General features: G+C 61.9%; 55 protein-coding genes and 1 tRNA gene (2 of these 56 cut by a window edge). 25 read left to right on the forward strand and 31 right to left on the reverse strand.

Annotated features, from left to right (window positions below; all coding sequences use genetic code 11):
• From ACN9M3_RS25500 to ACN9M3_RS25525, 6 genes are all read right to left on the reverse strand, one after another.
• Window positions 1-4, reverse strand: the beginning of a protein-coding gene (locus tag ACN9M3_RS25500) for an ABC transporter ATP-binding protein (protein WP_426163967.1). The gene continues 719 nt to the left of window position 1, outside the view; 4 of the gene's 723 nt are visible here — the first part of the coding sequence; the start codon lies at window positions 2-4; its stop codon lies beyond the left edge, outside the window.
• Complete coding sequence (locus ACN9M3_RS25505) at window positions 4-774, reverse strand: ABC transporter ATP-binding protein (protein ID WP_426163969.1); 771 nt, start codon at window positions 772-774, stop codon at window positions 4-6. The genes ACN9M3_RS25500 and ACN9M3_RS25505 overlap by 1 nt, the downstream gene beginning before the upstream one ends.
• An 11-nt stretch (window positions 775-785) precedes the next feature.
• Window positions 786-1,949, reverse strand: coding sequence for an ABC transporter permease subunit (locus tag ACN9M3_RS25510; RefSeq protein WP_426319014.1), 1,164 nt, complete (start codon window positions 1,947-1,949; stop codon window positions 786-788).
• A gap of 61 nt (window positions 1,950-2,010) precedes the next feature.
• Complete coding sequence (locus ACN9M3_RS25515) at window positions 2,011-2,940, reverse strand: branched-chain amino acid ABC transporter permease (RefSeq protein ID WP_426163973.1); 930 nt, start codon at window positions 2,938-2,940, stop codon at window positions 2,011-2,013.
• A gap of 136 nt (window positions 2,941-3,076) precedes the next feature.
• On the reverse strand, window positions 3,077-4,015 hold the full coding sequence (ispH, locus tag ACN9M3_RS25520; RefSeq protein WP_426163976.1) for a 4-hydroxy-3-methylbut-2-enyl diphosphate reductase: 939 nt from the start codon (window positions 4,013-4,015) through the stop codon (window positions 3,077-3,079).
• Between the two features lie 6 nt (window positions 4,016-4,021).
• Entirely contained in the window at window positions 4,022-4,465 is a 444-nt protein-coding gene (locus ACN9M3_RS25525; RefSeq protein WP_426163978.1) for an FKBP-type peptidyl-prolyl cis-trans isomerase, read from the reverse strand.
• A gap of 147 nt (window positions 4,466-4,612) precedes the next feature.
• Here ACN9M3_RS25525 and radC point away from each other — a divergent pair, with 147 nt between their 5' ends.
• The 3 genes from radC (at window position 4,613) to rpmG (ending at window position 5,823) form a co-directional block, all read left to right on the forward strand.
• Complete coding sequence (gene radC / locus ACN9M3_RS25530; protein ID WP_426163980.1) at window positions 4,613-5,287, forward strand: RadC family protein; 675 nt, start codon at window positions 4,613-4,615, stop codon at window positions 5,285-5,287.
• Between the two features lie 117 nt (window positions 5,288-5,404).
• Window positions 5,405-5,641, forward strand: a complete 237-nt coding sequence (gene rpmB / locus ACN9M3_RS25535) for a 50S ribosomal protein L28 (RefSeq protein WP_008451488.1) — start codon at window positions 5,405-5,407, stop codon at window positions 5,639-5,641.
• An 11-nt stretch (window positions 5,642-5,652) separates the two neighbouring features.
• A complete protein-coding gene (gene rpmG / locus ACN9M3_RS25540; RefSeq protein ID WP_028101815.1) occupies window positions 5,653-5,823 on the forward strand; it encodes a 50S ribosomal protein L33 in 171 nt (56 codons plus the stop codon).
• A 61-nt stretch (window positions 5,824-5,884) separates the two neighbouring features.
• Here the strand turns inward: rpmG and ACN9M3_RS25545 are convergent, their stop codons facing one another.
• From ACN9M3_RS25545 to ACN9M3_RS25580, 8 genes are all read right to left on the reverse strand, one after another.
• Window positions 5,885-6,481 carry a hypothetical protein gene (locus ACN9M3_RS25545; protein ID WP_426319015.1) on the reverse strand — a complete coding sequence of 199 codons (597 nt, stop codon included), beginning with the start codon at window positions 6,479-6,481 and terminating at the stop codon, window positions 5,885-5,887.
• Window positions 6,482-6,493: 12 nt separating this feature from the next.
• Window positions 6,494-7,057: a hypothetical protein gene (locus tag ACN9M3_RS25550; RefSeq protein ID WP_426163987.1), complete on the reverse strand. Its 564-nt coding sequence runs from the start codon at window positions 7,055-7,057 to the stop codon at window positions 6,494-6,496.
• Window positions 7,058-7,122: 65 nt separating this feature from the next.
• On the reverse strand, window positions 7,123-7,608 hold the full coding sequence (locus tag ACN9M3_RS25555; protein WP_426163989.1) for a hypothetical protein: 486 nt from the start codon (window positions 7,606-7,608) through the stop codon (window positions 7,123-7,125).
• A gap of 154 nt (window positions 7,609-7,762) precedes the next feature.
• On the reverse strand, window positions 7,763-8,959 hold the full coding sequence (locus ACN9M3_RS25560; protein ID WP_426319016.1) for a DesA family fatty acid desaturase: 1,197 nt from the start codon (window positions 8,957-8,959) through the stop codon (window positions 7,763-7,765).
• Window positions 8,960-9,053: 94 nt separating this feature from the next.
• Window positions 9,054-10,349, reverse strand: coding sequence for a mechanosensitive ion channel family protein (locus tag ACN9M3_RS25565; protein ID WP_426163994.1), 1,296 nt, complete (start codon window positions 10,347-10,349; stop codon window positions 9,054-9,056).
• A gap of 32 nt (window positions 10,350-10,381) precedes the next feature.
• The gene (locus ACN9M3_RS25570) at window positions 10,382-11,674 is read right to left on the reverse strand and encodes an RsmB/NOP family class I SAM-dependent RNA methyltransferase (protein ID WP_426319017.1); all 1,293 of its coding nucleotides are present in this window, start codon (window positions 11,672-11,674) and stop codon (window positions 10,382-10,384) included.
• 16 nt (window positions 11,675-11,690) lie between these two features.
• Entirely contained in the window at window positions 11,691-12,299 is a 609-nt protein-coding gene (gene purN / locus ACN9M3_RS25575) for a phosphoribosylglycinamide formyltransferase (RefSeq protein WP_426323854.1), read from the reverse strand.
• A gap of 80 nt (window positions 12,300-12,379) precedes the next feature.
• Window positions 12,380-12,778, reverse strand: coding sequence for a barstar family protein (locus ACN9M3_RS25580; RefSeq protein WP_426163998.1), 399 nt, complete (start codon window positions 12,776-12,778; stop codon window positions 12,380-12,382).
• Between the two features lie 308 nt (window positions 12,779-13,086).
• Here ACN9M3_RS25580 and ACN9M3_RS25585 point away from each other — a divergent pair, with 308 nt between their 5' ends.
• The 6 genes from ACN9M3_RS25585 to ACN9M3_RS25610 all read left to right on the forward strand — a co-directional run bounded on the left by ACN9M3_RS25585 (window position 13,087) and on the right by ACN9M3_RS25610 (window position 18,614).
• Window positions 13,087-13,602 (forward strand): glycine zipper 2TM domain-containing protein, encoded by a 516-nt coding sequence (locus ACN9M3_RS25585; RefSeq protein ID WP_426164000.1) that lies wholly within the window; start codon window positions 13,087-13,089, stop codon window positions 13,600-13,602.
• Between the two features lie 103 nt (window positions 13,603-13,705).
• Window positions 13,706-14,491: a spermidine synthase gene (locus tag ACN9M3_RS25590; protein WP_426319018.1), complete on the forward strand. Its 786-nt coding sequence runs from the start codon at window positions 13,706-13,708 to the stop codon at window positions 14,489-14,491.
• An 8-nt stretch (window positions 14,492-14,499) separates the two neighbouring features.
• Complete coding sequence (locus ACN9M3_RS25595) at window positions 14,500-16,263, forward strand: GspE/PulE family protein (protein ID WP_426164004.1); 1,764 nt, start codon at window positions 14,500-14,502, stop codon at window positions 16,261-16,263.
• A gap of 59 nt (window positions 16,264-16,322) precedes the next feature.
• Window positions 16,323-16,398, forward strand: a tRNA-Lys gene (locus ACN9M3_RS25600).
• A gap of 167 nt (window positions 16,399-16,565) precedes the next feature.
• Entirely contained in the window at window positions 16,566-17,150 is a 585-nt protein-coding gene (locus ACN9M3_RS25605; protein ID WP_426319019.1) for a LysE family translocator, read from the forward strand.
• A gap of 9 nt (window positions 17,151-17,159) precedes the next feature.
• Complete coding sequence (locus ACN9M3_RS25610; protein WP_426319020.1) at window positions 17,160-18,614, forward strand: PLP-dependent aminotransferase family protein; 1,455 nt, start codon at window positions 17,160-17,162, stop codon at window positions 18,612-18,614.
• Here the strand turns inward: ACN9M3_RS25610 and ACN9M3_RS25615 are convergent.
• Entirely contained in the window at window positions 18,611-20,542 is a 1,932-nt protein-coding gene (locus tag ACN9M3_RS25615) for a helicase-related protein (protein ID WP_426319021.1), read from the reverse strand. The genes ACN9M3_RS25610 and ACN9M3_RS25615 overlap by 4 nt on opposite strands.
• 33 nt (window positions 20,543-20,575) lie before the next feature.
• Window positions 20,576-21,412, reverse strand: a complete 837-nt coding sequence (locus ACN9M3_RS25620; RefSeq protein ID WP_426319022.1) for a helix-turn-helix domain-containing protein — start codon at window positions 21,410-21,412, stop codon at window positions 20,576-20,578.
• A gap of 68 nt (window positions 21,413-21,480) precedes the next feature.
• Here ACN9M3_RS25620 and ACN9M3_RS25625 point away from each other — a divergent pair, with 68 nt between their 5' ends.
• A complete protein-coding gene (locus ACN9M3_RS25625; RefSeq protein ID WP_426319023.1) occupies window positions 21,481-22,893 on the forward strand; it encodes a cytochrome P450 in 1,413 nt (470 codons plus the stop codon).
• On the opposite strand, the gene ACN9M3_RS25630 is transcribed toward ACN9M3_RS25625, so the two are convergent.
• Window positions 22,844-23,632: a hypothetical protein gene (locus ACN9M3_RS25630; RefSeq protein WP_426319024.1), complete on the reverse strand. Its 789-nt coding sequence runs from the start codon at window positions 23,630-23,632 to the stop codon at window positions 22,844-22,846. The genes ACN9M3_RS25625 and ACN9M3_RS25630 overlap by 50 nt on opposite strands.
• Window positions 23,633-23,744: 112 nt before the next feature.
• On the opposite strand from ACN9M3_RS25630, the gene ACN9M3_RS25635 reads away from it, so the two are divergent.
• Together ACN9M3_RS25635 and ACN9M3_RS25640 are read left to right on the forward strand one after the other, a co-directional pair.
• Complete coding sequence (locus ACN9M3_RS25635) at window positions 23,745-25,856, forward strand: prolyl oligopeptidase family serine peptidase (protein WP_426319025.1); 2,112 nt, start codon at window positions 23,745-23,747, stop codon at window positions 25,854-25,856.
• 18 nt (window positions 25,857-25,874) lie between these two features.
• Window positions 25,875-26,258 carry an MAPEG family protein gene (locus tag ACN9M3_RS25640; RefSeq protein WP_426319026.1) on the forward strand — a complete coding sequence of 128 codons (384 nt, stop codon included), beginning with the start codon at window positions 25,875-25,877 and terminating at the stop codon, window positions 26,256-26,258.
• A 3-nt stretch (window positions 26,259-26,261) separates the two neighbouring features.
• Here ACN9M3_RS25640 and ACN9M3_RS25645 read toward each other — a convergent pair whose 3' ends face one another.
• The 6 genes from ACN9M3_RS25645 to ACN9M3_RS25670 form a co-directional block, all read right to left on the reverse strand.
• The gene (locus ACN9M3_RS25645; RefSeq protein ID WP_426319027.1) at window positions 26,262-27,560 is read right to left on the reverse strand and encodes an MFS transporter; all 1,299 of its coding nucleotides are present in this window, start codon (window positions 27,558-27,560) and stop codon (window positions 26,262-26,264) included.
• An 88-nt stretch (window positions 27,561-27,648) separates the two neighbouring features.
• Window positions 27,649-28,380 carry a BON domain-containing protein gene (locus ACN9M3_RS25650; RefSeq protein ID WP_426164026.1) on the reverse strand — a complete coding sequence of 244 codons (732 nt, stop codon included), beginning with the start codon at window positions 28,378-28,380 and terminating at the stop codon, window positions 27,649-27,651.
• An 83-nt stretch (window positions 28,381-28,463) separates the two neighbouring features.
• Window positions 28,464-29,150, reverse strand: coding sequence for a hypothetical protein (locus tag ACN9M3_RS25655; RefSeq protein ID WP_426164028.1), 687 nt, complete (start codon window positions 29,148-29,150; stop codon window positions 28,464-28,466).
• Between the two features lie 102 nt (window positions 29,151-29,252).
• Complete coding sequence (locus ACN9M3_RS25660; protein ID WP_426319028.1) at window positions 29,253-30,953, reverse strand: dipeptidyl-peptidase 3 family protein; 1,701 nt, start codon at window positions 30,951-30,953, stop codon at window positions 29,253-29,255.
• Window positions 30,954-31,002: 49 nt separating this feature from the next.
• The gene (locus ACN9M3_RS25665) at window positions 31,003-31,605 is read right to left on the reverse strand and encodes a short chain dehydrogenase (protein WP_426319029.1); all 603 of its coding nucleotides are present in this window, start codon (window positions 31,603-31,605) and stop codon (window positions 31,003-31,005) included.
• Window positions 31,605-32,207 carry a short chain dehydrogenase gene (locus tag ACN9M3_RS25670; RefSeq protein ID WP_426319030.1) on the reverse strand — a complete coding sequence of 201 codons (603 nt, stop codon included), beginning with the start codon at window positions 32,205-32,207 and terminating at the stop codon, window positions 31,605-31,607. Before ACN9M3_RS25670 ends, ACN9M3_RS25665 begins: the two co-directional genes overlap by 1 nt.
• Before the next feature lie 101 nt (window positions 32,208-32,308).
• Between ACN9M3_RS25670 and ACN9M3_RS25675 the strand changes: the two genes are divergently transcribed.
• Window positions 32,309-33,196, forward strand: a complete 888-nt coding sequence (locus ACN9M3_RS25675; RefSeq protein ID WP_426164036.1) for a LysR family transcriptional regulator — start codon at window positions 32,309-32,311, stop codon at window positions 33,194-33,196.
• A gap of 87 nt (window positions 33,197-33,283) precedes the next feature.
• Here ACN9M3_RS25675 and ACN9M3_RS25680 read toward each other — a convergent pair whose 3' ends face one another.
• From ACN9M3_RS25680 to ACN9M3_RS25690, 3 genes are read right to left on the reverse strand one after another with little or no spacing between them, the layout of a single operon-like run.
• Window positions 33,284-34,702, reverse strand: coding sequence for an efflux transporter outer membrane subunit (locus tag ACN9M3_RS25680; RefSeq protein WP_426319031.1), 1,419 nt, complete (start codon window positions 34,700-34,702; stop codon window positions 33,284-33,286).
• 15 nt (window positions 34,703-34,717) lie between these two features.
• Window positions 34,718-36,280, reverse strand: a complete 1,563-nt coding sequence (locus ACN9M3_RS25685; protein ID WP_426319032.1) for a DHA2 family efflux MFS transporter permease subunit — start codon at window positions 36,278-36,280, stop codon at window positions 34,718-34,720.
• Between the two features lie 8 nt (window positions 36,281-36,288).
• Window positions 36,289-37,398, reverse strand: a complete 1,110-nt coding sequence (locus tag ACN9M3_RS25690) for an HlyD family efflux transporter periplasmic adaptor subunit (protein WP_426319033.1) — start codon at window positions 37,396-37,398, stop codon at window positions 36,289-36,291.
• Window positions 37,399-37,548: 150 nt separating this feature from the next.
• On the opposite strand from ACN9M3_RS25690, the gene ACN9M3_RS25695 reads away from it, so the two are divergent.
• The 4 genes from ACN9M3_RS25695 to ACN9M3_RS25710 all read left to right on the forward strand — a co-directional run bounded on the left by ACN9M3_RS25695 (window position 37,549) and on the right by ACN9M3_RS25710 (window position 39,553).
• Complete coding sequence (locus ACN9M3_RS25695) at window positions 37,549-38,193, forward strand: TetR/AcrR family transcriptional regulator (RefSeq protein ID WP_426319034.1); 645 nt, start codon at window positions 37,549-37,551, stop codon at window positions 38,191-38,193.
• 109 nt (window positions 38,194-38,302) lie between these two features.
• Window positions 38,303-38,485, forward strand: a complete 183-nt coding sequence (locus ACN9M3_RS25700; RefSeq protein ID WP_130310722.1) for a hypothetical protein — start codon at window positions 38,303-38,305, stop codon at window positions 38,483-38,485.
• 94 nt (window positions 38,486-38,579) lie between these two features.
• Window positions 38,580-38,894 carry a DUF3144 domain-containing protein gene (locus ACN9M3_RS25705; RefSeq protein ID WP_426164048.1) on the forward strand — a complete coding sequence of 105 codons (315 nt, stop codon included), beginning with the start codon at window positions 38,580-38,582 and terminating at the stop codon, window positions 38,892-38,894.
• Between the two features lie 104 nt (window positions 38,895-38,998).
• A complete protein-coding gene (locus tag ACN9M3_RS25710) occupies window positions 38,999-39,553 on the forward strand; it encodes a hypothetical protein (protein WP_426319035.1) in 555 nt (184 codons plus the stop codon).
• Window positions 39,554-39,557: 4 nt separating this feature from the next.
• Here the strand turns inward: ACN9M3_RS25710 and lpdA are convergent, their stop codons facing one another.
• The 4 genes from lpdA to ACN9M3_RS25730 all read right to left on the reverse strand — a co-directional run bounded on the left by lpdA (window position 39,558) and on the right by ACN9M3_RS25730 (window position 46,861).
• Window positions 39,558-41,348, reverse strand: coding sequence for a dihydrolipoyl dehydrogenase (gene lpdA / locus ACN9M3_RS25715; RefSeq protein ID WP_426319036.1), 1,791 nt, complete (start codon window positions 41,346-41,348; stop codon window positions 39,558-39,560).
• A 10-nt stretch (window positions 41,349-41,358) separates the two neighbouring features.
• Window positions 41,359-43,014 (reverse strand): dihydrolipoyllysine-residue acetyltransferase, encoded by a 1,656-nt coding sequence (aceF, locus tag ACN9M3_RS25720; protein ID WP_426319037.1) that lies wholly within the window; start codon window positions 43,012-43,014, stop codon window positions 41,359-41,361.
• A gap of 22 nt (window positions 43,015-43,036) precedes the next feature.
• Window positions 43,037-45,733, reverse strand: a complete 2,697-nt coding sequence (aceE, locus tag ACN9M3_RS25725; protein WP_426164058.1) for a pyruvate dehydrogenase (acetyl-transferring), homodimeric type — start codon at window positions 45,731-45,733, stop codon at window positions 43,037-43,039.
• A gap of 228 nt (window positions 45,734-45,961) precedes the next feature.
• Window positions 45,962-46,861: a hypothetical protein gene (locus ACN9M3_RS25730; RefSeq protein WP_426164060.1), complete on the reverse strand. Its 900-nt coding sequence runs from the start codon at window positions 46,859-46,861 to the stop codon at window positions 45,962-45,964.
• Window positions 46,862-46,880: 19 nt separating this feature from the next.
• Here ACN9M3_RS25730 and ACN9M3_RS25735 point away from each other — a divergent pair, with 19 nt between their 5' ends.
• Window positions 46,881-47,705, forward strand: coding sequence for a DUF2071 domain-containing protein (locus ACN9M3_RS25735; protein ID WP_426164062.1), 825 nt, complete (start codon window positions 46,881-46,883; stop codon window positions 47,703-47,705).
• On the opposite strand, the gene ACN9M3_RS25740 is transcribed toward ACN9M3_RS25735, so the two are convergent.
• The gene (locus ACN9M3_RS25740) at window positions 47,671-48,432 is read right to left on the reverse strand and encodes an AAA family ATPase (protein ID WP_426164065.1); all 762 of its coding nucleotides are present in this window, start codon (window positions 48,430-48,432) and stop codon (window positions 47,671-47,673) included. The genes ACN9M3_RS25735 and ACN9M3_RS25740 overlap by 35 nt on opposite strands.
• An 89-nt stretch (window positions 48,433-48,521) precedes the next feature.
• On the opposite strand from ACN9M3_RS25740, the gene folD reads away from it, so the two are divergent.
• From folD to ACN9M3_RS25775, 7 genes are all read left to right on the forward strand, one after another.
• Window positions 48,522-49,367 (forward strand): bifunctional methylenetetrahydrofolate dehydrogenase/methenyltetrahydrofolate cyclohydrolase FolD, encoded by an 846-nt coding sequence (gene folD / locus ACN9M3_RS25745; RefSeq protein WP_426319038.1) that lies wholly within the window; start codon window positions 48,522-48,524, stop codon window positions 49,365-49,367.
• Window positions 49,368-49,484: 117 nt separating this feature from the next.
• The gene (locus ACN9M3_RS25750; protein WP_426164069.1) at window positions 49,485-51,557 is read left to right on the forward strand and encodes a M3 family metallopeptidase; all 2,073 of its coding nucleotides are present in this window, start codon (window positions 49,485-49,487) and stop codon (window positions 51,555-51,557) included.
• A 16-nt stretch (window positions 51,558-51,573) separates the two neighbouring features.
• Window positions 51,574-52,206 (forward strand): DUF4124 domain-containing protein, encoded by a 633-nt coding sequence (locus ACN9M3_RS25755; RefSeq protein ID WP_426319039.1) that lies wholly within the window; start codon window positions 51,574-51,576, stop codon window positions 52,204-52,206.
• A 16-nt stretch (window positions 52,207-52,222) separates the two neighbouring features.
• Window positions 52,223-52,645: a DNA polymerase III subunit chi gene (locus tag ACN9M3_RS25760; RefSeq protein WP_426164074.1), complete on the forward strand. Its 423-nt coding sequence runs from the start codon at window positions 52,223-52,225 to the stop codon at window positions 52,643-52,645.
• A 3-nt stretch (window positions 52,646-52,648) separates the two neighbouring features.
• The gene (locus tag ACN9M3_RS25765; protein ID WP_426319040.1) at window positions 52,649-53,014 is read left to right on the forward strand and encodes a hypothetical protein; all 366 of its coding nucleotides are present in this window, start codon (window positions 52,649-52,651) and stop codon (window positions 53,012-53,014) included.
• 71 nt (window positions 53,015-53,085) lie between these two features.
• Window positions 53,086-54,228, forward strand: coding sequence for a branched-chain amino acid ABC transporter substrate-binding protein (locus ACN9M3_RS25770; protein WP_426319041.1), 1,143 nt, complete (start codon window positions 53,086-53,088; stop codon window positions 54,226-54,228).
• A gap of 87 nt (window positions 54,229-54,315) precedes the next feature.
• On the forward strand, window positions 54,316-54,693 hold the 5' end (the start) of the coding sequence (locus ACN9M3_RS25775; protein ID WP_426164081.1) for a branched-chain amino acid ABC transporter substrate-binding protein. The gene runs 750 nt beyond the window's last position; only the first 378 of its 1,128 coding nucleotides appear in the window; its start codon is at window positions 54,316-54,318; the stop codon falls past the right edge of the window.

The following is a 54,693-nucleotide window of genomic DNA, read 5'->3' on the forward strand; positions in this document are numbered from 1 at the left end:
CCATCAGTGCGCTCCTCCCAGATAGGCTTCAATCACTGCTTTATTGCTTTGGATTTCGGCGGGCAAGCCTTCGGCAATCAGCTTGCCGTATTCCAGCACGCTGATGCGGTCGCACAGGCCCATCATCAGCTTCACGTCGTGCTCAATCAGGAGCACGGTCTTGCCTTCGTTCTTGATCTTGACCAGCAGTTCGCGCAGCGCCAGTTTCTCGGTCGCGTTCATGCCGGCCGCCGGTTCGTCCAGCGCCAGCAACTGCGGATCGGTCGCCAGTGCACGGGCGATCTCCAGGCGGCGCTGGTCGCCGTATGACAGGTACTTCGAGGTACGGCTGGCAAACTGGCCGATGCCGACGAAGTCCAGCAGCTCCTGGGCGCGTTTGCGGATTGCCGCCTCTTCTTCACGCGCAGCCTTGTGGCGGAAGATGGCGCCGAACACGCCCTGGTGCGAGCGCACGTGGCGCCCCACCATCACGTTTTCCAGCGCGGTCATTTCACCGAACAGGCGGATGTTCTGGAAGGTGCGGGCAATGCCTGCCTTGGCTACCGCGTGCGGAGCGGATGGCGAGTATGGCTTGCCGGCCAGCTCGAAGGTGCCGGTGTCCGGCTGGTACAGGCCGGTGATCACGTTGAAGAACGTGGTCTTGCCGGCGCCGTTGGGACCGATCAGGCCGTAGATCTGGCCCTTGTTGATCTTGATGCGCACGTCGGTCAGCGCCTGCAGGCCGCCGAAGCGCTTGTTGACGCCTTCGATATTCAGGATTACTTGTTCGTTCATCTCTACTAACCTCATGCTGCCATGACGCCGGTCGACTGGCCTTTGGAGTCCGAGTCCGCATCCGGACGCTCTTCATGCTTGGGCGAAGGCCACAGGCCCGCAGGACGGGTCAGCATGATCACCACCATGGCCAAGCCGTACAGCAACTGGCGCAGCACTTCGGATTCGATCAGCACTTTGCCGAACAGTTTCATTTGCAGCGGTTCCACCACATGGCGCAGGATTTCCGGCAGCGCCGCCAGCAGCGCACCGCCCAGCACCACGCCCGGAATATGTCCGATGCCGCCCAGCACCACCATCGCCAGCACCGCGATCGACTCGGTCAGCGAGAACGATTCCGGCGAAACGAAGCCCTGGAAGGAAGCGAACATCGCTCCAGCCACGCCGCCGAAGGTTGCGCCCATCGAAAACGCCAGCAGCTTCACGTTACGCGTATTGATGCCCATTGCCTTTGCCGCGATTTCGTCTTCGCGGATCGCCACCCAGGCACGGCCCAGGCGCGAGTGCTGCAGACGCGAAGTGACAAACACAGTCGCGATAGTCAGCACCAGGAACAGGAAGTAGTAGGCGTTCACCGAAGGCATCGAGAAGCTGCCGATGAACACCGTGGCGCGCGAGCCCTGCTCGCCGGCCAGGTTCACGCCGAACACGCGGATCGGGTCGATCAGGTTGATGCCCTGCGGGCCGTTGGTGATATTGACCGGATCATTCAGGTTGTTCATGAAGATACGGATGATTTCACCGAAGCCCAGCGTCACGATGGCCAGGTAGTCGCCGCGCAGCTTCAGGGTCGGCGCGCCGAGCAGCGCACCGAACAGGCCCGCCAGGGCAGCAGCCATCGGCACGATCACCCATACCGACAGGTGAATGCCGTTGGTGCGGATGTCTTCACCCAACACTGCCGCCAGCGCCTCGCCAACGGCGGGATTCATGTTGATCAACGATTCCAGCACGGTCGCGAACTGCGGCGATGCCAGGAGGCCGGTCATGTAAGCGCCCACCGCGTAGAACGCGATGTAGCCCAGGTCCAGCAGGCCGGCAAAGCCCACCACGATATTCAGGCCCACGGCCAGCATGATGTACAGCAGCGCCAGGTCGGCAATACGCACCCACGAATTACCGAAAGGGGCGGCCGCGAACGGGAAGATGATCAACGCGGCCAACAGCAGCGCCATACTGATGTAGGCCTGCTTTGGATTTTTTTGAATGTTAAAGTTCAGCATAGTCACGTCCCCATCAGGCGCGGTCGGCCACGCGTTCGCCCATGATGCCGGACGGACGCACCGTCAACACCAGGATCAGTACGATGAAGGCGAAGATATCCTGGTAGTGCGAACCCAGGAACCCGCCGGTGAGTTCACCGATATAGCCGGCGCCGAGAGCCTCGATAATGCCCAGCACGATGCCGCCGATCATGGCGCCGTAGATATTGCCGATACCGCCCAGCACCGCAGCGCAGAAAGCCTTCAGTCCAGGCATGAAGCCCATCGCAAACTGGATGGAGGCATAGTTGGCGCCCCACATCACGCCTGCCACGGCAGCCAGTGCCGCGCCGATCGCGAAGGTTGCGACGATGATCTTGTTCGAGTCCACGCCCATCAGGCCGGCCACGCGCGGATTCTCGGCTACGGCGCGCATTGCACGCCCCATCCGGGTGCGCTCCACCAGCATCACCAGGCCGAACATCGAAATGGCAGCCAGCACCAGCAGCAGCACCTGGGTCACCGTGATCACGGCGCCGCCCACCATGATTGGTTCGGTCGGCAGCAGTTGCGGGAATGGCAGCGGGTTGCGGCCCCAGATCATCATGGCGAAAGTCTGGAGCAGGTAGGACACGCCAATGGCGGTGATCAGCGGAGCGAGGCGCGGCGCGTTGCGCAAGCGGCGGTAGGCGATGCGCTCGATCAGGATATTCACGAGCATACATGCCGGAATCGCGCCGATAATGGCGATGCCCAGTTGGACATAGCCTGGCAGGCCAGGCGCATACACGCCCAACAAATTCAGGATGGAGAGGCCGATCATCGCGCCGATCATCAGCACGTCGCCGTGGGCGAAGTTAATCAGGTTCAGCACGCCGTACACCATCGTATAACCGAGGGCGACCAGCGCATACATACTGCCCAGCACCAGGCCGTTAAGAATTTGTTGGATAAAGGTATCCATCGAGTATGCCCTTTAGAACTATAAAAAACGGCACCCAAGGTTTCCCTCGTGGTGCCGCCGTTTGGAAGCGTTCGCCATGATAGCGAGGTTTCCGAAAAACTAATCGTGGAAAATCCGCAATATTCTAAATTAAATTTTATGCGCTGCGTCCTTCAAGCCCTTTTGGTAGCGGGAAAGTCACAGCTTCCTCGACGCCCTCCAGGGTACGCACGCTTTTCGCGCCCAGTTCCTTCAGGCGGTTGATGACCGCATCAACCAGCACTTCCGGCGCCGAAGCACCTGCGGTAACGCCGACGCGCAGCTTGCCTTCCAGCCAGGCCGGATCGATCTGGGCCGCGTTGTCCACCATATAGGCCGGCGTGCCCTTCTTCTCCGCTACTTCGCGCAGGCGGTTCGAATTGGAGCTGTTTGGCGAGCCCACGACAATCACCACTTCCACCTGCGGCGCCATGAATTTCACGGCTTCCTGGCGGTTGGTGGTGGCGTAGCAGATGTCGCCTTTTTTCGGCTCAATAATATTCGGGTATTTTGCCTTGAGGGCTTCGATGATTTGTGCCGTATCATCCACGGAAAGTGTCGTTTGCGACACATAGGCCACCTGGTCCGGATTCTTGACCTGCAGGCCGGCCACATCTTCCACGGTTTCGACCAGGTACATGCCCTCGTCGGTCTGGCCCATGGTGCCTTCGACTTCAGGATGGCCGTCGTGGCCGATCATGATGATCTCGCAGCCCTGCTTGCGCATCTTGGCCACTTCCACGTGCACCTTGGTCACCAGCGGACAGGTGGCATCGAAGATCGACAGGCCGCGCGATTCCGCTTCGGCACGCACGGCTTTCGACACGCCGTGCGCCGAGAACACCAGGGTATTGCCGGCCGGGACATCGTCCAGTTCTTCGATGAAGATGGCGCCCTTGGCGCGCAGGTCTTCCACCACATAGGCGTTGTGCACGATTTCGTGGCGCACGTAGATCGGCGCGCCAAACTGCTGCAGCGCGCGCTCGACGATCTCGATGGCGCGGTCAACGCCGGCGCAGAAGCCGCGCGGCTGGGCGAGGAGGATTTCTTTGTCCATGTTCTTTTACAGCACAGAGATAAGGTTCACTTCAAACTTCACCGGCTGGCCAGCCAGCGGGTGGTTGAAGTCGAAGATGGCAACGTCGTCGCGCAGTTCGCGCAGCACGCCGGCAAAGCGGCCGCCTTTGGGCGCGTTGAAGTCGACCAGGTCGCCAATCTTGTATTCATTGTCCGGATCGGAATTTTCTTCCAGCGTAGCACGGGACACGGCCTGCACCAGGTCCGGGTTGCGCGGGCCGAAGCCTTCGCCCGGCGCCAGTTCGAACACCTTGTGCGTGCCTTCAGGCAGGCCGATCAGCAGCGCTTCCAGGTTAGGCGCCAACTGGCCCTGGCCCAGCATCAACGTGGCAGGGTTGCCTTCGAAGGTGGAAACGATATTGGCGCCATCCAGGGAGGCAAGGCGGTAATGCAGGGTGAGGTAAGCCGAAGCAGTGACAACGTTAGACATGGAAACAACTCTGGTGACGGGCAAACCTCTATTGTAAGCCATCGCGCGGCGCACGGCGCTGCGGCCCGCCCCTAGACCTGCGCAAAACCTGACCCAGCGCAAATTGCCCCCTCCTCCCGCGCCAGATAATGGGCGACGGAGGTGACCATGGCAATTTCCGACTGGCCCGAACAACTGCGCCCGCGCGAGCGATTGTTAAAAGCCGGGCCGCAGGCCCTGTCCGACGCCGAGCTCCTGGCGATCTTCCTGCGGGTCGGCATTCCCGGCAAGGATGCGGTGGCGCTGGCGACCGACCTGCTGGGGCGCTTCGGCTCCCTGCGCGCCCTGATCCACGCCAGCCGCGCCGACTTCACCGCCATGCCGGGCCTGGGCGCCGCCAAGTACGCCCAACTGCAGGCTGTAGTAGAACTGGCACGCCGCGCGATCTCCGAGGAAATGAGTGCCGGCGAAGAGCTTTCCTCGCCGCATGCCGTGAAAGACTTCCTGCGCCTCTCGCTGGCCGGCCAGCCTTATGAATCCTTCCACGTCCTGTTCCTGGACGTCAAAAACCGCCTGATCGAAGCCTGCGAATTGTTTCGCGGCACGCTCACGCATACCAGCGTCTATCCACGCGAGGTGGTGCGGGAAGCGCTGGCCCGCAATGCCGCAGCCGTCATGCTGGCCCATAACCACCCGTCAGGGTCGCCCGCCCCGAGCGAGTCGGACGTGCTGCTGACACGGGCGCTGGTGCAGGCTTTGGCATTGGTGGATATACGGATTCTTGACCACTTTGTCGTTGCCGGGCACCAAGTGCATTCCTTCGCAGAACATGGTCAAATCTAATTGTTAAATTTTGCGTTTTAATGTGACACAATTGTTTTTCGCAAGTGCTTGAAAATCTTGAGAAATTTCCATATACTCTTGTTTTTCCAATTTCGGAAGTAATTCAAGGAGTGTGCCATGGCACGTGTTTGCCAAGTTACTGGGAAGAAGCCGATGGTCGGCAACAATGTTTCCCACGCAAACAACAAAACCAAGCGTCGTTTCCTGCCAAACCTGCAGAACCGTCGTATTTTTGTTGAATCTGAAAACCGCTGGGTCTCCCTGCGTCTGTCTAACGCCGGTCTGCGCGTAATCGACAAGGTCGGCATCGACGCCGTCCTGGCCGACATGCGTGCACGTGGCGAGAAAGTTTAATAGGGAGCTGAATCATGGCAAAAACTGGCCGCGACAAGATCAAGCTGGAATCGACCGCTGGTACTGGTCACTTCTACACCACGACCAAGAACAAGCGCACCATGCCTTCCAAAATGGAAATCATGAAGTTCGATCCTAAAGCACGCAAGCACGTGATGTACAAGGAAACCAAGATCAAGTAATCGATCTTCGGTTCGAACAAAAAACCGCCCCTCGGGGCGGTTTTTTTATGGCTGCAGCAGCTCAGTTAAGCGCTGGCAATTGCGCATTGAGCAATTCGTTCTGCATCTTCAGCATGGCAGCTTCGGCCGCGCGCTTTCCGGACAGTCCGACATCTGCCTTGAATTCGCTGAATGTGGCCTGGCCATTGCCGGTCGCCTTCCTGGTATCGACCAGCTTGCCGTTCTTGTCCTTGATTTCGCATTGCAGGTTGACGGTATAGTCGGTCGGCGGCCAGGTGAAGGCGCTGGACGAATCGGAGCTGACCGTAATGGTCGGCGTGATCAGGTAGCTGATCCCTTTGGCTGCCATGGCCTCGCGATCATCGGCGCTTTTCACCTTGATGGCGCCATCGAACACATTGCTCAGCATCTTGTAGAAGCTGGTCTCCAGGTCGCGGTATGGATAAGAGGTGACCTTGTCGCCGCCGCCGCCCGGAGTCACGACCTCCTGCGCCAGCAAGTCGGCCGGGATAAAGTAGGCCACCTTGGCCTGGCTCTTCGGCTTGGCATCGGCTGGCAAGGCGATCTGATCGAGCTTGGGAGAAATCATTACCGGGTGCGCGCAACCGGTCAGGATCGCGGCCGCCGCCAGCAGGAATGCGAACTTAAGACTTTTCATGGTCCGCTCTCTTTACTTGATGGCTTTGACGAACTCAGGGTCCGCATACAGCGAAGCCAACAGCTTTTGCACGGTATTGTGGTAACCGGTGACTGCGGCTGGGATGGCCGTGGCGCCGATGAAGGACGACTCCCAGGAGTTATCGACCGTCTTCACGCTTTCATAGACGGAGACGCCACCCTTGCTGACAACAAAGCGGGCCGAAATACTTGCGGTACCGGTGCTGAAGCCGGAGGCATCCAGCGCATTCTTTTCGAGTTTGCCGGTCACCAGGGTGTCGGAGCCAACCACCAGCTTGTTGGCCAGGGACAGTTCCTGGCGCAGCGCTTCGGCTACGTAAGCGCCATAATTGCCGCCAACCGGCGAGGACATAGAACTGCCGCGGATCGACAGGGTGACCGGGGTATCCGTGCCGGCTGGCGCACTGAATTCACCGACCTTGGCCTTCACATCGCCCATATTGTTCAGGGTAGCGACGTTGTCCATGGAGGGAGTGTAATTGGGTGCCGTCATGGCGCAACCCGACAATGCAGCAACAGCAACAACCATCAAACCCAGCGAAGCGAAAGATTTCATATTTCCTCAGAGAAGTTGTGAAAATACTTATTATCTCTTTGGTAAATACTCTTTCGCAACATTATTTACTTGTCACAACCACCTTCTGTCTGAAGTTGGAGACGTTTTCCAGCGTGGATCGCTTTCACTTTCCCATCCAGCGTGATGTAGCGGACAGCCAGCTCACGGTCGCCTGTTTCCACCATCAGCCAGTCGGCATGCTGGGGATGCGGCCTGACCGCGTCGCCATAGACCCGCTGCAGCTTGGAAACCGGATCGCCGATCCGCACGCCACGATCGGCGCCAAAACCCCCTGATACGTCGACCCGAACGAGCACTTTCTTCACAAAAGTCACTTCCACTTTCGGGTAACGCTTGGAGCGCGCCACGCGGCATACCTTGTCTTCCGTGATCATCGAGTCCGCTTCCAGGCCGCCAAAGGTCTTGCCCAGGTTTTCATAACGTGCGCCGACCTTGTAGGGACCCAGGCCCTCCGGCTTGATTTGCCAGTTCGCTGCCGCATGCGCACTTCCGGCCAGCATTAACGCCAGCGGCAAAATTAAGCGTTTCAAAACTGCCTCCATAGAATTAATTTCCGAAAGGCAACAGCATACCTGCAAGGCAGGGATCACGCCAACACGAATTGCGCTTCCGTCCGGGGTCTTTGGTTTTCCTCAAAAACAAAACGGCCCCGCAGGGCCGTCTTGTCGCAAGGGTCGATCAGGCTTACGCGTAGCTGCGCAGGCGCATCGAGAATTCCTGCAGGGACTTGATGCCCGACGCCTCCGCACGCTCGCACCAGTCTTGCAGCTTCTGCACCAGCTCATCGCGGGTGAAGTGCGAACGCTCCCACAGCATGCCCAGTTCCACGCGCATATTGTGCATGGTTTCCAGCGCCTTCGAGTGCTGGAACAGTTCCACCAGTTGCTGCTTCTGCGGGGCTTCCAGCTTGCCTGGCTCGCGCTGCAGCAGCTTGCGCGATGACTTCAGGAAGCGCGATTCCAGCTGCGATTTGTCCTTCAGCTGCGCCAGTTCTTCCTTCCAGGCGTGCTTGACGGACTTGGCGTACTTGGCCATCACGTCGTAGCGGTTGGCGATCACGGACTGCAGGGTTTCGAAGTCGGCCTTCACCTTGGCGGTGTCGAACTTGGGCTTCGGCGGCATCTTCTTCACTTTGGCCATGCCGATCATTTCCATGGCGCGGATATAGCCCCAGCCGATGTCGAACTCATACCACTTGGACGACAGCTTGGCCGAAGTCGCATAGGTGTGGTGGTTGTTGTGAAGTTCTTCGCCGCCGATGATGATGCCCCAAGGGATGATGTTGGTCGCGGCATCGGAGCAGTCGTAATTGCGGTAGCCCCACCAGTGGCCGATGCCGTTGATGATGCCGGCTGCAGTCACAGGAATCCACAGCATCTGCACGGCCCACACGGTAATGCCCTTGGCGCCGAACAGGATGAAGTCGATGATCAGCATCAGCGCCACGCCCTGCCAGCTGAAGCGCGAGTACAGGTTCTTCTCGATCCAGTCGTCAGGGGTGCCGTGGCCATACTTCTCCATGGTTTCCTTGTTCTTGGATTCAGCGCGGTACAGCTCGGCGCCTTCCCAGAACACTTTCTTGATGCCCTTGGTGACCGGGCTGTGCGGATCTTCTTCGGTATCGCACTTGGCGTGGTGCTTGCGGTGGATGGCAGCCCATTCCTTGGTCACCTGGCCGGTGGTCAGCCACAGCCAGAAGCGGAAGAAGTGCGAAGGGATCGCGTGCAGTTCCAATGCGCGGTGCGCCTGGTGGCGATGCAGGAAGATCGTCACGCTGGCGATGGTGATGTGGGTCAGGATCAGCGTCACGCCAACCGTCGCCCAGGCACTGAGGCCAGTTACGCCATTGCTGATGAAATCGAGAACTGCGTTTAAATCCATTACAACTCCAAATGAAGGGACTCCGAATAGGCGTCATTGTACGCGCATTCGAGGGTGATTTGAGGAAGGATTTCCCTTGGGCACTGATTATTTTTTAGGCAGACTGCTGCGGCAGAGGGCCCAGCAGGCGAATCTCACGTTGCGGGAACGGTACAGAAATCCCGTTTTCTTTCAAGGACTTCCAGATTGCCCGATTGACATCGGAGGTCACGCCGCCACGCCCGTTTTCCGGATCAGCAATCCAGAAAGCCAGCGCCAGCTCCAGGCCATCCGCCCCGAATGCTTGCAGCATGCCGGACGGCGGCTTGTCCTTCATGACACGCTCGATGCTGAGGGCCGCGTCTTCCATCAGCTTGAGCACGAAGTCCACATCGCTGTCATAGCCAACCGTCACGCGCGTGATGATCACCACGGCCGGATTGGACAGGGAAGAATTCTGCACCGCCCCCGACACCAGCATTTCGTTCGGCACGATGGATTCAACGCCATCGGTCCCCTGCAGCACGGTGTAGCGGGTATTGATCTGGGTGACCTGGCCGGTGTACTTGTCCACCGTGATCACGTTGCCGATGGTCAGGCTGCGGTCCAGCAGGATGATGAAGCCCGACACATAGTTGCTGGCGATCTTCTGCAAACCAAGACCGAGGCCGACACCCAGCGCACCGCCAAACACCGACAGCACGGTCAGGTCGATGCCCACCAGCGACAGGCTGACCAGCACCGCCACCAGGATCAGCACCGCGCGGCCCATGCGCGCGAACACCACGCGCAGGTTGGAATGCATGGTGTGCAGGTTCATCAGCTTCTCTTCGAGCGCCGCGCCAGCCCACATGGCCAACAGCAGCAGCACCACGACCGATACCGCCGCCTGCAGTATGGTGGCGATCGACACCTTGTGCTTGCCGAGCGGGATCAGCGTATCGTCGAGGAAGTCGAAGATGTCCTGGTAAAAGCCGGTGATATACAACACGAAGGCCAGCCACACCAGCAGCTGGAAAGCCTTCTCGAAATTCTGCATCCCCTCGCCTACCACGCCGCCGCGCGAAAACACGCGGCGCAGCAGGTAAAAGCCGAAGCGGATCACCGCGAGCGAGCTGAAAATCGGCAGCGCCAGATTGACCAGATTGGTGTGGAAATGCATCCGGCCCAGCACTTTCTGCGAGGCCCACAGCAGCACCACGATGAGCAAGGGCCCGACGACGCGGCCGAAGCTCTCCAGGCCAAAGCGCGCCACACCGTTGTCCGCAGTACGCGCCTTCATGCCGCGCCACAGGAAGCGCGACAAGGTCCAGCCCAGCAAGACAGACAGCGCGATCGCGCCCACCTGCCACATCAGGCTCGGATCGCGCAGATCCCCCAGCAAATCATCCAGCAATTTCGCTAACGGCATCGTTCGGAATTCTCCTTATGGTCGCTGGGCTGTTACTCTTCGTCGGCCTTGGCAGGCTTGGCCATAGGCTTGCGTTCGAAGACGGCGGCGAAGAAGCCGTCGGTCTGGTGCTTGTGCGGCAGCAGCTTCAGGTAGTCGCCCATCTCGAGGTTGGCGATCTTTTGTTCCGCCAGTACTTTGGACATCGGGACCAGCTCGAAATCCGGATGGGTTTCGATGAACTGCTTGGCGACGGCGTCGTTCTCTTCCTCCAGCAGCGAGCAGGTGGCGTACACCAGGCGGCCACCACCTTTGACCAGGCGCGCGGCGCCGTCCAGGATCGAAACCTGCTTCTCGTGCATCTCGGCGATCGCACCTTCCGGCTGGCGCCACTTCACGTCGGGATTGCGGCGCAGCGTGCCCATGCCGGAGCATGGCGCGTCCACCAGCACGCGGTCGATCTTACCTGCAAGGCGCTTGACCTTCGCGTCCTTTTCGTGCGCGATGGCGACCGGGTGCACATTCGACAGGCCGGAACGCGCCAGGCGCGGTTTGAGCTTGCTCAAACGCTTTTCGGAGACGTCGAAGGCATACAGGCGGCCGGTATTGCGCATCTGCGCGCCCAGGGCCAACGTCTTGCCGCCGGCGCCGGCGCAGAAGTCCACCACCATCTCGCCGCGCTTGGCACCGAGGATCTGGGCCAGCAGCTGGCTGCCTTCGTCCTGCACTTCGATCGCGCCGGACTTGAACAGCGGCAGGTTTTGCAGCGCCGGCTTTTTCTTCAGGCGCAGGCCCAGCGGGGCGAATGGCGTCGGCTCGGCCACGATGGGCGCAGTCGCCAGTTCGGCTACCACGGCATCGCGGTCGGTCTTCATGGCGTTGACGCGCAGGTCCAGCGGCGCCGGGGTGTTCAGCGCGTCGGCCAGAGCCAGGGTTTCGTCTTCGCCGTATTGGGCGACCAGCTTGTCGAACAGCCACTTCGGCATGTTCGCGCGCATCGATTTGTGCAGCAGCGAGCGGTCGATTTCCAGCTGGCGCTTCAGCCATTCGGATTCTTCTTCGCTCAGGCCCGGCAGCGCATCGATGCCGACGGCATCGGCCATGCCCAGCAGCACCAGGCGGCGCATGGTGGCGCCGCCGGCACCGGCTTCGGCGCGGTCGGTGAAGAAGGCTTTGTTACGCAGCACGGCGTACACGGATTCGGCAATGGCGCCGCGCTCGCGGCCGCCCAGCTTCGGGTGCGATTTGAAGAAATGCGACAGGGTGGTGTCGGCCGGCGCGGTGAAGCGCATGATTTCACGCAGCACGTTTTCGGCGCTGGTGAGGACGTATGGTGGCAAACGCATGGTATTCTTTCTCTATTCAGTTGCGGTCAATATCGACCTTGCCATCTTCGACCCTCAATCGGCCTTCAACGAACCAGCGGATAGCACGCGGGTACATGATCCATTCCTGTTCCAGCACGCGCGCCGCCAGCATGTCGGCGGTGTCGCCCGGCAGGACAGGCACGGATACCTGGTCCACCAGCGGACCGTGGTCCAATTCGGCAGTCACGAAGTGCACGGTGGCGCCGTGCGTGGCCGCGCCGGATGCCAGCGCCTGCTCATGCGTGCGCAATCCTGGGAACAGCGGCAGCAGCGATGGGTGGATATTCAGCATGCGGTTTTCGTAGTGGCTGACGAAACCCGGCGTGAGGATGCGCATGAAGCCGGCCAGCACCACCAGGTCGGGGCTGAAGCCGTCGATGACTTCCTGCAGCGCAGCATCGAATGCTTCGCGGCTAGGGTAATCCTTGTTGCTGACTACTGCGGTCGGAATGCCGTGCGAGGCCGCGAATTCGAGGCCCTTGGCGTCCGCCTTATTGCTGATGACGGCGGCAATGCGGGCGGGCCATTGTTCGGCCTTGGCTGCACGGACCACCGCTTCCATATTGCTTCCGCGTCCGGAAATGAGGATGACGATGTTTTTCATGGCCGCCATTGTACCTGCTCGGGCGAGCCAACGCGACATTATGCTGCTGCGCAGCAAACTATGCAAGCGGGGAATTGAACTTACTCGAAAGAGTAGAAGACGCGGAACGGTACTTTCTTTTCTGCCCAGAAATCAGCGGCATCGCGGAATACATCCAGCAGGCACTCGCGTGCTTCGCGGTCGAACTTTTGCGTGTTTGGCAACTGCTCCAGCACGATCAGGAAGCCCGGCTGCGGGCCGGCCTTGTCCATCGTTTCGGTCAGAGTCAGGCGCAGGGCGTCGAAATTCTTGGAATGCGGTTTAGGGATGTGGAAAGACTCGGCAATAATGCCCAGGACTTGCTGTTTGGTCAGGCCGGCATTGCAATGCGCATACAAGAAGTGCTGCCCCAGGCGCGCTGCCTCGTCCTGCAGCTCTGCCACGCGGAAGGCGCGAATAGACTGGACTAGATTAGGCGGCACAGTTATCAACAAACTCATCTTTCCCTCAAATCGACCTATCAAGTACAAGCCGTAGGCGGGTCAATGCGCCGGGGCCGGAGCTTTCGTTTCTCCCTGTCAATCTGATTCCACGCCATAAGGGTAACGTGTTGTACTCTATGAATCAACCCGAAAGTGAGTCCTAACGCAAGTTTTGTTAAAAACTTACCATATTAACCCAAAAGCATGGGGTTACATTTTGTTGCCTTACTTCCCCCAAGGATACAAGCCTTGGCGTTAATATTTAGGCGTGCAATTCCAATTAAACCCAAGCGAACTGCCAAAAAGACAGAAACGAGGTAAACAAAATGAAAGCCAAAACTAAATTGTTTTTCGCAGCCCTGAGCCTCGGCGCCGTTCCGCTGGCGCAGGCCCAAGCAATCGATTTTGAGGATTACGGCCGGGTGACCCGCGTCACGCCTGTGACCGAGCAGATCAACCGTCCGCGCCAGGAATGCCGCACCGAGTACGTCCAGGTGCAGCAGCCGCAGGAACGCGGCGTCGGCGGCAGTATCCTTGGTGGTATCCTGGGCGCGGCAGTCGGTAGCCAGGTCGGCTCCGGCCACGGCAAGACCGCCGCCACCGCTGCCGGCGCGATTGCCGGCGCCGTGATCGGCGACCGCACCCAGAATTCGAACGCCCAGCCGGGCGCCGTGCAGGAGCAGGCCGTCAAGCAGTGCCGCATGGTTGATTCTTTCGAAACCCGCACCACCGGCTATAACGTGGAGTACGATTACCGCGGCCGTAACTACACCAGTTTCATGAGCCACGACCCGGGCCAGCGTATCCGCCTGCGTGTAAATGTTGAACCGATGAATAATTAAGTTCCGGGGCCACCTCTCCTTCCCCGGACTGCCGGCCAGCGATGGCCGGCAGTTTTCATTTGGACGCTTGCTTGTAAGCAAGATAACGCGGGATAATGCCGCCATGCTGATCAAACGTAAATCCATCGAAAAAGAAGAGTCTTCGCGTCCCGCCACGCGAAAACCCAAGTTTGCCCCGGTCACGCTGTCCGAATTGGACGGTGTGCGCTACCTGCATTTCGGCACCGAGTGGGTGCAAGGCGCCATGCGCATCCGCAAGCCGGATTGGCCGGAACTGGAGTACGCTCAACAGATGATGGCCTGGATGCTTTGGAACGATGCGCCGACCCACGTCGCCCAACTGGGCCTGGGCACCGGCGCGCTGACCAAGTTCTGCTACAAGCATTTCCCTGAAGCGCAAGTCACCACGGTGGAACTGAATCCGTCGGTGATCAACATCTGCTATTCCATGTTCAAGCTGCCCGACAATGACGGCCGCCTCAACGTGGTCGAGATGGATGCGATGGATTACGTCACCAACCCGGACAACCACGGCACGCTGGACGCGCTGCAGGTCGACCTTTACGACGCCACTGCGCGCGGCCCGGTGCTCGACACGCCTGAGTTCTACCAGGCTTGCGCCGCCTGCCTGAATGACGATGGCATCATGACCATCAACCTGTTCGGCGACCATCCAAGCTACGCCAAGAACCTGAAGGCGATGAAGTTCGCCTTCCCGCAAGTGGTGTCGCTGCCGGAAGTCCATGACGGGAACGTGGTGGCAATCGCCTTCAAGACTCGCCGCAACATCGACGTGACTGCGCTGGCCGACCGCGCCGCGCAAATCGTCGCCGAAACAAAATTGCCCGCAAAGTCCTGGCTCAAAGGACTCAAAGCCGCACTCGCATAAGGTCACACATGGCAAAAGCGCTCGATCTTCAAGTTATCTTCACCTGGCTGCTGGCTGATGGAATGGTCGAGAAAGCCGAAGTCAAAGGGCTGTACGCGCAGGCCCAAGGCATCCTGCGCAACACGCCGGGCGCCATGCATCCGCTCAGCGCCGTGGCGCACTGCAAGCTGGTATCGGCCAAGAGCGGCAAGCTGCTGACGCTGGACGTGCTGACCGAATGGCTGGCCCAGCGCGCCAAGCTGCCCTTCTACCGCATCGACCCGCTGAAGATCGACTTCACCAAGGTGGCGGACGTGATGTCGGCCAGCTATGCGGCGCGCTTCAACATCCTGCCGGTGGAAATCACGCCGGACACGCTGACCGTGGCCACCGCCGATCCGTTCGCGCTGGAGTGGGAAGGGGAAATCGCCAAGGTCGCGCGCCGCGTCATCAAGCGCGTGATCTCGAACCCGCTCGATATTTCCCAGTACACCTCGCAGTTCTTCTCGCTGGCCAAGTCGATCAAGCACGCCAACAAGAATACTGGCCAGGACATCGCCCTGCGCAACAACTTCGAGCAGCTGGTCGAGCTGGGCAAGATGAACAAGACGGTCGATGCCAACGACCAGCACGTGATCAATATCGTCGACTGGCTGTGGCAGTACGCCTTCGAACAGCGCGCGTCGGACATCCACCTCGAGCCCAAGCGCGAACTCGGCACCATCCGTTTCCGGATCGACGGCGTGCTGCACCAGGTCTACCAGGTGCCGGCGGTGGTGATGATCGCGATGACCGCCCGCATCAAGCTGCTGGGCCGCATGGACGTGATCGAGAAACGCCGCCCACAGGATGGCCGTATCAAGACCCGCACCGCCGGCGGCCAGGAAATCGAATTGCGTTTGTCGACCCTGCCGACCGCCTTCGGCGAAAAGCTGGTCATGCGTATCTTCGACCCGGAAGTGGTGGTGAAGACCTTGCCGGAGCTGGGCTTCCCACCGGAAGACGCCAAGCGCTGGGATTCGCTGACCAACCGTCCGCACGGCATCATCCTCGTCACCGGCCCGACCGGCTCGGGCAAGACCACCACCCTGTACACCACGCTGAAAACGCTGGCGACGCCAGAGGTCAACGTCTGTACCGTGGAAGACCCGATCGAGATGGTCGAAGCCTCGTTCAACCAGATGCAGGTGCAGCCCGGCATCGACCTGACTTTCGCCGACGGCGTGCGCGCCCTGATGCGGCAAGACCCCGACATCATCATGGTCGGCGAGATCCGCGACCTGGAGACTGCGGAGATGGCGATCCAGGCCGCGCTGACCGGCCACCTGGTGCTGTCCACGCTGCACACCAATGATGCGCCATCGGCCGTGATGCGCTTGCTGGAGCTGGGCGTGCCTTACTACATGCTGGAAGCAACGCTGATCGGCATCATGGCGCAGCGCCTGGTGCGCACGCTGTGCGTGGACTGCAAGGAGGAAGGCGGCGAGCTGGCCGACGATCTCTGGCAGGGCCTGAGCGGCGGCTGGGATATCGGCAAGCCGGAAAAGGTATATCGCCCCGTCGGCTGCCCCGAGTGCCGCCAGACCGGCTTCCGCGGCCGCACCGGCATCTACGAGCTGCTCACCACCAGCGAATCGTTCAACACCATGCTGGAAGAAGAAACCGACATCACCGCCCTGCGCAAGCAGGCGGTCGCCGAAGGCATGGTCCCGTTGCGCATTGCCGGCGCTTTCAAGGTGCGCGAAGGCGTGACCACGGCGGAGGAAGTGCTCAAGGTTACCGCCATGGGGTGACGCAAAAAAAAAGGGACTTTGCAAACGCCAAAATCCTCGTATATAATACGGCCTCTTTCGGGTCGTTAGCTCAGTTGGTAGAGCAGCGGACTTTTAATCCGTTGGTCGCAGGTTCGAGCCCCGCACGGCCTACCAGAATGAACAGGAAAGCCTCGTCTTCGGACGAGGCTTTTTTGTTTCTGCTGCCAACTGTAGCAGTCGTTCGACTGATACAGCATGACTCCCATCCCCCCGCCTTGTGTCTTGTTCGCCCTGTGCCGCGATCCTAGACTGTGCCATTCCTTCGTTGCGGATTGCACACCATGATCGACCTCCTGCCCCTGGCGAGCTATTGCCTCGTCATGTCGGCCACGCCTGGGCCAAACAACGTCATGCTCGCCATCACGGGCGCCAATTTCGGCGGTCGCGGCGCATTGCCGGTCATCCTCGGCATCCAGGCCGGCGTTTTCGTGCAAACCATGCTGATGTGCGTGGGGCTGGGAAGCCTCTTCGTCACCTACCCATTGGCGCAACAGGTGCTGCGCGTCGCGGGCTCACTGTATCTCATCTACCTTGCCTGGAAACTCAGCGGAGCTTCGGCGGATGGTGTGCGCGCTTCCAAGGCCGTGTCCTTCACCCAGGCTACCGTCTTCCAGGCGCTTAATCCCAAAAGCTGGCTGAAAGCCATTACCGTGGCATCGGTGTTCATGCCCGCGCAGGACAATGCCTTCGCCAATGCACTGCAGGCGTCGGTCATTGGCATGCTTGTAGGGGCTCCCTGCAATTTCATGTGGGCCCTGTTTGGCATGTCGATCCGGCGCTTGCTCGACGACCCGCGCAAGCAACGCGCATTCAACCTGGCCATGGGTGCGGCCTTGCTGGTCCTGGCCCTGATGTTTTTACGCTAGACTCTCGTCATGTTCGCCATCGACCGCAGCTCTCCCATCCCATTGTCCAAGCAGATTGAGACACAGTTACGGCACATGGTCGAGAGCCGCGCGCTGCCTGGCGGCTCCAAGCTGATGTCGATACGCCAGCTCGCCAGCCAGCTGGCAGTGAGCACGAACACCGTCGTTGTAGCCTATGACCGGCTGGTCGCGGCAGGCGTCATCGATTCGCAAGGCACGGCCGGCTTCTATGTCTGCACCAGGAATGACGAGGGCAAATCGATTCCTGACGAAGCCGCACTGGAAGCGGGCGAGGAGCAAGAGCCGGTCTGGCTGGCGCAGCAGGCAAACGATCAACGCGAAGGTGTATTGCTGGCCAGCAGCGGCGCACTGCCGCCAACCTGGCTGCAAGACGCAGTTCCGGCGGCCGCGATACAAAGGGCATTGGCCCGAAGCAGTGCCGGCATGGCCTCGCGCTGCCCGCCCCAGGGGCTGCCCGAATTGCGCGAACACATAGCGCTGCTGCTACGCGGCATAGGTGTGGACGTTGATGCCGGCCATGTACTCACCACCTTTGGCGGCACCCACGCGATCGACCTGATTTGCCGCAGCTTTCTACAGCCCGGCGACACCGTACTGGTCGAAGATCCCGGCTTCTTCCTGATGTTTGGCAGGCTGCGCCAAGAAGGGATACGCCTGGTCCCGATCAAGCGCCGTCCCGATGGCCTCGACCTGGACGAGCTGGAAGCGGCGTGCCGCGAACATCGACCGCGCATCCTGTTCGTGCAGACCGCCTTGCATAACCCCACCGGCTGGAGCAGCAGCGCCGCCAACCTGCATAAGGTATTGATGCTGGCGCAACAGCATGGCTTCCTGATTGCCGAAGACGACGTGCATGGCTATTTCCAGCAATCTCCAGGCACTCGGCTGGCTGCCCTGTCCGGGCTCGATGGGGTGATCTACTATTCGAGCTTCTGCAAGGCGCTGAGCCCTGCCTTGCGCATGGGCTACCTTGCTGCAACGCCCGCCCTGCTCAAGGTACTGATGCGCACCAAGATTCACTCCATCCTGACGACGCCTGCCTTGAACGAATATGTGCTGCTGGAAGTGCTTAGGGCGGGTAACCTGCGCAAGCACCTGGAGCGCTTGCAGCGCAAAATCATGGCGGCACGTAACGCCAGCTCGCGCCAGCTCAGCGCAGCCGGCGTGCAGTTCGAGCAGCCGGGCGACGCCGGCATTTTCCTGTGGGGCACCATGCCAGAAGGCCTGGACGTGGACCTGCTGGCGCAGGACGCATACCGCAACAAGATCCTGCTCATGCGCGGCGCCGCCTTCTCGCCCAGTGACACACCGGACCGGCACATTCGCTTCAACGTGGCCTTCAGCCAGCATCCGCGCCTTAGCCAGTACCTGCAAGAGCGGCTGGAGGCGGTCGCCGGTGCACGTTCAAGCCTCGACCGGATGCACGCGAAGAAGCCGGCCTAGCGGAAGCGCTTCGGCTGGCGGCGGCGGTTGGCGGCGTTCTGGTCCTGCAGGATGCCGTCAACCCTTTCGGAGGCGGAACGCGAGAGCTCCAGCGCCTGCGCCACGTCGGGGAAGAATTCAGGCAGGCGGTAGCCCAGCCAGGCGTAGGCCGAATAGAGGCGGCAGGCATCTTCCGCCTCCTGCAGGTTCATCCACTGCAGCGGGTTCTGCTCCGGATGCAGGTGGGTCACGCGCTGGCGCGACAACGATACGCACCAGTGTTCCCAAGCTTTCTGCAGCGTGACCACGTTGGAGGAAATCGGTACCAGCGACAGGGTGAACTTGTCCGCCACCGACAGCGGTAAGGTATCCAGCCATTCGGCGCGTTCGAACTGCTCCTCGGTGATGCGCGGGAAGAAGAAACCATCCGGCACGTCGATATTGTGAACGAAGCGCTTGAGCAAGCGCGCCAGCGAATCCTCGCCGGTGACGGCAGCGATACGGTGCAGGTGCTCCAGCGTCGGCGCCACGGCGAAACCTGTGGCTTTCAGCGGCGGCAATTTTTCCTTCAACAGCGAGCGCATCACGCCGTGCGTCTCGTCGTCGTAGCCCGCCACGTGGCCTTCCTCGTGCACGCCGTAGCGCCCTGCCCTGCCCGCGATCTGGCGCGCCAGGGCCGCGGGAATTTCCTCTTCCTCGTAGCCGTTGTACTTGACGGTGGTAGTCATCACCACGCGCTGGATCGGCAGGTTCAGGCCCATGGCAATCGCGTCCGTGCCCACTACCACGTCGGCATGGCCATCCCGGAAGCGCTGCGCCTGCGCGCGCCGCACTTCGGGCGACAGGTTGCCGTACACTGTGGCGACTGACAGGCCGGCTTCGGTCACCATGTCTCGCCACATCAGCACTTCGCGGCGCGAGAAGGCGATCACGGCGTCACCCTTGCGCAGCCCTTTGAGCTTGCGCACGGCGGAGGGCTCCATCGACAGCGGCGCCTTGCGCTTCAGGATATGGACTTCGATCGGGCATTCCAGCCGCTCAGCCAGCGCTTCCACTGCGCGCCGCGCTTCGGCCGCGCCCACCAGGTAGACCGTGCGCGCCGGCGCGCCGCACACCGCGGCAGTCCAGGCCGCGCCGCGGTCGCGGTCGGACAGCATCTGGATCTCATCAATCACGGCCACCTCGACTTGCGTGCGCGTGTCCAGCATTTCCACCGTGCTGGCGACATGGGTTGCGCCTTCTTCGATACGGCGCTCTTCGCCGGTCACCAGGCTGACCTTCAGGTCCGGGTCGGAAGCTTGCAAGCGCTCGTAGTTCTCCAGCGCCAGCAGGCGCAGTGGCGCCAGATAAACGCCGCTGCGCGCTTTCGCCAACGCTTCCATCGCCTTGTGGGTCTTGCCGGAATTGGTCGGCCCCAGCAGCGCGATGAATTTGCGCGGCAGGCGGCGTGCGACTTCGAAGGTATCGGGGTATTCGGCCAGGTTGATGCTCTGGCGCGTGCGTTCAGCGTGGCGTTCTTCGCGATGGCGCTCCACCGCATGCTCCAGGCGCTGGCGGATGCGATCGAAGACGATGCCGGCCGGCTCGGAGGTCTGCATGTCTTCCAGCGCATGCAGGAAATCCATCGGCCGCATGCCGTAATCGTCGCATTCCTCGCGCAGCTCGGCGGCGAAGGCGACCACGTCGGCATGCAGGGCGGCTTGCGCAGCCTCGCTGCCGCGTTCCAGCAACAGGGCCGCGCGCCCCTCGCGCTCGAGCTTGCGCCATTTGGATGGCTTGGCCAGCACGCCTTGCTGCGGCACCAGGTCGTAGGGAATGTGCAGGCCGTCCAGCTCCACAGAACCTGTGAAACGCAGGAATACGCGGCCTTCCTGCTTTGCCAGTTCGATGCCGCGGGCTGCAAGGCCCAGCTCAGTCACCAACTGTTCGTCGTCGTCAAAATCTGTCATGGCGAGACGATTATAGCGAATGGCGCCGCGCGGCTAGTTCCAGATACGGTAGACCCAGTAGGTTTCGTCTTCCAGCCCGCGCCGCAGGATCTCGGACGGGCTAAGCCCGCTGATCTCGCGCGCTTCACGGCTCATGTGGGACTGGTCGGAATAACCGCCCAGTTGCGCCATGTCGCCCAGCGAGACCCTGCCTTTCAGTGCGGCGTCGCGCGCTGCGATGAAGGTCTGCTCGGCGCGATACGCGCGGCGCAGGCGGCGCAATGGTTGGCCCGCCCATTCGCGGATACGGCGCTCGGCCATGCGCACGCTGCGGCCAATGCCGGCAGCGGCAGCCTGCCCTTCCAGGCGGCGCACCCAATCGCCCACTGCGCCATCGAAGTTACTGCCATGGCGCGCGGCGCGCCAGCGCGGCTCAAGGAAATCCTCCAGCAAGGCGACGCGCGTTTCGTCGTCGCGCGCGGCAAGCATTTGCGCCGCCAGCTGCTGCCATTCGGCGTCGAGCATCACATCGAGCGGCTGGAACTGGTCGACGATGGTGCTCATGTCGATCCCCGTCAGGCGGTGCAGCGCTTCGGGGAAAAAAAGCACGGTCATGAAATGCGTGGGGCCCGGGTTGGCGGACACCGTGGGACCGGTCCACGCACCCGACAGCAGCACGCCGCCCTCCTGACACTTCTCCGCCATCGGCGGCTCCACCATCTGGGACTCGCCCACCAGTTGCAGGAACAGCACCGGAAAACCTGTCGCCGGATAACGGTTGAGGCGCTGCTCGTCGGGCAACTCGCAGCCGACCGTATTGCGCACGACGATCGCACGCAGGCAGGAGGCGAGCGAACGGCGCGGCACGATGAATTTACTAATTGGCAACATGCACAGCATTGTAGCGCGATGTCGCAAATGTTCAAGACCGGACCGCACGGTCGACGCATACTGGCAGCATGAATACGACAACCGCCCCCACTCGCGGCGCTTTGCGCCAACTCTCCGACCTGCCCGGCCCAAGGGGCCTGCCCTTCCTCGGCAATATCTTGCAACTGCGGCCGCGCAAGGTGCATGCCGATGTCGAAGTCCTGGCGCAGCAATATGGTTCGCTGTTCCGCATGAGCATTGGCCGCTCGCAGGCGCTGGTCGTTGCCGATGCTGCGCTGGTCAATGGCATATTGCGCGACCGGCCCGACGGCTTCCGGCGGCCCGACGTCACCGCCCAGGTGTCGGATGAGATGGGCGGCGAGCGCGGTGTCTTCCTTGCCGAAGGTGCGGCCTGGCGCAACCAGCGCAAGATGGTGATGCAGGCGTTCGCACCGCATGCGATCAAGGCCTATTTCCCCCTGCTGGCGCGCGTCGGCGCACGGCTGCAGGCACGCTGGGCGCAGGCAGCGCAGGAAGGTCGCCCTATCGCCCTGAATGCGGACCTGAAGCGCTACACGGTGGACGTGATCGCCGGCCTGGCGTTCGGCGAAGAGGTCAACACCATCGAGCATGGCGATGACGTCGTGCAGCAGCAACTGGAGCTGATCATGGAAGGTACCGCGCGCCGTTCCCTGCTGCCGGTCCCGTACTGGCGCTACGTGAAGCTGCCCTACGACCGAAAGCTGGAGGCGGCAGTCCTTGCCATGCGCGAAGCGACCAATGGCTTCATCGCCAAGGCACGCCAGCGCATGCAGGACGATCCTTCCCGCGCCGAGAAGCCGCAGAACATGCTGGAAGCGATGCTGGCCGCAGCGGACCAGGAAGGCAGCGGCATCGACCACGCCGCAGTAGTCGGGAATGTCAGCACCATGTTGCTGGCGGGCGAAGACACGACATCCAGCGCCCTGTCCTGGCTGATCTGGCTCCTGTCTCGCCACCCGGCGGCGCTACAACGCGCGCAGGAAGAAGTGCGGCGCGTTGCACCCGATCCGGCAGGCTTCAGCATCGAGCAGATGGACCAGCTGGAATACATCGACGCCTGCGCGCACGAGGCCATGCGCCTCAAGCCGCCGGCGCCCTTCATTCCATTGCAGGCCAACCGCGACTTCGTGGTGGGCGATGTGCAGGTGCCGAAGGACAGCGTGGTGTGGTGCGTGCTGCGGCACGACAGCGTGGCGGAAGCGAAGCTGTGCAATGCAGCCGCTTTCGATCCGCAGCGCTGGCTGGATGGCAGCAATGCGCGCCAGCTTGCAATGCCCTTCGGTTCAGGCCCTCGCCTCTGTCCGGGACGCTACCTGTCGCTGTTGGAAATCAAGGTGGCCATGGCTTGCCTGCTGGGGCGCTTCGAGCTGCTTTCCGTCGAAGGAGACAGCGAGGAATACCACGGCTTTGTCATGTCGCCAGGCGCTTTGACGATGCGGCTTTCACCAATAGCTGGATAGTCAGCGCGAAAACAAAGGCGCAGAAGAAGGATGCCGCCACCGGCTGCGCGCGCAGCAGCAGCGAGATCGCGACGCAAAATGCGGCGAAGGCAAAGTAGCCAAGCATGGTGCCGCGCAGCAGTTGCACCGCGCTGTTGCGGCCTGCCTGTACGTGGGTGAAGCCCGTCAGCACCGTGCCCATGACCGGGAACATGGCCAGGAAGCCGCTCAGGCGTGGCCCCAGCCCTGCGGCCGCCGCGCTGACCGACATCACCAGCACTGCACCCGCCAGCATCCGCCACGGCAAGTCGCCGCCACGCCGCGCCGGCACCGCACTCGCGGCAGCGGATGGCGTAGCCGGCGTCGCGGGGAACAAGCGAGGCGCGACAAGCAGCGCGACCACAACAGCCGCAGCTGCAAACGGCAACGCCAGGTGCAGCGACTGCAGTCCCGCCACCGCCAGCGCCCATGTACTCAACGCAACCGGCATGGCGCCGGCAACGCCCATCCGGCCGGAGGCCCACGCGTACGCGAGGCTGAAGGCAATCATTGCCAGCACGGCCATCAGGGTCCCTTCCGCCGCTGTCGCGGCAAACCCGGCGCCTTGCTCCAGCGAGATCGCCAGCAGTATCGGCCCCGCGACGATCGGAAAAGCCGAAAGCCAGCCGGCAACGCCGGGTCCCCAGCGCCGGCCGGCCAGCGTGACTGCATAGATCAATGAGGGGACGAGGAAGAGTTTCAGGGCGAGGATGGAATTCATGGGGCGCGAGTCTAGCACGCTCGCCCTTTGTAACGACTAAGTAACAGCACGTTGACACAGGAGCCTCGATTCCGCACTATCCTCGCTCCCTTGTTCCAACGAAGCCATTGCAATGACTGCAACTAACATCCTCCCCAAACTCACCTCCCTGCTGCTCCTCGCTGCATGCGCCGGCCTGTCCCAGGCGGCAGCAGTCGAACCAGCCAAACACGCCATCACCCACGAGGACGTGTGGCTGATGAAGCGCGTCGGCGCCCCGCAGCCCAGCCCGGACGGCAAATGGGCCGTGTTCTCGGTCACCGATCCGGCCTACGACAGCAAGGAGCAATGGTCCGACATCTGGATCAAGTCCCTGGTGGACGATAGCGCACCGCGCCGCCTGACCTTCAGCAAAGGCGGCGAATCCGCCCACGCCTGGTCGCCGGACAGCCGCTTCCTGCTGTTCGTCGCCAAGCGCGAAGGCGACGAAGCGCCGCAGATCTACCGCCTCGACGTCGCCAGCGGCGGCGAAGCGCAGCGCATGACTACCCTGACGCTGGGCGCGCGCATGCCGAAGTGGAGCCCGGACGGCAAGCAGATCCTGTTCGTCAGCGAGATCTTCCCAGGAACGACCGATGAAGAAGCAGTCAAGAAGGTGGCCAAGGAGCGCAAGGACCGCAAATATAGCGCCCGCGCCTACGAGTCCTTCCCGCCGCGCTTCTTCGACAAATGGCTGGACGACAAGAAGGTGCGCCTGTTCGTGATGGATGCGCAGGCCGACGCCAAGCCGCGCGATATCCTGGCCGGCAGCAAGCTGGCCGACCTGCCGGGATTCGGCGGCAGCCAGGGCGACGACGGACAGTCCCTGAACGCGGTCTGGACGCCCGACGGCAAAGGCGTGGTGTTCGCTGTTTCCACCAACCGTGACGAAGCCGCACGCGCCGCCACCTTCACCCAGATCTACAGCGTTCCACTGGGCGGCGGCGAGCCGACCCAGTTGACGAAAGATGGCCGCAGCTACCACGACCTGCGCTTCTCACCTGACGGCAAGACCCTGTTCGCGCTGACCGAAGAAGAAGTACCGAACAAGGTGTACGACCTGACCCGCGTAGCCAGCTTCGCCTGGCCGTTCACCAGCGCGCAGCCGAAGATACTGACCCAGGACCTGGACCGCTCGATCTCCCGCATCGCCCTGCCAGGCGACGGCAAGCGCATTTACTACTCCTTCGAGCACGCCGGCCTGGAAAAGGTCAGTTCGATGAACTACGCCGGCGGCGACAAGCGCGAGGAACCATCGCTGCCGAACGGCTCGATCAATTCGCTGAACGCAGGCGGCAAGGCGCTGGTAGGCGTCTGGGAATCGGCCATCAATCCGCCGGAAATCTACTCCTTCAACGGCACGCCGAAGCGCCTGACCTCCTTCAACGTGGAGAAAGCCGCGGCCATCGACTGGCAGGCGCCCGAGCATTTCTGGTACAAGACACCGGATGGCCGCCAGATCCACAACATGATCGTCAAGCCAGCTGGCTTTGACCCGAACAAGAAATACCCGCTGTTTGCGGTGATCCACGGCGGCGCCGCAAACATGTGGCGCGACCAGTTCGTGCTGCGCTGGAACTACCACTTGCTGGCCAAGCCGGGCTATGTAGTGCTGCTGACCGACTACAAGGGCTCCACCGGCTACGGCGAAGAATTCGCGCGCTCGATCCAGCATGACCCGCTGAAAGGCCCGGGCGACGAAATCAACTGGGCAGTTGACGAAGCGATCAAGAAATATTCATTCATCGACAGCACCAGGCTGGCGGCAGGCGGCGCAAGCTACGGCGGCCACCTGGCCAACTGGCTGCAGGCCACCACCACCCGCTACAAGGCCATCGTGTCGCACGCTGGCGAGATGGATCTGGTGATGCAGTGGGGTACCAGCGACAGCATCTATGGCCGTGAAGTCAACGGCGGCGGCCCGGTATGGAGCGACCTGCCCGTATGGCGCGAGCAAAGCCCGATCATGCAAGGTGCGAACCACGAGAAAGGCACCGGCTTCAAGACGCCGATCCTGATCACCGTCGGCGAACTGGATTACCGTGTACCGGTCAACAACGCGCTGATGAACTTCGCGGCGCAACAACGCTTGAATACCCCTAGCAAACTGGTAGTATTCCCGGACGAAAACCACTGGATCCTGAAAGGCGAAAACAGCCGCTACTTCTACAACGAAGTTCACGGCTGGCTCGCCAAATACCTTTAATAAGAGGAGAAGTAAAAAATGACGGTTGCAAACTGGTGTATCGCCGCGGCCTGCCTGCTGCCCATGGTCGTCGCGATGACATCCAAAGTCGCCTCGGTCACGAGCAATGACCGCTACGACAATAGCGATCCGCGCGACTGGGCCGGCCGCCAGGCTGGCTGGATGAAGCGCGCCATCGCTGCACAGCACAACGGCTTTGAGGCACTGCCGCTGTTCATTGCAGCCGTCATCCTCGCGCAGCAGGCCCACGCCAACCAGGACCGCATCGATATCCTGGCGATGTCCTTTGTCCTGATCCGCGTGACCTACAGCATCATCTACATCAGCAACCTCGCTACCATGCGCACGGTGGTGTGGTTCGCCGGCATCCTCGTCAGCCTGGCGATCCTGGCCCACTCCTGACCGTCATGCGGCGCTGGCTGCGACCGGCGCCGCTGCTGCGGCCGGCCGCAGCCTGATCGCCAGCACCATCAGGCCAGCCACCAGGCAGGCAGCGCCTGCAGTGAACAGCGCGGGATTGTAGGTAAGCAGCAGCGTACGCACCTGCCCTGCCCCGAACGCAGCGACTGCAGCACCCAACTGGTGGGCTGCGAAAATCCAGCCGAACACCATGCCCGCTTTCTCCTTGCCGAAGGTCGTTGCGACCAGGCGCACGGTTGGCGGCACGGTGGCGATCCAGTCCAGGCCATAGAACATGGCGAATATCGACAGCCCGTAAAGCGTGAACTCCGAATACGGAAGCCACAGAAGCGACAGGCCGCGCAGGCTGTAATACCAGAACAGCAGCTTGCGGTTGTCGTAGCGGTCGGACAGCCAGCCGGACAGGATCGTGCCAATCAGGTCGAAGGCGCCCATCATCGCCAGTACCGAAGCAGCAGGCACCGGACCCAGGCCGGCATCGCCGCACAGGGAAATGAAGTGGGTCTGGATCAGGCCATTGGTACTCAGACCGCAGATGAAGAAGCTGCCGGCCAGCAGCCAGAACACCAGGCTGCCCGACGCTTCTCGCAGGATGCGGAACGGCGTCGCGAAACCAATCGTCATTGACGCCGTAACTGTCGCTGCAGGCTGCGTTGCACCAAACGGCGCCAGGCCAACATCGGCAGGACGATTACGCATCAGGAAGAACACGGCAATCGCAACGACGCCGCACGCCACCAGCACCGGCACGACAGCCATGCGCCAGCCGAAATGCTCCACCAGCCATGCCCCTACCGGCAGGAAGATCAACTGCCCGGTTGCCGAACTGGCCGTCAGCAAGCCGACCACCAGGCCGCGCCGGGTCTCGAACCAGCGATTGGAGACTACGGCGCTCAGGACCAGCGCTGTCATGCCCGAGCCCACGCCCAGCATCACGCCCCACAACAGCACCAGGTGCCAGAACTGCGTCATCCCCAGCGCCAGCAAGGAGCCCGCCGTGATCAGGGCAAGCGCCGTCACCACCACTTTACGCAAGCCGAAGCGCTCCATCAGGATCGCCGAGAAGGGCCCCATCAGGCCAAACAGGGCGAAGCGCACGGCCAGGGCCGACGATATCTGGTCGACACCCCAGCCGAACTCCTTGCTCAGGGGCTGCAGCAGCGCGCCCGGCAAGCCGAGTGCGGCCGATGAGGTCAGCCCGGTCAGGAAGGTCAAGGCAACGATGACCCACGCATAGTGGATGCCGCGGCGCTGCAACCACTGGGAGAAAGTTTGAGCAATCATGCGCCGCATGATAGATGATAATCATCATGAATGCAAGAAAAAGAAAAGCCGGCGCTGGGCCGGCCCCTCTTTGGCGCAAGGCGCCCGTTTATTTCTTGATCTGCAGGGAAGACTTCACTTCCTGCACGCCCTCGACTTTGCGGGCCAGTTCGACAGCTTTGTCAGCTTCAGCCTTCGATGGCACGAAGCCGCTCAGCATGACGATCCCCTTCTGGGTTTCGACGTGCACGTCCATGGCTTTCACCAGCGGGTCGGCGGCATATTCTGCCTTCACCTTGGTGGTGATCATGGTATCGGACATCGCGGTGCGGGTGCCGGCGGTTGCGTCACGTGCAGCCGCGCGTGTATCGGCAGTTGCCTCGCGCGTAGTATTGGCCAGGTTGGTTCCAGCTTCGCGGGTCTCCTGGGCAATGGTCTCAGTGGTGCTTGGCGTGCCAGCATTGGCCAGCGCGGTCTTATGGGCGGACTTGGCGTCCGACTTGCAGGCCGACTTGGCCGAACCGCTCATGTCGTCGCAACGCTCCTTGGCCAGGTCATACTCTGCATCGGCCAGTTTTTTCTGGGCCTTTTCTACGTCCCTGGGCGTGTTCTGGTGCTGCCTGGTCGCGTCCAGGATAGCGCGCGCTTCGGCTACTTTGGCTTCGTCCTTGCAGATGTCTTCAGCATTACCCTTCAGGCTCTTGCAATTGTCCTTAGCAACCTTGTAGTCGGATTCAGCCTTGTCCTTCGCAGCCTTGTAGGCGTCGTTATCGGCAGCCTGCGCGACGGCGAATGAAGTACTGAACAGGGCAGCCAGCGAAATACACAGGATTTTCTTCATGGTTAGTCCCCTTTAGGATGGTTTGCATGGGAATTACACGCCTCCCGGGGACTAAATTCTGTGCGCGACCGAACACAGTTGCGTTATTGCTCGTCTTTAAGTAAGCCTTTGCCCCACAGCACGCGCGCCTGCTCGAAGGGGTTATGTTCGCTAGAGAACACAGCGCCATCGGCCGCAAGCTGCAGCCAGGCGCGCGTGTTGTGCGAGCCGTGCTCGACAGGCTGGCGCACCTGCATCAGCCAGGCATGCACCTGCTTGTATTGCGCGGCATTCGCGCGTTGCGTCCATGCCAACGCCACCAGGTCGGAGAAGGCTTCCTCGCGGCGGGTATCGCGCATTTCCTTCGACAGTGCCTGCAGTTCAGGGTTGTCGAGCTGTTCATGCGGACCCTCGACAAAGCCGGCCGGCAAAGCATGCCAGCTGCCGTGCGCCTGGCGCCAGCAATGGCCGACTTCGTGCGCCGTCATGGCTTCGATCAGGATTTTCTGTTGCTCGGCAGGTACGCCGGACAGCACTTCTTCCGCTTGGGGATTGCCGCGCATGGAGAACACCAGCTTGCAGCGGCCATCGGCAAAACCCATGGCCAGCGGCACGTCGTTCGGACCGGCTTGCGGCTGGACCACGATATCAATCGGAAGTTTGAGTTCCTGCTTGGCATACGCCAGCACGGGAGAACCGGCTTGCAGCCAGCGGGTTTCAGTTTCAGTCAGCTGTGCAGCGCCAGCAGAAGCAGCGAAGAAGGACAGCAGGATTGGCAGGCTCAGCTTCATAACAGAACTCCGGTAACTGGCTACAACTATACATGCCTTACGGCAAGCTGTTACCGGAGTTTCTGTGCTGTTACAAAATATTGGCTGAGCTCGTCGACAAGTTTATTTGGCGAGCAAGGAGTTGGCAGTCGGGAAAGACGGACGAATGTCGTTCGGGACCTTCTTCATTTTATCCAAAGCCTTCTGCACGTCCGGGCGGATGACGACGTACTTTGCCATCATCTCCTTGGCGCGTGCGTAATCGCCGGTGGCTTCGATGGTAAGGAACTCGCGGTCAAGATCGATCACCGCCTGTTTGATCTTCTTGAAGTCGACCGAGAAGTTGCCGTCGCCGTGCGACACGAAGCCGCCCTTGTCCAGCAGGTAGTTGACCTGGATCGCCATGCCGCGCGCGTGCGAGTCGGTCAGGCCGAAGTGCAGCGTGCGGAAAGCCGATGCCAGGAAGGTGGTGTGCAGCTTGCGCTCCGCCGCCTCGCCCTGGCCCAGCGTGTCGTTCAACTGCCCCTTCTCCATCATGTACATCAACGCAAACAGGCCGGTGATGTCGGCTTTCGCTTCCTCGATGGTGGAATAGGCTTCCTTCAAGTCCTGGCGCGGGGTCGATTCGGTGGCGCCGGCCTTGGTGATGTGCGGGCCCAGGCCGTGGGTGATTTCGTGCGCCAGGATGTGCGTGAAGAAGGAGTTGAAGTCCAGGTCCTTCTGGTCCGCTGGACGCAACACCAGCTTGGCGATCGGCGTCAGCGTGGCCTTGAATTTTTCTTCCTGCACGTTCTTCAGCATCACGCGCTTGGAACCGCGCTGGCTGATGATGCGCTCGTCGTTCGGCAGGTTGTAGGCGGCAGTCTGCACGCCCATATTGCCGTCGCCAGCGCCGTAGACCTGGTTCACCACCACCATCGGTGCAACGGCGCCCACTTTCGGATTGCGGTATTTCGGATCGAGAGGCAGGTTGTCTTCCAGCTCCTGCATATGCTTGGCGAAGAAGTCCAGCTTGCGGGTTTCCTTTTCGTCGCGGATGTTCACATACGCTTCGAAGGCAGCCTTGTAGCCGAACAATTCGTCGTTATAGGTTTCGTATGGGCCGATGGTGACGTCGACCGGCGAATCCAGGTCCATCCAGGCAAAGTCGGAAGGAAGGTAATCGTTGGACAGGAAGGCGTCCGCGCGCAGGTCGAGGAATTTTTTCAGCGAGGCGTTGCTGGTGGCGGCGGCGGCTTCCTTCAGCAGCTTGGACAGCTTTTCCAGTTCCGGCTTGTACTCGTCCGAATACTTCACGATCTTGAAGTTGCCGTCATCGCCTTTGCGGATGGTGGTGAAGAACCACTGCGCTTCCTGCTTCTGTGCAGCAGGCAGGCCATTGATCCAGGCTTCCACTTTTTCCTTGCTGGCGCCTTCCGGATAGAAATTGGCGGCGGCAGGCTTATGGTCCGGCACCTTGATGCCCGCTACTTCCGCCGGCAGGAAGGATTTGTGGTCGTCGAGGATGGACCACGGGCCCTTGTTCAGCCAGAAGTACTCGGCGCGCGCCTTGCCCAGCGCGGACTTGTCCTTTTGCAGCGCGGCGTACAGGGCCTCGTTGCCCGACCAGCGCTGGCGCAGTTGCAGGGTATCGACGATCTTCGCCGCTTCGATCAGCTTCTTGATCGCCTGGCGGTCGCCGGCCGTCAGCTGCGAGGTGTCGGCCTTCAGTTGTACCGGCGCGTAGCGCCTGGTCATCTTCTGCAGCTCGGCGACGTCGGCGGGAGCAGCGGCAGCGGTGGCGCTGGCAATCGCCAGCACCAGCGGGGACAGGAGGTTTTTCATGTGGCCTTTTCTCTACAGTTAAAAGGAAGGCCACATTGTATGCCTGCGTCTACCAGGCGCGGTAAGTTTTTCCGCTTTCCGCGCCTTCCACGCAACGGCTGTAGGCGCGTGCTACACGGCTCGAAGGAACGGGCTCGAAGCCATGAAACAGCGACTCGAACTTTTCCACCGATTCCTCCAGCAGCGAAGGATTGACCACGTTGATGCGCAGGCCGCGCTGCAGCTCCACCGCCGCGCCGCGGGCAAAGCCCTCGATGCCGTTGTTGACGGTCACCGTATTGGCGCAGCCGCGCAGGGGATTGTGCGCATCGACGCCGCTGGTCAGGGTGATCGAACCGCCATCGCTCAGCGCATGCTGCGCGACCAGCGCCACGTTCACCTGCCCCATGAGCTTTGAATCGAGACCGATGCGGAACTGCCCGTGCGTCATCGCTTCCAGCGGGCCGACGTGAAGCGCACCCGCAGCGACCACCACATCGTCCACCCTGCCGGTTGCCGCGAACAGGGCCTGCACCGAAGCGATGTCTTCGATTGCCACACGATGATCTCCGCTATGCCGGCCAGCGGTGATCACGCGATGGCGCTTGCCCAGCTCCCGCACCACGGCGCCGCCGATGGTGCCGGTGCCGCCAATAACCAGGACCGTACGCATTACCACACGCGGTAAGTCTTGCCGTTGTCCGCGCCTTCCACGCTGCGGCTGTAAGCCAGGGCCACGCGCTTCACTGGCACGGTTTCAACGCCGTAGAAATAAGGGCCATAAGTTTCGACCGACTCGTTGACCAGGGTCGGGCTGACGGAGTTGATGCGCAGCCCGCGCGGCAGCTCAATGGCTGCGCCAAGCACGAAGCCATCCACGGCAGCGTTGACGGTGGTGGCATTGACGCCGTAGCGGACCGGATTGTCCGACAGGCTGCCGCTGGTCAAGGTGATCGAACCGCCGTCATTCAGGTACTTCTGCGCCGCCAGCGACACGTTCACCTGGCCCAGCAGCTTGGAGTTCAGGCCGATCTGGAACTGCTCCGCGGTCATCTCCTGCAACGCGCCGAAATGGGCGTCACCGGCAGCCACCACCACGCCATCCACCTTGCCGACTTTTTCGAACAGCGCCTGCACCGAAGCCGGGTCCTCGATCCTGACCTGGTACTGGCCGCTGTTGCGGCCCACACTGATCACTTCATGGCGCAAGCCCAGTTGTTCCACGATCCCTTTGCCGATGGTGCCCGAGGCGCCGATAACGATGATCTTTTTCATGTTGAATCTCCTGTTGGGTTTCGAAGTGAAGCCAGTATGCGCTCCGTCACCACAGGAATAAATGAGCTATCATTTAGTTAATTACAAACTCATGGTTCGCAATGGACAAGCTCCGCAGCATGGAAGTATTTGTCGCCGCCGTCGACACAGGCAGCTTCACCGCCGCAGCCGAGCGCTTCGGCATTTCCGCCGTCATGGTGGGCAAGCACGTGCGGGAACTGGAACAGAAGCTAGGCACCGCCCTGCTCACGCGCACCACGCGGCGCCAGTCGCTGACCGAGATCGGCCGCCAATATGCCGAGCAATGCCGAACCATCCTGGCGCAGATCAGCGCGGCGGAAAGCCTGGCCGAAACCATGCGTTTGGCCCCGCGCGGTGTGCTGAAGGTGTCGGCAGCAGTCTCGTTCGGAATGGAATGGCTCAGCCCCATGATCCCCGAGTTCCTGGAAATGTACCCGGAAGTCAGCCTGGACCTGAACCTGAACGACCGCATGATCGACATGGTGGAAGAAGGCTTCGACGTGGCCGTGCGCATCGGCAAGCTGGAAGATTCATCGCTGGTCGCGCGGCCGCTGCGGCCATATGGCCTGGCGATTTGCGGCTCCCCCGACTACCTCGCACGACGCGGCGTGCCCCAGGTACCGGCCGACCTCGCGCAACACGAATGCCTGGAATTCAGCGGCTGGGTGCCGCAGGCACGCTGGCGGCTGAAGGGAGAAAAGGATGCGCGCAACGTACCGCTCAGCCGCCTGCGTGCCAACAACAGCTACGCCCTGAAACAAGCCGCGCTGAAAGGCTTCGGCCTGATCATGCAGGCTGAAACAGCGCTGGCACAAGACATCGCCGCCGGCCGCCTGGTACGCGTGCTGGACGACTACCTGCCCACCCCACGCCCCATGCACCTGCTCTACCCACGCAACCGCCAGCCCACACCCAAGCTGACCAGCTTCATCGACTTCGTGCTCACCCGCCTCGGGCCTACCAATTAAAAAGTCGGGGTCAGGTCTGGCAATCCGCCATTAAACGCACGAATGTGCGTTTAATGGCGGATTGCCAGACCTGACCCCGACTTTTATTTAAGGAGCTTGCCAGCCGCCGCCGAGGGCGCGGGCGAAGCTGACCGTGGCGAGCATGCGCTGGGTGTTGATCTGCACGGCGGCGCGGTCGGCGGCCAGGGCGCTGCGCTGGGCGTCGGTGACGTCGAGGTAGGTGCTGATGCCGCGTTCGTAACGGGCACGGGCAACGTCGTAGGCGCGGGTGGCGGCTTCGCGGGACGTGGCCTGGACCTTGCCCTGCTGCGTGCGCTGCTGCACATCGGACAGGGCGTCTTCCACTTCACGCAAGGCAGTCAGCAGCTTGCCTTCGTGGTTGGCTACCGCTTCTTCATAGCGGGCCTTGGCAACCGTCAGGTTGGACTGGTTGCGGCCGCCGTCGAAGATCGGCAGCGACAGCGCCAGCGGACCGAGGCTGAAGACGCGCGAACCGCCTTTGCTGATATCGCTCAAGCTCTCCGAGGCGTAGCCGAAGTTGCCGGTCAGGCTGACCGAGGGGTAGAACGCGCCTTCCGCGACGCCCACGTTGGCATTGGTCGCGCGCAGGGTGGCGACGCTGGCGGCCAGGTCGGGACGGTTGGCCAGCAGGTTGGCGGGCAGCCCGGCCGGGATGACCGGTGGCGCCGGCAGTTCGGTCGCAGTTGCCTGTTCCAGCTGCATCGTCGATGGCGAGGCGCCGACCAGTACCGCCAGCGCGTGTTCCAGCGTGTTGCGCTGGCGCTGGACTTCTTCCAGGTCGGCTTCGGCATTGGCGCGTTCGATGCGGGCACGCGAGGTGTCCAGTTCGTTCGACAGGCCGGCATTGAACCGGGCGTTCACCAGGTCTTCACTCTCCTTGCGGGTGGCCAGCGCGCCGCGCAGGATGGCCATTTCGGCATCCAGTCCGCGCAACTGCCAGTAGGTGGTGGCGATCTGCGAGGACAGCAGCAACAACACGCCGTCGCGGTCATGGCTGGCCGCCAGCGCTTGCGCGTCGGCCGATTCCACGGCGCGGCGCACGCGGCCGAACAGGTCCAGCTCATACGAGAAGCCGGCTGCCACGGAGTAGTTGTTGCCGTGGATCGAGCGGTGGCCCAGGGCGATACCTTGCGAGGTATTGGCCGAGCTGCGCGAATTCGATACGCCGGTACTGAGCGTCACGGATGGCAGCTGGCTGGCTTTCACCAGTCCCAGTTGCGCTTCGGCCTGGAACAGGCGCTGCGCCGCCGCCTTGACGGTCGGGCTGTCGCGCAGGGCCTGGTGCTCAAGCCGGTTCAGCGTGTCGTCGCTGAACACGGTCCACCACTGCGATGGCAGTTGGGCTTCGCTCGCTGCGCCATGCGGCGCGTGGCGGAAGGCCTGTTCCTTCATGCCTGCAGGCGCCTTGAAGTCGCTGCCCACGGTACCGCAGCCGGCCAATACCGCTGCCGCGCCAACTGCCATTGCAATCATTTTGATGTTCATAGTTCTTACTCTCATTTAGTGCGCACCAGCGCCGCCGCCCGAAGGTGATTTCACCTTGTCGGACAGCCACAGGATCAGGATGCAGGACAGCAGGATGCCGCCCACGATCAGGAAGCCGTCGTTGTACGCCATCACGAAGGACTCGCGCCGCACGATGCCATCGACCGCCTTCAGCGCCTTGTCCGATGCGGTAACCGGGTCGAAGCCTTTGCCGATAAACGACTGCGTCAACTGGTCCAGGCGCAGCTGGGTGGCGGCCGAGAAGCTGTTCACTGCCTCGCCCAGGCGAGCCGAGTGGAAGTGTTCGCGCTGCGTCAGCTGGGTTGCCAGCAGGGCGATGCCGATCGAGCCGCCCAGGTTGCGGATCATGTTGAACAGGCTCGATGCCGATGCGGTGTCTTTCGGCGCAATGCCGTTCATCGCGAAGTTCGACAGCGTCAGCATCACGAAGGGCTGGCCCAGCGCGCGCACCACCTGCGACAGCAGCAGCTGGTCGTAGCCGGTGGTCGCGTCCATATAGGCATTCATGATGCAGGAGACGCCGAACAGCCCGAGCCCGATCGAGCACAGGATGCGGTTGTCGACCTTCATCGACAGCTTGGCCGCGAAAGGCATGATGAACAGCTGCGGCAAGCCGGCCCACATGATCACTTCACCGATCTGCATCGGCGAATAGCCGGCGATCTGGCCCAGGTACAGCGGCAGCAGGAACGAGGAGCCGTACAGGCCCATGCCCATCACCGCAGCCAGCGCCGATGCCACCAGGAAGTTCCGCTGCGTGAACAGGCCCAGGTTGACGAAGGGATGCGGCCGCATGGCGCTGGTCAGCACCCAGCCCAGCAAGCCCACGATAGCCAGGCCGGCAAAGGCGATGATGAAGCCGGACTCGAACCAGTCCTTGCTGTTGCCCTCTTCCAGGAAGATGGTCAGGCAGCCCAGGCCCATCGCCATGAAGGCGATGCCCAGCCAGTCGGCATTGAACAATTCACCAAGCTTGCGCTGCTCGTGGTCGAGGCCATAGGCCACGCCGGCGATCAGCAGGATGCCGGGCACCCAGTTGATGTAGAAGATCGAAGGCCAGCCATACAGCTCGCTCAGATAGCCGCCCAGGGTCGGGCCCATGGAAGGCGCCAGCGTTGCGGTCAGGCCGAAGATCGCCATGCCCACTGCGCGTTTCGATGGCGGCAGCTTGGCCATCACCAGCGTCATCGCCATAGGGATCAGCGCGCCGCCGGTAAAGCCCTGCATCATGCGGAACATGATCATGCTTTGCAGGTTCCAGGCCGCGCCGCACAGGGTCGAGAACACCAGGAACAGTGCAGTGGTGCCCATCATGTAGCCGCGCATGCCGAAGGTGCGCGTGAGCAGCGCCGTCAGCGGGATCACGATGATCTCGGCCACCAGGTAGGCGGTCGAAATCCAGGAGCCCTCTTCCTGCGTCGCGTTCAGCGCGCCGAGGATGTCGCGCAGCGAGGAGTTGGTGATCTGGATGTCCAGCACCGCCATGAAGGCACCCAGCATGCCCGCGGCGACTGCGATCCAGGTGCGGCCGGATACCCGGCCTTCAGGCACCATCATTGGGGCACTCATTTTGCGTTCGACTTGATGCTGACTTCAGCGATGGCCGACATGCCCGGCACCAGGCGGCCTTCATAGGCTTTCAGGTCTTCCGGCTTGAAGGTGATCTTCACCGGCACGCGCTGCACGATCTTGGTGAAATTGCCGGTGGCGTTATCGGCCGGCAGCAGCGCGAACTGCGCGCCGGAGGCTGGCGAGAACGAGTCGACGCGGCCAACCAGTTCCTTGCCGGGCAGTGCGTCGATGGTCAGGCTCACTTCCTGGCCCACGCGCATGTCGGCGAGCTGGGTCTCCTTGAAGTTGGCGGTGACCCACACATTGTCCTGCACCAGGGCCACCAGTTGCTGGCCTGACTGCACGCGCTGGCCTACTTCCAGGGCGCGCTTGCCGACGCGGCCATCGACCGGTGCGACGATACGGTTGTAGGCCAGTTGCTGCTGCGCGTCTTTCAGCTGCACTTGCAGCACTTTGACTTGCGCCTTCAGCACTTCGCGGGCGGAGGTGGCGGAGCCGATTTGCGCTTTCGCGGCAACGGCGCTGTCCTTGCGCGCCGCCACGTCGGCGGTGGCGCTGGCGCGGGCGGCGTTGGCCGCATCCAGTTCGGCTTTCGATACCGCTTTCATCTGGCTGGTATACAGCTGGCCATAACGCTCGGCGTCCTGCGATGCACGCAACTGGTTGGCTTGCGCCTGCGCCACTTGCGCAGCAGCGGCGCTGGCTTGCGCATTCACTTGCGCGATCTGGGCGTCCGCCTGCAGCACTTGCTGCTGGACGCTGGCGATCTGGGCCTGGATCTGTTCTACCTTCACCTGCTGGTCGAAGGGATCGAGTTCGGCGATTACGTCGCCCGCCTTCACGAGCTGGTTGTCGTCCACCAGCACCTTGGTCACCACGCCGGAAATGCGCGAGGACACCGGGTGCACGTGGCCTGCCACGTAGGCGTTTTCCGTTTCCACATAGTGATGGCTGCGGTACCACATGCGGCCGCCAGCGGCCAGGGCTGCCAGGGCGATCAGGCCGGCGATCACGAGTACGCGACGGTTAGGTGGATTAGCGGTAGGCGCGGCTTCGGGCACGGCGCTGAGCACTTTTTGTTCGGCTGGGTTGTGCTGGGACATGGTGGGAAACTCCCTGAAAATGAAATGAGTCGTGTGCATTATTGGTCAATCAATGACCAAAGTCAAGAAATGAAACGATTGCATTTCATTTTTATTTGGCATAAAGTGAGGTCTCTGCTAGCCTTCGGGCATTACGTACGGTTTTCAATCATGTCTATTGAACAAGTTATCGAGCCAGTCAAAGCCGGGCGCCCCAAGGCCGCCGAGGCCGAAGCGCGCCTGAACGACCTGCTGGATACGGCCGCCCGGCTCATCCTGGAAAAGGGCTATGCCAAGGTCAGCCTTGAAGCCATTGCCAAAGAAGCACGGGTTGCCGTGCGCACCATCTATGTGAAGTTCGGCGGCAAGGCCGGCCTGCTCAAGGCGATCTTGCTGCGTCATCGTGCCGGCGCCTTCGATCCCGTCGGCATGGAAACCCTGCACCGCCCTGTGCGCGAAACGTTGCTGGAGTTCGGCCTGCGCTTCCACCGCCTGGTCAGCACGCCGGCGGCTACCGCGCTCTATCAAATCGTGGTGGCGGAAGCCCACGCCAATCCCGACCTGGCCGAAGCATTCTGGGACGCCGGCCCGCGCCAGACGCGCGAGCTGGTGGCGCGCTACTTCGCCCGTGCGGACGTCCGAGCCCAACTCGATACCAAGGCGCCGCCGGAGCGGCTGGCGATCCACCTGATGAACTGCCTGATGGGCGACCAGTTGCGCCGCTTCCTGTTCGATTCTCGCTGCGGCGTGGCCACCACGCCGGAGGAGATCGAGCAAGGCGTCGACCTGTTCCTGAACGGGGTGTTGAAGCGTTAAGTAGCCCTTAAGCGTGCGCGGCAGCGTATGTGCGCTAGCGCACGGTGGCCCATCGGCTGGCTGCCGGATACTGACCTTCTCGAGAACCAAAATTAAAGTGGGAGGTTGTATGAGCAAGGTCGATCGGCTCGAATGGAGCAGGAAAATTGCCACGATCAACGAGCGCATCAAAGGTTTCCAGGAAAACCCGAACAAAGAACACCTGGACGCCGCGATCAATGAACTCAAGGCCTATGCGGAGGCTGCCAATAGCGGCGGTATCGAAATCCCAGAGCGCTTCATTGCGAGCTGACAACAAACCGGGCAAAAGCCCGGTTTTTTATTGCGGCGACGCGCTTCCTGTGTCACGATGCCCACCCCTAGTATCAACTTATTGGTAGTAAATCATGAGCGAACAAGCAACCCAACAGCAGCAGAACGACGACCAGAAATTCTTCGAAAACATCGACGCCTACATTGCACTGGCCAACGCCCACGAAAACAGCAACAAGGGCGCCCCGCAACTGGTAGGCGCCAGCCTGCTGTTCGCCGCCGCCCGCTACAACACCTACCTGGTAGCACGTGCCCAGCCTGACCTGGAAGCCTTCAAACTGAAGAAAGAAGAAGCCAAGGCCTACTTCATGGACCAGTTCAACAAGATGTTTGACGATAACTGGGAAGACTACGGCAAGCATTTCGAGCAGTACCGCAACCAGAAGTAAGCAACTCCCGGGCCCGCGTGGCCCCAGGAAAATTGCGCGTGATGGCCCTGTCCGGGCAAGCGAGCCGAGACTAAGATCGTGCTTTCGACGCCCGGATCATCACCATGAAAACTGCCTTCATTGCGCTCCTGGTCTTCTTCATCCACATCGGCTCCCCCGCAGCGGCTCCTCCAGCGAGCGATGGCCAACAGGACTTCAATTGGGAATTGGGGACCTGGCAAACAACACTGCGGCGACTCAGCAAACCTCTTACCGGCAGCCAGGAATGGCTTGAATATGCCGGCACGACGACCGTCTCTCCACTGATGGGAAAACGGGCAAATATCGTTGAATTTGATGTGCAGGGCCCTGCCGGCAGGATTGCCGGAGTTTCCCTTCGCCTGTACCAGCCTGCGAGCGGGCAATGGAGCCTGCATTTCGCGAATCTCGCCAACGGCGCGATGACGGAGCCAATGCACGGCAGCTTCAAGCAGGGGCGCGGCACCTTCTTCGGCCAGGACACGCTGGATGGCCGCAAGATCCTGGTCCGCTTCCTGATTGTCCCGCTGGGCGCGGACCAGTGGCGCTTCGAGCAGGCCTACTCCGCCGACAATGGAAAGACCTGGGAGGACAACTGGATCGCGGTCGATACGCGCCAGGCTGTCCTCCCATCGCGCTAACGGCTTAGCGCTTGCGCGGCGGCGGCAGGTCGGTGCAGACGCCTTCGTAGGCTTCTGCTGCCATGCCGATCGATTCACCCAGGGTCGGGTGCGGGTGGATGGTCTTGCCGATGTCGATGCCGTCGGCGCCCATCTCGATCGCCAGGGCGATTTCACCGATCATGTCGCCGGCGTGGGTGCCGACGATGGTGCCGCCGATGATGCGGTGCGTCTCTGCATCGAACAGCAGCTTGGTGAAGCCTTCGTCACGGCCGTTGGCAACGGCGCGGCCGCTGGCAGCCCATGGGAAGTGGCCCTTCTCGACCTTGATGCCCTTGGCTTTCGCTTCGTCTTCGGTGATGCCGGCCCATGCCACTTCCGGATCGGTGTAAGCCACCGATGGAATGATCTTCGCGTCGAAGTGAGCCTTCTCGCCGTGGGCTGCTTCGGCAGCGACGTGGGCTTCGTGCACGGCTTTGTGCGCGAGCATCGGCTGGCCGACGATATCGCCGATGGCGAAGATGTGCGGCACATTGGTGCGCATCTGGCTGTCGACGTTGATGAAGCCGCGGTCGGTGACGATCACGCCGGCCTTGTCGGCGGCGAGCTTCTTGCCGTTCGGGCTGCGGCCGACTGCCACCAGGACCATGTCGTACAGCTGCGGTTCCGGCGCGGTGACGCCGGCTTCGGCGGCTTCGAAGGTGACCTTGATCCCTTCCGGCAGCGCTTCCACTCCGACGGTCTTGGTCTTGGTCATGATGCGGTCGAAGCGCTTCTCGTTGTACTTCTGCCAGACCTTCACGGCTTCGCGGTCGGCGCCTTGCATCAGGCCGTCCATCATTTCGACCACGTCGATGCGCGCGCCGAAGGTGCTGTACACGGTGGCCATTTCCAGGCCGATGATGCCGCCGCCGATGACCAGCATCTTCTTCGGCATGAAGCGCAGCTCGAGCGCTCCGGTGCTGTCGACGATGCGGTTGTCTTCAGGGACGAACGGCAGTTTCACCACGCTGGAACCTGCGGCGATGATGGCTTGCTTGAACTGCACGACCTTCTTGCTGCCGTCGGCCGCGGTGACTTCGATGTGGTTCGGGCTGAGGAACTGGCCCACGCCCTGCACCACGTTCACCTTGCGCATCTTGGCCATGCCGGCCAGGCCGGTGGTCATCTTCTTGATGACCCCTTCCTTGTAGCTGCGCACCTGGTCGATGTCGATGGTCGGCTTGGCGAAGGTGACGCCATTCTTGGCCATGTGGCTGGTTTCGTCGACCACGGCTGCCAGGTGCAGCAGGGCTTTCGACGGGATGCAGCCCACGTTCAGGCAGACGCCACCCAGGGTCGCGTATTTCTCGACCAGCACGGTGTTCATGCCCAGGTCCGCGGAGCGGAAGGCGGCGGAGTAGCCGCCAGGACCGCCACCCAGGACCATCATGTCGCAGGTGATGTCGACCTGGCCGGGGTAGCCGCCAGCCTGCGGCGCAGCCACAGGCGCGGCCGGGGCTGGCTTGGCGGCTGGCGCCGGGCCTGCAGCGGCCGCAGGAGCTGCGGCTGGAGCAGGTGCGGCTGCAGGGGCTGCAGAGCCGACGGCTTCCTCGACCACCATCAGTGCCGAGCCTTCGCTCACCTTGTCGCCAACCTTGATCTTGAGTTCCTTGATCACGCCAGCGTGGGTCGATGGAATCTCCATCGATGCCTTGTCGGATTCGACGGTGGCCAGCGATTGGTCGACCTTGACGGTATCGCCAACCTTGACCAGCAGCTCGATCACTTCAACGTCCTTGAAGTCGCCGATGTTCGGTACTTTAACTTCGATCATCGCGGCCTCCTTACAGCAGGATCTTGCGCATATCGGCCAGCACTTCGGCCAGGTATGCAGCGAAGCGGGCACCGGATGCGCCGTCGACCACTCGGTGGTCGTAGGACAGCGACAGTGGCAGCATCAGGCGCGGCACGAACTGCTTGCCGTCCCAGACTGGCTTCATGGAGGACTTGGACAAGCCGAGGATCGCCACTTCCGGTGCGTTCACGATCGGGGTGAATGCGGTACCGCCAATGCCGCCCAGCGACGAAATGGTGAAGCAGGCGCCCTGCATGTCGGTCGGTTTCAGCTTGCCTTCGCGCGCTGCCAGCGACAGTTCGCCCATTTCCTTGGCGATCTGGGTCACTGACTTCTGGTCGGCGTTCTTCACGACAGGTACCACCAGGCCTTGCGGCGTGTCGGCTGCGAAGCCGATGTTGTAGTACTTCTTCAGGATCAGGTTCTCGCCCTTCTCGTCCAGGGACGAATTGAAGGTCGGGAATTTCTTCAGCGCGGTCACGGATGCCTTGATCACGAACGCCAGCATGGTGAGCTTGACGGCGTCCTTGTTCTTGGCGTTGGCGTTGTTGCTGTCGACGCGGAACTGTTCCAGGTCGGTGATGTCGGCGTCTTCGAACTGCGTCACGTGCGGGATCATCACCCAGTTGCGATGCAGGTTCGGGCCGGAGATCTTCTTGATGCGCGGCAGCGGGGACAGTTCTGTTTCGCCGAACTTGCTGAAGTCCAGCGATGGCCATGGCAGCAGGTTCAGGCCTGCACCGCCGCCAGCGGCTGCCGGTGCGGCATTCGGTGCTGCGACTGCGCCGGAGACGATGCCCTTGACGTAATTTTGCACGTCCAGCTGGGTCACGCGGCCTTTCGGGCCGGTGCCGCCAACGCGGGTCACGTCCACGCCCAGTTCGCGGGCAAACTTGCGAACGGATGGAGAGGCATGGGCCAGCTTGCCGTTGACGGCAGGCGCGGACGGCGCTGCAGCGGCAGCAGGAGTCGCGGCTGCAGCCGGAGCTGCGGCGGCCGGAGCGGCAGCGGGAGCCGCGGCTGGCGCAGGCGCTGCCGCTGGGGCGGCGGCACCGCCGGCAGCGTCAACGATCAGCACCAGGGAGCCTTCAGCAACCTTGTCGCCTACCTTGACCTTGATCTCTTTCACCACGCCAGCGTGCGACGATGGAATTTCCATGGAGGCTTTGTCGGATTCGACGGTCACCAGGGACTGGTCCTTGGCGATGGTGTCGCCGACCTTGACCATCACTTCGATGACTTCCACTTCCTTGAAGTCGCCGATGTCGGGCACTTTCACTTCGACCGGGCCGGCCGAAGCAGCTGGCGCAGGCGCGGCGGCAGCGGCAGGCGCTGGGGCCGCAGCAGCAGGCGCGGCTGCCGGAGCTGCGGCTGCTGCCGGTGCGGCGGCAGGAACTCCGGCGGCGCCGGATGCTTCAACGATCAGCAACAGCGAACCTTCCGCCACCTTGTCGCCGACCTTCACCTTGATTTCCTTGACGACACCGGCTTGCGACGAAGGAATCTCCATCGATGCCTTGTCCGATTCAACGGTCACCAGCGACTGGTCGACCTTGATCGTGTCGCCCACCTTGACCATCAGTTCGATGACTTCAACTTCCTTGAAGTCGCCGATATCCGGGACTTTCACTTCAACCATGCTCATAGTGTTTGCTCCGTCTTCTTATTTATTGGGTCACCGGATTTGGCTTGTTCGGGTTGATGCCGTACTTCTTGATGGCGTCTTCCACAACCGACATCGCGATCTTGCCTTCGTCCGCCAGGGCGCGCAGGGATGCGACGGTGATGTAGTAACGGTTCACCTCGAAGAACTCGCGCAGCTTGGCGCGGCTGTCCGAACGGCCAAAGCCATCGGTGCCCAGCACCTTGTAGGTGCGGCCTTCCGGCATGTAAGGACGGATCTGCTCAGCGAATGCACGCATGTAGTCGGTGGTTGCAACGATCGGGCCGGTGCTGTCCTTCAGCAGGCCGGTCACGTAAGGCACGCGCTGTTCCTTGGTCGGGTTGACCATGTTCCAGCGCTCGCAGTCCTGGCCATCGCGGGCCACCAGGGTCAGCGAAGGAGCGGACCAGACGTCGGCGGCGATGTTCCAGTCGTTCTTCAGCAGTTCAGCGGCGAAGATGGATTCGCGCAGGATGGTGCCCGAGCCGACCAGTTGCACGCGCTGCTTGGCGGACTTGTCGCCCTCTTGCAGCAGGTACATGCCCTTCAGGATGCCCTCTTCCTGGCCTGGCTTCAGGCCTGGGTGGGCATAGTTCTCGTTCATGATGGTGATGTAGTAGAACACGTCTTCCTGCTCACCCACCATGCGGCGCAGGCCGTCCTGGATGATCACGGCCAGTTCATGGCCGAAGGTCGGGTCGTACGGCACGCAGTTCGGAATGGTCGCTGCAACGATGTGGCTGTGGCCATCTTCGTGCTGCAGGCCTTCGCCGTTGAGCGTGGTGCGGCCGGCGGTGCCCGCCATCAGGAAGCCGCGTGCGCGCATGTCGCCCGCCGCCCAAGCCAGGTCGCCAACGCGCTGCAGGCCGAACATCGAGTAGTAGGTGAAGAACGGGATCATCACGCGGTTGTTGCTCGAGTACGAGGTCGCAGCGGCGATCCACGAGCTCATGCCGCCCGCTTCGTTGATACCCTCTTGCAGGATCTGGCCGGCCTTGTCTTCGCGGTAGTACATCACCTGGTCCTTGTCGACCGGCTCGTACAACTGGCCTTGCTGGTTGAAGATGCCGATCTGGCGGAACAGGCCTTCCATACCGAAGGTACGGGACTCGTCAACCAGGATTGGCACCACGCGCTGGCCCAGCGACTGGTCACGCAGCAGCGCGGTGATGATACGCACGTAGGCCTGGGTAGTGGAGATCTCGCGGCCTTCCGGAGTCGGGTCGGTCACCGCCTTGAAGGCGTCGAGGCCCGGCACCACCAGCTTCTCGTCGGCCTTGGTGCGGCGCGATGGCAGGTAGCCGCCCAGTGCCTTGCGGCGCTCGTGCAGGTACTTCATTTCAGGCGCGTCGTCGGACGGCTTGAAGAACGGGATGTCTTTCAGCTTGTCGTCCGGGATCGGGATGTTGAAGCGGTCGCGCATTTCGCGGATTGCCTCGTCGTCCAGCTTCTTGGTCTGGTGCGCGGTATTGCGCGCTTCGCCGGATTTGCCCATGCCGAAGCCCTTGACGGTCTTCACCAGCAGCACGGTTGGCTTGCCGACGGACTCGTTGGCCATCTTGAATGCAGCGTAGATCTTGTGCGGGTCGTGGCCGCCGCGGGTCAGGCGCCAGATGTCGTCGTCCGACATGTTGGCAACCATTTCCAGCAGCTTCGGATGCTTGCCGAAGAAGTGCTTGCGCACGTATGCGCCGTCCTTGGCCTTGTAGTTCTGGTATTCGCCGTCGACGGTTTCCATCATCACTTTTTGCAGGATGCCGTCCTTGTCCTGCGCCAGCAGGTTGTCCCAGCCCGGGCCCCAGATGACCTTGATGACGTTCCAGCCGGCGCCGCGGAAGTCCGCTTCCAGCTCCTGGATGATCTTGCCGTTGCCGCGCACCGGACCGTCCAGGCGCTGCAGGTTGCAGTTGACCACGATGTTCAGGTTGTCCAGCTGTTCGCGGGCAGCCATGCCGATCGCGCCCATCGATTCCGGTTCGTCCATCTCGCCGTCGCCGCAGAAGGCCCAGACCTTGCGGCCTTCGGTATTGGCGATGCCGCGCGCGTGCAGGTACTTCAGGAAGCGCGCCTGGTAGATCGCCATCAGCGGGCCCAGGCCCATCGACACGGTCGGGAATTGCCAGAATTCCGGCATCAGTTTCGGGTGCGGGTAGGAGGACAGGCCTTTGCCGTCCACTTCCTTGCGGAAGTTCAGCAGTTGTTCTTCGCTCAGGCGGCCTTCCAGGAAGGCGCGCGCGTAGACGCCGGGCGACGAGTGGCCCTGGATGTACAGCAGGTCGCCGCCGTGCTCGGCGCTCTCGGCTTTCCAGAAGTGGTTGAAGCCGATGCCCAGCATGTTCGCCAGCGAGGCGAACGAGGACAGGTGGCCGCCCAGGTCGCCGTCGGCGCGGTTGGCCTTGACGACCATTGCCATCGCGTTCCAGCGCATCCACGAGCGCAGGCGCTCTTCGTATTCCAGGTTGCCTGGGCAGTGGGCTTCCTTATGGGCGGGGATGGTGTTGACGTAGGCGGTATTGGCGGAGAACGGAATGTCGGCGCCGCGGCGGCGGGCCAGGTCGACCAGTCGCTCCATCAGGTAATGGGCACGTTCAGGGCCTTCGTTTTCCAGGACGGCTTCCAACGCCTCCAGCCATTCTTTGGTTTCCTGTGCATCAGGATCGTTGGCCGTTTGTGCCGTGACCTGGTCAAGTTGAGCTGACATGTAACTAGTCTCCTATCAATTGAAGGCGCCCCACCCTGTGTGCTCCGGACGGTGCAGGTGATTATTTATTAAGACTTTGGCTAAGTGTGAAGGATTCTATCAGCGAATTCGGCATTTTTCAAATTGCGGAAGTTGATTTTGCAATGTGAAATGAAGCACCAGCCGTGCGGGCGGCTTCAATCATCGCGATTCGGTCAGGCGGGCGGCGCACGATGCACCCGCGCCCCATCACTTGCGGCAGAGCCCCAGGCGCGGATCAAAGGGATCGAGCCACAGCTCCCTGCGGGAAAGCATGGCGGGATCGATGTCCTTGTTCGGCAGGTCGACGCGGCGCCGTTTGCACAGTTGGGCGCGCTGCAGGTAGCTGCGGTGATGTTCGAGCACGAGGCGCTCCAGTGTGCCGTCCTTCAGCAGCGATTCCATGCCGGCGCGGATGCGTTTATATAGCCGGGGGGTCTTGGGCGAGACGAAGAACATCGAGGGAATATTGTCGTGCAGGACGATGCTGTCTTCGATTGCCAGTTGCGGGAAGGCTTGCTTGCGCAGGTCGTACTCCTGGAAGATCTCGTTCACGCCGCGCGGAAGGTAGTCGAAGCGGCCGGCGACCAGCATGTCGAACAAGCCGATGTAGTTACTGCCGGTGACATAGCGGAAGCCGTTATCCTGCAGCGACGCGCGTGTGACCCACACCGATCCGACACCGGCAGTCATTTCCTTGAGCCCGCCCGGCAGCACCAGTTTGCGAATGCGTTCCTGGTTCTTGCTGTCGATCAGGGCAATACGCCAGCTTTGCAAGCCCATATCTGTGGGCACTGGCACTGCGCGCAGGGTCTTGAGCCATTTCGCATCGGCTGGGTAGGCGGTCACGTTAATCAGCTTTCCGTCCTTGAGCGCTTCAAGCAGGCGCGGACGCTCCATGTGGGCGTCCGCATATTCGATGGTGTACGGCCCGAATTCGGGCACCGTGCGCTCCATCACCTGTTGCAGCAAGACCTTTGAATATTCGCGCCGAAGGTCGGCGGACGAGGCAGCACGGTCGAAGATCACGGCATCCACCGCTCGGGCGTCGAACGCCGCGCATGCCAGTAACAGCGCGGCCAGGCGAGCGATTGTCTCCTTTATCTTCATTCGCCTATGATATCGTGATATGACCAACAATTACATTCATCCAACGCCGGGACTTCCCGGCCGCCTGCTCGCCCGCCTCGCAAATTCCCGACGCATCGCCAGCGCCCGCCGCGCGGTGTTTTCGCGCCTGCCGTTCCTGACCCTTGAAAGCGATGTGCGCGACGTCGTTTACCTGACCTGGATGATGGATGCCGCGACTGCGCAGGCCATGGTGCCGGCAGGCGTGCGCTTGTGGCAGCGCAATGGCCTCACGCCGTTCAGCGTCCTTACCTATCGCCATGGCCATTTCGGTCCGGCGCTGGCGGGAGCAACACGCCGCCTGATGCCATCGCCCCTGCAAAGCAACTGGCGCTTCTATCTGGAGGAACCGGGCAAGGTGTATTTCGTGCGGAATATCATGGATAGCACGCTTCATGCTCTCGGCACGCGCATATTCAGCGATATTCTGCCGACGCATTTGCCTGCACGGTTTGTCCATGCGCGCGATGGCGATGAATACTCCACCAGCATCGAGCCCGGAGCCGGCAGCGCGCCGCTGCTGAAGGCCCGGACCCGAGTAAGAGCGCAGCGCGCCCTGCCGCCGGGCCTGGCCGGCGCTTTCGCAAACTGGGACGAGGCAGTCGGCTTCCTCGCATGCCAGCACATGGCAATGATCGAGGTTCCGGGCACTGGCCGCATGGCGGAATCGGAAATCAGCCTGCCAATTCCGCTCGATGAAGTGCTGCCGCTGGAGGCGGAATCGGTGAACTGCCCGATGGCTGGCGCCGACGCGGGCAGCCCATTCTGCTTCGCCGTGCCGCGCGTGAAGTTCAGGGTTCTTTCGGAGTCTCTAGCAGCGTCTTGAGCGCACCGCGCGGGTTGGCCATGAAGTCGTGCATCACTTCGTAGTGTTCGGTGTCTTCATAAGCACGCTGTCGTATTCCATCCGGCGTGCAGACGAAGATGCTGGCTTCCGGATAGGCCATCAGGATCGGCGAATGGGTCGCGATCACGAATTGTGAGCCGCCCTGCACCAGTTGGTGGATGCGCTTCAATGCCCGCAACTGGCGTTGCGGCGACAGCGCGGCTTCCGGTTCGTCCAGGATGTACAGGCCTTTGCCGCCGAAACGCTTCTCCAGCAGCGCCAGGAACGATTCCCCATGCGACTGCTCATGCAGGGAAACACCGCCATAGGAATCGATGACTGGCGGCGCAGGAGCCGGGATCCGGTCCATATTCTCAATTTCGGTCGCGACATTGAAGAAGCTCTCCGCACGGAGGAAATAGCCATCCCGTGGCTTGCGCACGCCACGTGCAACGCGCAGGTACTCATGCAGGCACGAATGTGAGACACGGGTGCCGAAGTTGAAATTCTTGCTGCCGCCTTCTGCGTTGAAGCCCAGTGCCACGGCCAGCCCCTCCAGCAAAGTCGATTTTCCCGAGCCGTTTTCGCCGACGATAAACGTCACTGCCGGGTCGAATTCGAGGCGGCCGAGGTGGCGCACGGCGGGCAGGCAGAAGGGGTAAGCCGAGAAATCGGGCGTCTTGTCCGGGCGCAGCTGGGCATCAATCAGGAACTGGTAAGAGATCATTTATTGGCAAGCTTACAATCATGTGCAGTGCAGGACAAGGCCGCCACCATTTATAATGGCGACTTTCCATTCCACCAATCCAAGCAATCATGTCTGCACAACTGATCGACGGAGTAGCACTCTCCCAAAAACTGCGCGCTGAAATCGCTTCCCGCGCCGCCGCACTGACCGCCAAGGGCAAACAGCCCGGCCTGGCCGTGATCCTGGTCGGCGACGACCAGGCCAGCCATGTCTACGTGCGCAACAAGGTCAAGGCATGCGAAGACGCCGGCATCCGCTCCGTGAAAGAGCAATACGCTGCAGACATGACCGAGCAAGCCCTGCTCGAACGCATCGCCACCCTGAATGCCGACCCAAGCATCCACGGCATCCTGGTGCAGATGCCGCTGCCCAAGCATATCGACCCGCACAAGGTGATCGAGGCCATCGCTACGACCAAGGACGTGGACGGCTATTCCGTGCTGAGCGCCGGCGAACTGATGACCGGCCTGGAAGGCTTCCTGCCATGCACGCCTTACGGCTGCATGAAGCTGATCGAATCGACCGGCGTTACGCTGAAGGGCAAGCATGCTGTCGTGATTGGCCGTTCCAACACCGTTGGCAAGCCAATGGGCCTGCTGCTCTTGCAAGCTAACGCCACCGTCACCATCTGCCATAGCGGAACGGCGGACCTGGGCTATCACACCCGCCAGGCCGATATCGTGGTGGCTGCAACTGGCCGCCGCAACACCCTGACTGCTGATATGGTGAAGCCGGGCGCCATCGTTATCGACGTCGGCATCAACCGCGATGAGAACGGCAAACTGTGCGGCGACGTGGACTTTGCGGGCATCAAGGAAGTGGCTTCGCATATCACGCCGGTGCCGGGTGGCGTGGGGCCGATGACCATTACCATGCTGCTGATGAATACGATTGAGTCGGCGGAGCGCGTTTAAACCGGTAAACCGGTGCCAGACCCACGGGGTCTGGCACCTTCGGCACGCGGCCGCCGCGTTACCAGTGCCTGACCCTGCGGGTCTGGCACTGCTTTTACGGTTATTGAGGAGTTAAGAATGACTGACAATCCCCTGCTGGACTTTAGCGGCTTGCCGCGTTTCGATGCGATCAAGCCCGAACACGTCACTCCCGCAATCGAGCACCTGCTTGAAAAGAACCGCGCCGCCGTGGCGCAACTGGAAGCGCCCAGCGACCAGGTAACCTGGGATAATTTCGTCACCCCGCTGGAGAATTCCACCGAGCTGCTGGGCCGCGCCTGGGGCATCGTCAGTCACCTGAACAACGTGGTGGATACGCCCGAGCTGCGCGCCACCTACAACGAAAACCTGCCGAAAGTGACCGAGTTCTGGACCGCCCTGGCCCAGAACGAGGCGCTGTTCGCCAAATACAAGGCCTTGCGCGCCAGCGCGGAATTCGCCACCCTGTCACCGGCACGCCAGCGCATCGTCGACAACGCGATCCGCGACTTCCGCATGGGCGGCGCCGAACTGCCGGCCGACAAGAAGGAACGCTTCGCTGCGATCCAGGAAGAACACGCCGCCACCAGCACCCGCTTCAGCGAGAACGTGCTGGACGCCACCAATGACTGGAAACTGCTGGTGGAGGACGAAGCCGAACTGCGCGGCCTGCCCGACGATTCCAAGGCTGCCGCCAAGGCGCTGGCCGAAAAGGACGGCAAACAAGGCTGGCTGTTCACCCTGCACTTCCCTTCCTATTACCCGATCCTGCAGTTCTGCGACAACCGCGCGCTGCGCGAAAAGGTCTACCGTGCCAACGCCACCAAGGCTTCCGAGCTGGGCGACGCGTTCAGCAAGCGCGAAGACTGGGACAACACCGCCAATATCGCCACGCTGCTGAAACTGCGTGCCGAAGAGGCCGGTCTGCTCGGCTACAAGAACTTCGCCGAAGTCTCGCTGGTGCCGAAAATGGCCAAGTCGCCGGAACAGGTCATCGAATTTCTGGAAGACCTGGCCAAACGCGCTCGCCCCTTCGCCGAGAAAGACCTGGCCGAACTGCAGGCCTACGCCAGCAAGGAGCTGGGCATCGACAACCTGCAGTCGTGGGACCTGCCCTACGCTTCCGAAAAGCTGCAGCAGCACCTGTACTCCTTCTCGGCGCAGGAAGTGAAGCAGTACTTCCCCGAACACAAAGTGGTCGACGGCCTGTTCAAGCTGGTGCAAACCCTGTTCGGCGTCAGCATCCGCCCGGACAGCGCGCCGGTCTGGCACAAGGACGTGCGCTTCTACAGCATCGAACGCGATGGCGTGCTGGTAGGCCAGTTCTACCTGGACCTGTACGCCCGCGAAGGCAAGAGCGGCGGCGCCTGGATGGACGACGCGCGCGGCCGCCGCATCAAGAACGGCGAGCTGCAAACTCCGGTCGCCTACCTGACCTGCAATTTCACCGAACCGCTGGTGGTGGACGGCGTGCCGCAGCCATCGCTGTTCACCCACGATGAAGTGATCACGCTGTTCCACGAATTCGGCCATGGCCTGCACCACATGCTGACCCAGGTTGAAGAGCTGGCGGTGTCCGGCATTTCCGGCGTCGAATGGGATGCTGTCGAGCTGCCGTCGCAGTTCATGGAAAACTTCTGCTGGGAATGGGATGTGCTGAGCCATATGAGCGCCCACGTGAAGAGCGGCCTGCCGCTGCCGCGCGCCCTGTACGACCGCATGCTGGCGGCCAAGAACTTCCAGTCCGGCCTGCAGACCCTGCGCCAGGTGGAATTCGCCCTGCTCGACATGCTGCTGCACTACGATTTCCAGCCATCCGGCGCCAAATCGGTGCAGGACGTGATCGACGAAGTGCGCCGCAAGTTTGCCGTTATCATCCCGCCAAGTTTCAACCGATTCCAACATTCCTTCGGCCATATCTTTGCCGGAGGCTATGCGGCGGGATACTATAGCTATAAGTGGGCGGAAGTATTGTCTGCCGACGCCTACGCAGCCTTCGAGGAAGCGGCGGCGCTGGACGGCGGCAAACTGTCCACAGAAACTGGTAAACGCTTCCAGCAGGAGATCCTGGCCGTCGGCGGTTCGCGCCCGGCGCTGGAGTCGTTTACCGCATTCCGCGGCCGTGAGCCGAGCATCGACGCCCTGCTGCGCCACAGCGGCATGGCGGCTTAATGGAGATAGAAAGTCAATGAAACGCGCTGCCCTGCTTTTGCTGCTGCTGACTGCCAGCGCGGCGCACGCCCAGATGTACAAGTGGAAGGACGAGAAAGGCGTCACCCACTTTACGGAGACGCCGCCGCCAGCCACCGCCAAGAAGGCGGAAGTAAAGAACTACAACACCGCCGGCGCCGGCGGCGCCGAGTTGCCCGCCGAACTGGCGGAGGCCGTGCGTGCCCGTCCGGTAGTGCTGTACACCACCCCCAACTGCGGCGCCGGCTGCAATATGGCCCGCACCCTGCTGGCCAACCGCGGCATTCCGTACCGCGAAAAGACGGTCTCCACCAACGACGACTTCGATGCCATGAAAAAGGCCGGCAGCGAAGGCCAGGTGCCGTTCCTGCTGGTCGGGCGCACGCGCCAGATCGGCTTCGAGCAAGGTGCCTGGGATAGCGCGCTGACCCAGGCCGGCTACCCGACCGAGAAGATGCTGCCGCCGGGTTATTCGAACCCGCCGCCTGCGCCCGCCGCGCCGCCGCGCGCTCCGAGCGCCGAGGAAGTCGCCGCCAGCAAGGCGGAGGCCGACCGCGCAGCAGCCGCCGCGGAGAAGGCTCGCCGCGAACGCGAAACGCCTAAAAACGCGCCGCCGAACTTCCGCTTCTGAGACGCATCAAGAACCAATGACGCAGATCGATTTCCACAGCGGCGTGCCGGACAAGGTTGCCTATGCCTGCCGCCTGCTGCGCAAAGCCTACGCCAGCACGCCGCGCATCGTCGTGATGACCGAAGACGCAGCGCAACTGGCGCAGCTGGACAAGGCCCTGTGGACCTTCTCCGCCATCGACTTCCTGCCGCACGCCCACGCCAACGATCCGCTGGCGCCCGATTCCGCCATTGTGCTGGCCGACAGCGACACGACAGAACTGCCGGAAGCCGGCCTGCTGGTCAACCTGGCGCGCCGCGCTCCGGCGCAGTTCGAGGCGTTTCCGCGTTTGATCGAAGTCATCTCCTCCGACGAGGAAGATGCAGCGGCGGGCCGCCTGCGCTATGCTGCCTACAAACGCCAGGATTTCCCGCTCAAACACCTCACTGTAGGCAAGTAGTTAATGAACCAGCCTTTTGACGCCAGCATCCCGGTCCTGACCGAAATCATGAACGACGAGCCGCCGCCGGCGTCCGCCGTTGCTGCGGCGCCGGCCGACGAAGCGCAACCCGCGCCGGGCGATGCATTGGACTGGGAAGCGCTGCAGCGCCGCGTCTCCGAGCAGGTGCTGCAGCAGTTGTCGAACCGCGTCGATTTCGTGCTGGAGCAACGCATCAAGGACAGCATGGCCGAAGTCCTGGAACATGCCCTGCATGCCCTGACGGCGGAAATCCGCGATGGCCTGCACGACACCATCGGCAAGATCGTCACCCGCGCCGTGCAGCAGGAAATCACGCACCTGCAGGCCAGTTCCACCCGCCAGAAATAATTCCCTCTTTGCCATTCGGGGATTTTGTTGTATTTTCTCTGGCAAATCCGACTTTTTGACTGGAGCCCCCGATGCAGTTCAAGAACAAGTTCATCCCTGTCGCCCTTGCCTTGGTATTTGCCGGCAGCGCCTACGCACAGGACACTATCAAGATTGGCCACGTCGCCCCGGTATCGGGCCCTAATTCGCACCTGGGCAAGGACATGGAAAACGGCGCCCGCATGGCCGTTGAGGACCTGACCGCCAAGGGCGTCAAGATCGGCGGCAAGCCAGTCAAGTTCGTGGTGCAGTTCGAAGACGATGCGGGCGACCCGAAACAGGGCACCACCGCCGCGCAAAAGCTGGTGGACGCCAAGGTCCAGGGCGTGATCGGCCACCTGAACTCCGGCACCACCATCCCGGCCTCCAAGATCTACTACGACGCCGGCATCCCGCAGATTTCGCCGGCCGCCACCTCGCCGGTGTACACCAAGCAGAAGTTCAACACCGCATTCCGCGTAGTTGCCAACGACAACAAGCTGGGCGGCACCCTCGGCGCCTATGCGGTGAAGAACCTGGGCGCCAAGAAGATCGCCGTGATCGACGACCGCACCGCTTACGGCCAGGGCGTGGCCGACGAATTCGTCAAAGGCGCCAAGAAAGCCCTGCCGGGTGTGCAAGTGGTCGGCAAGGAATTCACCAACGCCAATGCCACCGACTTCAACGCCATCCTGACCAACATCAAGTCCAAGAATCCGGACCTGGTGTTCTTCGGCGGCATGGACTCGGTCGGCGGCCCGCTGCTGCGCCAGATGAAGGCGCTGGGCATCAATGCCAAATTCATGGGCGGCGACGGCGTCTGTACCGATGCGCTGTACCGCCTGTCCGCCGGCGCTGCCGCCGATGGCGTAGTCACCTGCGCCGAAGCCGGCGGCGTGACTGCCGACATGCAGAAGAACATGGACGACTTCCGTGCCCGCTACAAGAAGAAGTACGGCCAGGAAGTGCAACTGTACGCGCCGTATGTCTACGACGCCATCATGACCATGGCCGACGCCATGGAAAAAGCCAATTCGTCCGAGCCGGCCAAATACCTGCCGGCGCTGGCCAAGATCAAGCACCAGGGCGTGACCGGCCTGATCGAGTTCGACCCGTTCGGCGACATCAAGGATGGTGCGTTGACCCTGTTCACTTACAAGGGCGGCATCAAGACCAAGATGGAAGTGGTCAAGTAACCAACGCAGTACGCGAGAATTATCGGGGGGGAGCCCGTGGGCCGCCAGCCAGCATGGCGGCCCGTTTTCGTTTCAGGAGAAAGTGCAATGCAAACCAAAACCATCATCGCAGCCATCGCCTTGGCCTTTGCTGGCGCCGCGAGCGCCCAGGAAGTGGTCAAGATCGGCTACGTCGGGCCGCTGTCCGGCCAGTCCGCCCACCTGGGCAAGGACAACCAGAGCGGCGTGCGCATGGCGGTGGAAGACTTGAACGCCAAGGGATTCAAGGTCAACGGCAAGGCGGTCAAGTTCGAGATGGTGTCGGAAGACGATGCCGGCGACCCCAAACAGGGGACTTCGGCAGCGCAGAAGCTGGTCGACGCCAAAGTACAGGGCGTGATCGGGCACCAGAATTCAGGCACCACCATTCCGGCATCCAAGATCTACTACGACGCCGGCATCCCGCAGATTTCGGCTTCGTCCACC

This window comes from Pseudoduganella sp. R-43 (assembly GCF_049913255.1).
GTDB lineage: Bacteria > Pseudomonadota > Gammaproteobacteria > Burkholderiales > Burkholderiaceae_D > Rugamonas.

What these genes read in the sequence shown, in the direction of transcription:
- ACN9M3_RS25505 (WP_426163969.1), bottom strand. Translation starts at nt 774, where the DNA reads ATGAACGAACAAGTAATCCTGAATATCGAAGGCGTCAACAAGCGCTTC.
- ACN9M3_RS25510 (WP_426319014.1), bottom strand. Translation starts at nt 1,949, where the DNA reads ATGGCGCTGCTGTTGGCCGCGTTGATCATCTTCCCGTTCGCGGCCGCC.
- ACN9M3_RS25515 (WP_426163973.1), bottom strand. Translation starts at nt 2,940, where the DNA reads ATGGATACCTTTATCCAACAAATTCTTAACGGCCTGGTGCTGGGCAGT.
- ispH (WP_426163976.1), bottom strand. Translation starts at nt 4,015, where the DNA reads ATGGACAAAGAAATCCTCCTCGCCCAGCCGCGCGGCTTCTGCGCCGGC.
- ACN9M3_RS25525 (WP_426163978.1), bottom strand. Translation starts at nt 4,465, where the DNA reads ATGTCTAACGTTGTCACTGCTTCGGCTTACCTCACCCTGCATTACCGC.
- radC (WP_426163980.1), top strand. Translation starts at nt 4,613, where the DNA reads ATGGCAATTTCCGACTGGCCCGAACAACTGCGCCCGCGCGAGCGATTG.
- rpmB (WP_008451488.1), top strand. Translation starts at nt 5,405, where the DNA reads ATGGCACGTGTTTGCCAAGTTACTGGGAAGAAGCCGATGGTCGGCAAC.
- ACN9M3_RS25545 (WP_426319015.1), bottom strand. Translation starts at nt 6,481, where the DNA reads ATGAAAAGTCTTAAGTTCGCATTCCTGCTGGCGGCGGCCGCGATCCTG.
- ACN9M3_RS25550 (WP_426163987.1), bottom strand. Translation starts at nt 7,057, where the DNA reads ATGAAATCTTTCGCTTCGCTGGGTTTGATGGTTGTTGCTGTTGCTGCA.
- ACN9M3_RS25560 (WP_426319016.1), bottom strand. Translation starts at nt 8,959, where the DNA reads ATGGATTTAAACGCAGTTCTCGATTTCATCAGCAATGGCGTAACTGGC.
- ACN9M3_RS25565 (WP_426163994.1), bottom strand. Translation starts at nt 10,349, where the DNA reads ATGCCGTTAGCGAAATTGCTGGATGATTTGCTGGGGGATCTGCGCGAT.
- ACN9M3_RS25570 (WP_426319017.1), bottom strand. Translation starts at nt 11,674, where the DNA reads ATGCGTTTGCCACCATACGTCCTCACCAGCGCCGAAAACGTGCTGCGT.
- purN (WP_426323854.1), bottom strand. Translation starts at nt 12,299, where the DNA reads ATGAAAAACATCGTCATCCTCATTTCCGGACGCGGAAGCAATATGGAA.
- ACN9M3_RS25580 (WP_426163998.1), bottom strand. Translation starts at nt 12,778, where the DNA reads ATGAGTTTGTTGATAACTGTGCCGCCTAATCTAGTCCAGTCTATTCGC.
- ACN9M3_RS25585 (WP_426164000.1), top strand. Translation starts at nt 13,087, where the DNA reads ATGAAAGCCAAAACTAAATTGTTTTTCGCAGCCCTGAGCCTCGGCGCC.
- ACN9M3_RS25590 (WP_426319018.1), top strand. Translation starts at nt 13,706, where the DNA reads ATGCTGATCAAACGTAAATCCATCGAAAAAGAAGAGTCTTCGCGTCCC.
- ACN9M3_RS25595 (WP_426164004.1), top strand. Translation starts at nt 14,500, where the DNA reads ATGGCAAAAGCGCTCGATCTTCAAGTTATCTTCACCTGGCTGCTGGCT.
- ACN9M3_RS25605 (WP_426319019.1), top strand. Translation starts at nt 16,566, where the DNA reads ATGATCGACCTCCTGCCCCTGGCGAGCTATTGCCTCGTCATGTCGGCC.
- ACN9M3_RS25610 (WP_426319020.1), top strand. Translation starts at nt 17,160, where the DNA reads ATGTTCGCCATCGACCGCAGCTCTCCCATCCCATTGTCCAAGCAGATT.
- ACN9M3_RS25615 (WP_426319021.1), bottom strand. Translation starts at nt 20,542, where the DNA reads ATGACAGATTTTGACGACGACGAACAGTTGGTGACTGAGCTGGGCCTT.
- ACN9M3_RS25620 (WP_426319022.1), bottom strand. Translation starts at nt 21,412, where the DNA reads ATGTTGCCAATTAGTAAATTCATCGTGCCGCGCCGTTCGCTCGCCTCC.
- ACN9M3_RS25625 (WP_426319023.1), top strand. Translation starts at nt 21,481, where the DNA reads ATGAATACGACAACCGCCCCCACTCGCGGCGCTTTGCGCCAACTCTCC.
- ACN9M3_RS25630 (WP_426319024.1), bottom strand. Translation starts at nt 23,632, where the DNA reads ATGAATTCCATCCTCGCCCTGAAACTCTTCCTCGTCCCCTCATTGATC.
- ACN9M3_RS25635 (WP_426319025.1), top strand. Translation starts at nt 23,745, where the DNA reads ATGACTGCAACTAACATCCTCCCCAAACTCACCTCCCTGCTGCTCCTC.
- ACN9M3_RS25640 (WP_426319026.1), top strand. Translation starts at nt 25,875, where the DNA reads ATGACGGTTGCAAACTGGTGTATCGCCGCGGCCTGCCTGCTGCCCATG.
- ACN9M3_RS25645 (WP_426319027.1), bottom strand. Translation starts at nt 27,560, where the DNA reads ATGATTGCTCAAACTTTCTCCCAGTGGTTGCAGCGCCGCGGCATCCAC.
- ACN9M3_RS25650 (WP_426164026.1), bottom strand. Translation starts at nt 28,380, where the DNA reads ATGAAGAAAATCCTGTGTATTTCGCTGGCTGCCCTGTTCAGTACTTCA.
- ACN9M3_RS25655 (WP_426164028.1), bottom strand. Translation starts at nt 29,150, where the DNA reads ATGAAGCTGAGCCTGCCAATCCTGCTGTCCTTCTTCGCTGCTTCTGCT.
- ACN9M3_RS25660 (WP_426319028.1), bottom strand. Translation starts at nt 30,953, where the DNA reads ATGAAAAACCTCCTGTCCCCGCTGGTGCTGGCGATTGCCAGCGCCACC.
- ACN9M3_RS25665 (WP_426319029.1), bottom strand. Translation starts at nt 31,605, where the DNA reads ATGCGTACGGTCCTGGTTATTGGCGGCACCGGCACCATCGGCGGCGCC.
- ACN9M3_RS25670 (WP_426319030.1), bottom strand. Translation starts at nt 32,207, where the DNA reads ATGAAAAAGATCATCGTTATCGGCGCCTCGGGCACCATCGGCAAAGGG.
- ACN9M3_RS25675 (WP_426164036.1), top strand. Translation starts at nt 32,309, where the DNA reads ATGGACAAGCTCCGCAGCATGGAAGTATTTGTCGCCGCCGTCGACACA.
- ACN9M3_RS25680 (WP_426319031.1), bottom strand. Translation starts at nt 34,702, where the DNA reads ATGAACATCAAAATGATTGCAATGGCAGTTGGCGCGGCAGCGGTATTG.
- ACN9M3_RS25685 (WP_426319032.1), bottom strand. Translation starts at nt 36,280, where the DNA reads ATGATGGTGCCTGAAGGCCGGGTATCCGGCCGCACCTGGATCGCAGTC.
- ACN9M3_RS25690 (WP_426319033.1), bottom strand. Translation starts at nt 37,398, where the DNA reads ATGTCCCAGCACAACCCAGCCGAACAAAAAGTGCTCAGCGCCGTGCCC.
- ACN9M3_RS25695 (WP_426319034.1), top strand. Translation starts at nt 37,549, where the DNA reads ATGTCTATTGAACAAGTTATCGAGCCAGTCAAAGCCGGGCGCCCCAAG.
- ACN9M3_RS25700 (WP_130310722.1), top strand. Translation starts at nt 38,303, where the DNA reads ATGAGCAAGGTCGATCGGCTCGAATGGAGCAGGAAAATTGCCACGATC.
- ACN9M3_RS25705 (WP_426164048.1), top strand. Translation starts at nt 38,580, where the DNA reads ATGAGCGAACAAGCAACCCAACAGCAGCAGAACGACGACCAGAAATTC.
- ACN9M3_RS25710 (WP_426319035.1), top strand. Translation starts at nt 38,999, where the DNA reads ATGAAAACTGCCTTCATTGCGCTCCTGGTCTTCTTCATCCACATCGGC.
- lpdA (WP_426319036.1), bottom strand. Translation starts at nt 41,348, where the DNA reads ATGATCGAAGTTAAAGTACCGAACATCGGCGACTTCAAGGACGTTGAA.
- aceF (WP_426319037.1), bottom strand. Translation starts at nt 43,014, where the DNA reads ATGAGCATGGTTGAAGTGAAAGTCCCGGATATCGGCGACTTCAAGGAA.
- aceE (WP_426164058.1), bottom strand. Translation starts at nt 45,733, where the DNA reads ATGTCAGCTCAACTTGACCAGGTCACGGCACAAACGGCCAACGATCCT.
- ACN9M3_RS25730 (WP_426164060.1), bottom strand. Translation starts at nt 46,861, where the DNA reads ATGAAGATAAAGGAGACAATCGCTCGCCTGGCCGCGCTGTTACTGGCA.
- ACN9M3_RS25735 (WP_426164062.1), top strand. Translation starts at nt 46,881, where the DNA reads ATGACCAACAATTACATTCATCCAACGCCGGGACTTCCCGGCCGCCTG.
- ACN9M3_RS25740 (WP_426164065.1), bottom strand. Translation starts at nt 48,432, where the DNA reads ATGATCTCTTACCAGTTCCTGATTGATGCCCAGCTGCGCCCGGACAAG.
- folD (WP_426319038.1), top strand. Translation starts at nt 48,522, where the DNA reads ATGTCTGCACAACTGATCGACGGAGTAGCACTCTCCCAAAAACTGCGC.
- ACN9M3_RS25750 (WP_426164069.1), top strand. Translation starts at nt 49,485, where the DNA reads ATGACTGACAATCCCCTGCTGGACTTTAGCGGCTTGCCGCGTTTCGAT.
- ACN9M3_RS25755 (WP_426319039.1), top strand. Translation starts at nt 51,574, where the DNA reads ATGAAACGCGCTGCCCTGCTTTTGCTGCTGCTGACTGCCAGCGCGGCG.
- ACN9M3_RS25760 (WP_426164074.1), top strand. Translation starts at nt 52,223, where the DNA reads ATGACGCAGATCGATTTCCACAGCGGCGTGCCGGACAAGGTTGCCTAT.
- ACN9M3_RS25765 (WP_426319040.1), top strand. Translation starts at nt 52,649, where the DNA reads ATGAACCAGCCTTTTGACGCCAGCATCCCGGTCCTGACCGAAATCATG.
- ACN9M3_RS25770 (WP_426319041.1), top strand. Translation starts at nt 53,086, where the DNA reads ATGCAGTTCAAGAACAAGTTCATCCCTGTCGCCCTTGCCTTGGTATTT.